The organism is Pseudomonas sp. PSB11, from assembly GCF_014596605.1.
In the GTDB taxonomy this organism is placed as follows: domain Bacteria; phylum Pseudomonadota; class Gammaproteobacteria; order Pseudomonadales; family Pseudomonadaceae; genus Aquipseudomonas; species Aquipseudomonas umsongensis.
The window spans coordinates 57,672-114,335 of sequence record NZ_NOIO01000019.1; the positions used below are offsets into that span (position 1 = coordinate 57,672).

53 protein-coding genes, 1 tRNA gene and 3 pseudogenes (2 of these 57 running past the window's edge) are annotated in these 56,664 nt (G+C 59.7%); 31 read left to right on the forward strand and 26 right to left on the reverse strand.

Going from position 1 to position 56,664, the window contains the following annotated elements:
• From CGA21_RS20525 to CGA21_RS20550, 6 genes are all read left to right on the forward strand, one after another.
• Nucleotides 1–662: the 3' portion of an ABC transporter permease gene (locus CGA21_RS20525; RefSeq protein WP_110753305.1), read on the forward strand. 256 nt of this gene lie to the left of the window's left edge; only the last 662 of its 918 coding nucleotides appear in the window; its start codon lies beyond the left edge, outside the window; its stop codon occupies nt 660–662.
• Nucleotides 659–1,447, forward strand: a complete 789-nt coding sequence (locus tag CGA21_RS20530) for an ABC transporter permease (protein ID WP_020795454.1) — start codon at nt 659–661, stop codon at nt 1,445–1,447. Before CGA21_RS20525 ends, CGA21_RS20530 begins: the two co-directional genes overlap by 4 nt.
• Before the next feature lie 17 nt (nt 1,448–1,464).
• Complete coding sequence (locus tag CGA21_RS20535) at nt 1,465–2,517, forward strand: extracellular solute-binding protein (protein ID WP_188264919.1); 1,053 nt, start codon at nt 1,465–1,467, stop codon at nt 2,515–2,517.
• Nucleotides 2,518–2,671: 154 nt separating this feature from the next.
• Entirely contained in the window at nt 2,672–3,868 is a 1,197-nt protein-coding gene (locus CGA21_RS20540) for an amidohydrolase family protein (RefSeq protein WP_188264920.1), read from the forward strand.
• Nucleotides 3,865–5,352: an amidohydrolase family protein gene (locus tag CGA21_RS20545; RefSeq protein ID WP_188264921.1), complete on the forward strand. Its 1,488-nt coding sequence runs from the start codon at nt 3,865–3,867 to the stop codon at nt 5,350–5,352. The genes CGA21_RS20540 and CGA21_RS20545 overlap by 4 nt, the downstream gene beginning before the upstream one ends.
• A 12-nt stretch (nt 5,353–5,364) precedes the next feature.
• Nucleotides 5,365–6,027: a flavin reductase family protein gene (locus CGA21_RS20550; protein WP_188264922.1), complete on the forward strand. Its 663-nt coding sequence runs from the start codon at nt 5,365–5,367 to the stop codon at nt 6,025–6,027.
• A gap of 206 nt (nt 6,028–6,233) precedes the next feature.
• On the opposite strand, the gene CGA21_RS20555 is transcribed toward CGA21_RS20550, so the two are convergent.
• The 5 genes from CGA21_RS20555 to CGA21_RS20575 all read right to left on the reverse strand — a co-directional run bounded on the left by CGA21_RS20555 (nt 6,234) and on the right by CGA21_RS20575 (nt 13,013).
• A complete protein-coding gene (locus CGA21_RS20555) occupies nt 6,234–9,332 on the reverse strand; it encodes an error-prone DNA polymerase (RefSeq protein WP_188264923.1) in 3,099 nt (1,032 codons plus the stop codon).
• A complete protein-coding gene (locus CGA21_RS20560; RefSeq protein WP_110753310.1) occupies nt 9,308–10,723 on the reverse strand; it encodes a Y-family DNA polymerase in 1,416 nt (471 codons plus the stop codon). The genes CGA21_RS20555 and CGA21_RS20560 overlap by 25 nt, the downstream gene beginning before the upstream one ends.
• Nucleotides 10,724–10,730: 7 nt before the next feature.
• Nucleotides 10,731–11,348 carry a translesion DNA synthesis-associated protein ImuA gene (gene imuA, locus CGA21_RS20565; RefSeq protein ID WP_020795461.1) on the reverse strand — a complete coding sequence of 206 codons (618 nt, stop codon included), beginning with the start codon at nt 11,346–11,348 and terminating at the stop codon, nt 10,731–10,733.
• Nucleotides 11,348–11,965, reverse strand: a complete 618-nt coding sequence (gene lexA / locus CGA21_RS20570) for a transcriptional repressor LexA (RefSeq protein WP_020795462.1) — start codon at nt 11,963–11,965, stop codon at nt 11,348–11,350. The genes imuA and lexA overlap by 1 nt, the downstream gene beginning before the upstream one ends.
• A gap of 136 nt (nt 11,966–12,101) precedes the next feature.
• The gene (locus CGA21_RS20575) at nt 12,102–13,013 is read right to left on the reverse strand and encodes a LysR family transcriptional regulator (RefSeq protein WP_110753311.1); all 912 of its coding nucleotides are present in this window, start codon (nt 13,011–13,013) and stop codon (nt 12,102–12,104) included.
• Between the two features lie 103 nt (nt 13,014–13,116).
• On the opposite strand from CGA21_RS20575, the gene CGA21_RS20580 reads away from it, so the two are divergent.
• Both CGA21_RS20580 and CGA21_RS20585 read left to right on the forward strand, forming a co-directional pair.
• Nucleotides 13,117–14,859, forward strand: a complete 1,743-nt coding sequence (locus CGA21_RS20580) for an amidohydrolase (RefSeq protein WP_110753312.1) — start codon at nt 13,117–13,119, stop codon at nt 14,857–14,859.
• Between the two features lie 105 nt (nt 14,860–14,964).
• Nucleotides 14,965–15,702 carry a TorF family putative porin gene (locus CGA21_RS20585; RefSeq protein ID WP_110753313.1) on the forward strand — a complete coding sequence of 246 codons (738 nt, stop codon included), beginning with the start codon at nt 14,965–14,967 and terminating at the stop codon, nt 15,700–15,702.
• Between the two features lie 109 nt (nt 15,703–15,811).
• On the opposite strand, the gene CGA21_RS20590 is transcribed toward CGA21_RS20585, so the two are convergent.
• A complete protein-coding gene (locus CGA21_RS20590) occupies nt 15,812–16,096 on the reverse strand; it encodes a DUF971 domain-containing protein (protein ID WP_188264924.1) in 285 nt (94 codons plus the stop codon).
• Nucleotides 16,093–16,263, reverse strand: a pseudogene (locus tag CGA21_RS20595) (HEAT repeat domain-containing protein); the annotation flags it as partial. The pseudogene CGA21_RS20595 and the gene CGA21_RS20590, both read right to left, overlap by 4 nt.
• 545 nt (nt 16,264–16,808) lie before the next feature.
• Here CGA21_RS20595 and CGA21_RS30160 point away from each other — a divergent pair.
• The 5 genes from CGA21_RS30160 (at nt 16,809) to CGA21_RS20615 (ending at nt 21,349) form a co-directional block, all read left to right on the forward strand.
• Nucleotides 16,809–16,937, forward strand: a complete 129-nt coding sequence (locus CGA21_RS30160) for a hypothetical protein (protein ID WP_262927139.1) — start codon at nt 16,809–16,811, stop codon at nt 16,935–16,937.
• Nucleotides 16,938–17,014: 77 nt separating this feature from the next.
• On the forward strand, nt 17,015–17,899 hold the full coding sequence (locus CGA21_RS20600) for an McbB family protein (protein ID WP_110753316.1): 885 nt from the start codon (nt 17,015–17,017) through the stop codon (nt 17,897–17,899).
• Nucleotides 17,900–17,942: 43 nt separating this feature from the next.
• Nucleotides 17,943–18,671 carry a SagB/ThcOx family dehydrogenase gene (locus CGA21_RS20605; RefSeq protein WP_317451697.1) on the forward strand — a complete coding sequence of 243 codons (729 nt, stop codon included), beginning with the start codon at nt 17,943–17,945 and terminating at the stop codon, nt 18,669–18,671.
• Between the two features lies 1 nt (nt 18,672).
• A complete protein-coding gene (locus CGA21_RS20610) occupies nt 18,673–19,875 on the forward strand; it encodes a YcaO-like family protein (RefSeq protein WP_223194205.1) in 1,203 nt (400 codons plus the stop codon).
• 754 nt (nt 19,876–20,629) lie between these two features.
• Nucleotides 20,630–21,349, forward strand: a complete 720-nt coding sequence (locus CGA21_RS20615; RefSeq protein WP_188264925.1) for an AAA family ATPase — start codon at nt 20,630–20,632, stop codon at nt 21,347–21,349.
• A gap of 108 nt (nt 21,350–21,457) precedes the next feature.
• Here CGA21_RS20615 and CGA21_RS20620 read toward each other — a convergent pair whose 3' ends face one another.
• The 9 genes from CGA21_RS20620 to CGA21_RS20660 form a co-directional block, all read right to left on the reverse strand.
• A complete protein-coding gene (locus CGA21_RS20620) occupies nt 21,458–21,733 on the reverse strand; it encodes a DUF971 domain-containing protein (protein WP_110753321.1) in 276 nt (91 codons plus the stop codon).
• Nucleotides 21,730–22,692: a HEAT repeat domain-containing protein gene (locus CGA21_RS20625; RefSeq protein ID WP_188264926.1), complete on the reverse strand. Its 963-nt coding sequence runs from the start codon at nt 22,690–22,692 to the stop codon at nt 21,730–21,732. The genes CGA21_RS20620 and CGA21_RS20625 overlap by 4 nt, the downstream gene beginning before the upstream one ends.
• Nucleotides 22,689–23,537: an ABC transporter ATP-binding protein gene (locus CGA21_RS20630; RefSeq protein WP_110753323.1), complete on the reverse strand. Its 849-nt coding sequence runs from the start codon at nt 23,535–23,537 to the stop codon at nt 22,689–22,691. Before CGA21_RS20630 ends, CGA21_RS20625 begins: the two co-directional genes overlap by 4 nt.
• Complete coding sequence (locus CGA21_RS20635) at nt 23,537–24,319, reverse strand: ABC transporter permease subunit (protein ID WP_110753324.1); 783 nt, start codon at nt 24,317–24,319, stop codon at nt 23,537–23,539. Before CGA21_RS20635 ends, CGA21_RS20630 begins: the two co-directional genes overlap by 1 nt.
• 138 nt (nt 24,320–24,457) lie before the next feature.
• A complete protein-coding gene (locus tag CGA21_RS20640; protein ID WP_188264927.1) occupies nt 24,458–25,864 on the reverse strand; it encodes an ABC transporter substrate-binding protein in 1,407 nt (468 codons plus the stop codon).
• 264 nt (nt 25,865–26,128) lie between these two features.
• On the reverse strand, nt 26,129–26,374 hold the full coding sequence (locus tag CGA21_RS20645; RefSeq protein WP_008060065.1) for a ferredoxin family protein: 246 nt from the start codon (nt 26,372–26,374) through the stop codon (nt 26,129–26,131).
• A gap of 26 nt (nt 26,375–26,400) precedes the next feature.
• On the reverse strand, nt 26,401–28,131 hold the full coding sequence (locus CGA21_RS20650; RefSeq protein ID WP_188264928.1) for a fumarate reductase/succinate dehydrogenase flavoprotein subunit: 1,731 nt from the start codon (nt 28,129–28,131) through the stop codon (nt 26,401–26,403).
• Nucleotides 28,128–28,880, reverse strand: coding sequence for a GntR family transcriptional regulator (locus CGA21_RS20655; protein ID WP_110753328.1), 753 nt, complete (start codon nt 28,878–28,880; stop codon nt 28,128–28,130). Before CGA21_RS20655 ends, CGA21_RS20650 begins: the two co-directional genes overlap by 4 nt.
• 178 nt (nt 28,881–29,058) lie before the next feature.
• On the reverse strand, nt 29,059–29,946 hold the full coding sequence (locus CGA21_RS20660) for a Dyp-type peroxidase (protein ID WP_188264929.1): 888 nt from the start codon (nt 29,944–29,946) through the stop codon (nt 29,059–29,061).
• Nucleotides 29,947–30,206: 260 nt separating this feature from the next.
• On the opposite strand from CGA21_RS20660, the gene CGA21_RS20665 reads away from it, so the two are divergent.
• A complete protein-coding gene (locus CGA21_RS20665) occupies nt 30,207–31,832 on the forward strand; it encodes an NADP-dependent glyceraldehyde-3-phosphate dehydrogenase (RefSeq protein WP_188264930.1) in 1,626 nt (541 codons plus the stop codon).
• Nucleotides 31,833–31,936: 104 nt separating this feature from the next.
• Nucleotides 31,937–32,899: an FUSC family protein gene (locus CGA21_RS20670; RefSeq protein WP_110753332.1), complete on the forward strand. Its 963-nt coding sequence runs from the start codon at nt 31,937–31,939 to the stop codon at nt 32,897–32,899.
• 6 nt (nt 32,900–32,905) lie between these two features.
• On the opposite strand, the gene CGA21_RS20675 is transcribed toward CGA21_RS20670, so the two are convergent.
• Nucleotides 32,906–33,799: a DMT family transporter gene (locus CGA21_RS20675; protein WP_033045090.1), complete on the reverse strand. Its 894-nt coding sequence runs from the start codon at nt 33,797–33,799 to the stop codon at nt 32,906–32,908.
• A gap of 137 nt (nt 33,800–33,936) precedes the next feature.
• Here CGA21_RS20675 and CGA21_RS20680 point away from each other — a divergent pair, with 137 nt between their 5' ends.
• Nucleotides 33,937–34,374, forward strand: a complete 438-nt coding sequence (locus CGA21_RS20680; protein ID WP_007987480.1) for an Lrp/AsnC family transcriptional regulator — start codon at nt 33,937–33,939, stop codon at nt 34,372–34,374.
• A gap of 66 nt (nt 34,375–34,440) precedes the next feature.
• Here the strand turns inward: CGA21_RS20680 and CGA21_RS20685 are convergent, their stop codons facing one another.
• A complete protein-coding gene (locus tag CGA21_RS20685) occupies nt 34,441–35,112 on the reverse strand; it encodes a Bax inhibitor-1/YccA family protein (protein WP_110753333.1) in 672 nt (223 codons plus the stop codon).
• Nucleotides 35,113–35,235: 123 nt separating this feature from the next.
• On the opposite strand from CGA21_RS20685, the gene CGA21_RS20690 reads away from it, so the two are divergent.
• The 4 genes from CGA21_RS20690 to CGA21_RS20705 all read left to right on the forward strand — a co-directional run bounded on the left by CGA21_RS20690 (nt 35,236) and on the right by CGA21_RS20705 (nt 38,622).
• A tRNA-Ser gene (locus CGA21_RS20690) sits at nt 35,236–35,323 on the forward strand.
• 92 nt (nt 35,324–35,415) lie between these two features.
• Nucleotides 35,416–36,081, forward strand: coding sequence for a GIN domain-containing protein (locus CGA21_RS20695; protein ID WP_188264931.1), 666 nt, complete (start codon nt 35,416–35,418; stop codon nt 36,079–36,081).
• A gap of 271 nt (nt 36,082–36,352) precedes the next feature.
• Nucleotides 36,353–38,212, forward strand: coding sequence for an ABC transporter ATP-binding protein (locus tag CGA21_RS20700; RefSeq protein ID WP_110753426.1), 1,860 nt, complete (start codon nt 36,353–36,355; stop codon nt 38,210–38,212).
• Between the two features lie 119 nt (nt 38,213–38,331).
• On the forward strand, nt 38,332–38,622 hold the full coding sequence (locus CGA21_RS20705) for a hypothetical protein (RefSeq protein WP_110753428.1): 291 nt from the start codon (nt 38,332–38,334) through the stop codon (nt 38,620–38,622).
• Between the two features lie 74 nt (nt 38,623–38,696).
• Here CGA21_RS20705 and CGA21_RS20710 read toward each other — a convergent pair whose 3' ends face one another.
• On the reverse strand, nt 38,697–39,047 hold the full coding sequence (locus tag CGA21_RS20710) for a stress protein (RefSeq protein WP_110753497.1): 351 nt from the start codon (nt 39,045–39,047) through the stop codon (nt 38,697–38,699).
• Between the two features lie 260 nt (nt 39,048–39,307).
• Here CGA21_RS20710 and CGA21_RS20715 point away from each other — a divergent pair, with 260 nt between their 5' ends.
• The 8 genes from CGA21_RS20715 to CGA21_RS20750 all read left to right on the forward strand — a co-directional run bounded on the left by CGA21_RS20715 (nt 39,308) and on the right by CGA21_RS20750 (nt 45,071).
• On the forward strand, nt 39,308–39,865 hold the full coding sequence (locus tag CGA21_RS20715) for an ATP-dependent Clp protease proteolytic subunit (RefSeq protein ID WP_110753429.1): 558 nt from the start codon (nt 39,308–39,310) through the stop codon (nt 39,863–39,865).
• Nucleotides 39,866–39,946: 81 nt separating this feature from the next.
• Nucleotides 39,947–40,294: a metalloregulator ArsR/SmtB family transcription factor gene (locus CGA21_RS20720; protein ID WP_110753431.1), complete on the forward strand. Its 348-nt coding sequence runs from the start codon at nt 39,947–39,949 to the stop codon at nt 40,292–40,294.
• Nucleotides 40,295–40,317: 23 nt separating this feature from the next.
• On the forward strand, nt 40,318–41,607 hold the full coding sequence (locus CGA21_RS20725; RefSeq protein WP_188264932.1) for an arsenic transporter: 1,290 nt from the start codon (nt 40,318–40,320) through the stop codon (nt 41,605–41,607).
• A 29-nt stretch (nt 41,608–41,636) separates the two neighbouring features.
• Entirely contained in the window at nt 41,637–42,107 is a 471-nt protein-coding gene (locus CGA21_RS20730; RefSeq protein WP_110753434.1) for an arsenate reductase ArsC, read from the forward strand.
• A 12-nt stretch (nt 42,108–42,119) separates the two neighbouring features.
• Nucleotides 42,120–42,821, forward strand: a complete 702-nt coding sequence (arsH, locus tag CGA21_RS20735; RefSeq protein WP_110753436.1) for an arsenical resistance protein ArsH — start codon at nt 42,120–42,122, stop codon at nt 42,819–42,821.
• 89 nt (nt 42,822–42,910) lie between these two features.
• Nucleotides 42,911–43,402, forward strand: a complete 492-nt coding sequence (locus tag CGA21_RS20740) for a GNAT family N-acetyltransferase (protein ID WP_188264933.1) — start codon at nt 42,911–42,913, stop codon at nt 43,400–43,402.
• Nucleotides 43,403–44,029: 627 nt separating this feature from the next.
• Nucleotides 44,030–44,359 carry a hypothetical protein gene (locus CGA21_RS20745; protein WP_020800065.1) on the forward strand — a complete coding sequence of 110 codons (330 nt, stop codon included), beginning with the start codon at nt 44,030–44,032 and terminating at the stop codon, nt 44,357–44,359.
• Between the two features lie 58 nt (nt 44,360–44,417).
• Complete coding sequence (locus CGA21_RS20750) at nt 44,418–45,071, forward strand: carbonic anhydrase (protein WP_188264934.1); 654 nt, start codon at nt 44,418–44,420, stop codon at nt 45,069–45,071.
• A 42-nt stretch (nt 45,072–45,113) separates the two neighbouring features.
• On the opposite strand, the gene CGA21_RS20755 is transcribed toward CGA21_RS20750, so the two are convergent.
• The gene (locus CGA21_RS20755; RefSeq protein WP_110753444.1) at nt 45,114–46,616 is read right to left on the reverse strand and encodes an aldehyde dehydrogenase family protein; all 1,503 of its coding nucleotides are present in this window, start codon (nt 46,614–46,616) and stop codon (nt 45,114–45,116) included.
• Nucleotides 46,617–46,781: 165 nt separating this feature from the next.
• Between CGA21_RS20755 and CGA21_RS20760 the strand changes: the two genes are divergently transcribed.
• Together CGA21_RS20760 and CGA21_RS20765 are read left to right on the forward strand one after the other, a co-directional pair.
• A complete protein-coding gene (locus CGA21_RS20760) occupies nt 46,782–47,573 on the forward strand; it encodes an N-acetylmuramidase domain-containing protein (RefSeq protein WP_188264935.1) in 792 nt (263 codons plus the stop codon).
• Nucleotides 47,574–47,786: 213 nt separating this feature from the next.
• Nucleotides 47,787–48,302 (forward strand): DoxX family protein, encoded by a 516-nt coding sequence (locus CGA21_RS20765; protein WP_188264936.1) that lies wholly within the window; start codon nt 47,787–47,789, stop codon nt 48,300–48,302.
• A gap of 48 nt (nt 48,303–48,350) precedes the next feature.
• Here the strand turns inward: CGA21_RS20765 and CGA21_RS20770 are convergent, their stop codons facing one another.
• Nucleotides 48,351–49,313, reverse strand: a complete 963-nt coding sequence (locus tag CGA21_RS20770) for a Nit6803 family nitrilase (RefSeq protein WP_188264937.1) — start codon at nt 49,311–49,313, stop codon at nt 48,351–48,353.
• 94 nt (nt 49,314–49,407) lie between these two features.
• The gene (locus tag CGA21_RS20775) at nt 49,408–50,340 is read right to left on the reverse strand and encodes a GlxA family transcriptional regulator (RefSeq protein ID WP_188264938.1); all 933 of its coding nucleotides are present in this window, start codon (nt 50,338–50,340) and stop codon (nt 49,408–49,410) included.
• Nucleotides 50,341–50,543: 203 nt separating this feature from the next.
• On the opposite strand from CGA21_RS20775, the gene CGA21_RS20780 reads away from it, so the two are divergent.
• Complete coding sequence (locus CGA21_RS20780; RefSeq protein ID WP_188264939.1) at nt 50,544–54,032, forward strand: hypothetical protein; 3,489 nt, start codon at nt 50,544–50,546, stop codon at nt 54,030–54,032.
• A gap of 43 nt (nt 54,033–54,075) precedes the next feature.
• On the opposite strand, the pseudogene CGA21_RS30450 reads toward CGA21_RS20780, so the two are convergent.
• The 4 genes and pseudogenes from CGA21_RS30450 to CGA21_RS20795 form a co-directional block, all read right to left on the reverse strand.
• Nucleotides 54,076–54,150: pseudogene (locus CGA21_RS30450) on the reverse strand (outer membrane lipoprotein carrier protein LolA); the annotation flags it as partial.
• A 132-nt stretch (nt 54,151–54,282) separates the two neighbouring features.
• A pseudogene (locus CGA21_RS20785) lies at nt 54,283–55,818 on the reverse strand (ArnT family glycosyltransferase).
• A 3-nt stretch (nt 55,819–55,821) separates the two neighbouring features.
• Complete coding sequence (locus CGA21_RS20790) at nt 55,822–56,100, reverse strand: lipid-A-disaccharide synthase N-terminal domain-containing protein (RefSeq protein WP_188264940.1); 279 nt, start codon at nt 56,098–56,100, stop codon at nt 55,822–55,824.
• Nucleotides 56,097–56,664, reverse strand: partial view of a glycosyltransferase family 2 protein gene (locus CGA21_RS20795; RefSeq protein WP_188264941.1) — the 3' portion only. It continues 173 nt past the right edge of the window; the window shows 568 of its 741 coding nt (coding positions 174–741); the start codon falls outside the window, past its right edge; its stop codon occupies nt 56,097–56,099. Before CGA21_RS20795 ends, CGA21_RS20790 begins: the two co-directional genes overlap by 4 nt.

The following is a 56,664-nucleotide window of genomic DNA, read 5'->3' on the forward strand; positions in this document are numbered from 1 at the left end:
TGTTCCAGGCCGGTGGCACCACGGTGTTGTGTTTCCTGTTCGGCTTTCCAGTGGCGCTGTGGATGTCGAGCCTGACCCCGCGTCGGCGCAACCTGATGGTGTTGCTGATCACCATCCCGTTCTGGACCAACCTGCTGATCCGCAACTACGCCTGGTTGATCATCCTGCGCGAACAGGGCTGGGTCGCCCAGAGCCTCAACGCGCTGTTCCCCAGTGCCGGCGGCATCACCCTGCTCTACAACGACTTCGCGGTCAGCGTCGGGCTGGTCTACAGCTTCCTGCCGTTCATGATCCTGCCGATTTACTCGACCCTGGAAAAACTCGACTGGCGTTTGGTGGAGGCCGCTTATGACCTGGGTGCCAATCGCTGGCACGCACTGCGGCGGATCATCCTGCCGCTGTCGATGCCAGGAGTGATTGCCGGTTCCCTGCTGGTGTTCGTGCCGAGCCTGGGGGCCTTTATCACCCCGGCGATTCTCGGCGGCGGCAAGACCCTGATGATCGGCAACCTGATCCAGCAACAGTTCGGCACCGCGCGCAACTGGCCCCTGGGCAGTTCGCTGTCGTTCCTGCTGCTGGGGATTTTGCTGCTGTCGTTGGTGCTGTACGCCCTCTATAGCCGCAGCGCCGCCAAAACTCTTCGTCGGGGAGCCACCGCATGATCGCCCTGCACCTGAAAAAACTGCCAATGACCCGGGAAGTCAGCCTGCTGATCCTGGCCTACCTGTACCTGCCGATCTTCGTGTTGATCGCCTACAGCTTCAACGCCAACCGCTCGGCGACGGTGTGGACCGAGTTCTCGTTCGCCTGGTACGGACGGATATTGGCCAACCCGTCGATCCAGACCGCCGCGCTGAACTCGATCATCGTCGCCGGCATCGCCACGGTCTGTGCCACGGCGATTGCCTTGCTCGCGGCGCTGGCGACCTACCGGCCGTTCTACGGCCAGAAGATGGTCGAAGGCGGGATCAACCTGCCGCTGATCCTGCCGGAGATCGTCACCGCGGTGGCCACCCTGCTGCTGTTCATGGCGCTGGGGATCAAGCTGGGGTTGCTGACAGTGATCGTCGCGCACATCGGCTTCTGCATTCCCTTCGCCTACCTGCCGATTCGCGCGCGGCTCAATGACCTGGACAAGAGTCTGCTGGAAGCGGCGAACGACCTGTACGCCAACCCGTGGCAAGTGTTCCGCCGGGTGACGCTGCCGCTGTTGTGGCCGGCGGTGCTGTCCGGGTCGGTGCTGGCGTTCGTGGTCAGCCTCGACGATTTCATCATGACCTTCTTCGTTGCCGGCCCCGGTTCGACCACCTTGCCGGTGTACATCTTCTCGGCGATCAAGGCCGGCGTGACGCCGGAGATCAATGCGATCTCGACCTTGATGCTGGTGATTTCCATCGTGCTGGTGGTGCTGGCCTTCTGGCTGGGACAGCGCGGCAAACAACAATGAGCCTGGAGTGTTCGTCCATGAAAGTGAAAAGCCTGCGTTTCGCCGTTGCCAGTCTGGCCCTGAGCTGCTTCACCGCATTCAGCGTCCAGGCCGCCGAGCCCAAGGAGCTGTTCTTCTACAACTGGACCGATTACTACCCGGTCGACCTGCTGGCCAAGTTCGAAAAGGAGACCGGGATCAAGGTCACCATGGACGGCTACGACAGCAACGAGACCCTGCTGGCCAAATTGCAGGCCGGTGGTGCGGCGTATGACGTGATCGTGCCGTCGCAGTCGATCATGCGCACCTTGATCAACCAGGACCTGCTGCTGCAAATCGACGCCTCGACCCTGCCCAACTTCCAGTACGTCAAGCCAGCGTTCCGCGACCCAAGCTTCGACCCTGGCCGCAAATTCTCGGCACCGTACCTGTGGGGCAGCACCGGGTTCTCCTATGACAGCGCGCGGGTGCCTGGCGGCAAGTTGGACGATTCGTGGAAAGAGTTCTTCGAACCGCGCAAGGAACTGCAAGGGCAGCTGGCTGCCCTCGACACCTCCAGCAGCGTGATCAACGCCGCCAGCCATTACCTGAACGTCGACGAATGCACGGAAAACCCGCAGGACGCCAAGCGCATTCTCGAGCTGCTGCAAAAACAGAAGCCCTTCCTGAAGATGTACAGCTCGGACAACACCGTCGACCGCATGGCTTCCGGTGAAGTGATCATGATGCAGAACTGGAACGGCTCCACCGCCCGGGCCACCTTGCAGAAGAACACCATTAAGTACGTGTATCCGAAAGAAGGCCTGGCGATGTTCCAGGACAACTTCGCCGTGCCGAAAAGCGCACCGCACCCCGGCAACGCGAAGATCTTCATCGACTGGATGATGAAACCGGAAAACGCCGCCGCCGTGTCCAACGCCATTGCCTACGCCAACGGCATCCAGAGCGACAAGCTGATCGACGCCAAGTGGCGAGTCATGGACGCCATCAACATGCCCGACGAATTCGCCTCGCGCCTGCGCCCGGAGAAGGAATGCAGCAACAAGGCGCGTGAGTTGCAGGACCGCATTTGGGCGAAGCTCAAGGGTTGATTGTCTGGCTTCGGACCGAGTCGCGACCATCGCCAGCAAGCCGGCTCCTACAAGAACACCGTCGTACGCGAATTCGCGAACAACACGAACCCTGTAGGAGCTGGCTTGCCAGCGAAGAGGCCCCGCCCAAACAACACAGAATTTGAGGTATGCAATGACCCAACCCCGCTGGCTGCGCAACGTGCGCCCCTACGGCGCCCCCGCCGAAGACTTGCTGATCGAGAACGGCCGGTTCAGCCAACGCCGTCCCGCTTCGAACGAAGCCTTGTCGGCCACCGACATCGACGGCCAGAACCAACTGCTGACCCCCGCCCTGGTGGAAAGCCACGTGCACCTGGACAAAACCCTCTGGGGTCAGCCCTGGCGCCCGAACAGCGCAGGTCCCACCCTCAAGGACTACATCGCCAACGAGCGGCGCATTCTGCGCGAAGTCACCGTACCGATCGCGCAACGCGCCGGTGCCCTGCTGGAACACTGCATCGCCCACGGCTCGCTGACCCTGCGCTGCCACGTCGATATCGATCCGGAATTCGGCCTGCGCCATGTCGAAGCCATGCAGCAACTGCAGGAACACTACCGCGACCTGATCGACCTGCAACTGGTGGTATTCCCGCAAACCGGCCTGATCAGCCGCCCCGGCACCGCCGAACTGATGCGCGAAGCCATGGCCCTGGGTGTGGAGAACGTCGGCGGTCTTGACCCCTGCGGCATCGACAACGACCCGATCGCGCAACTCGACTTTGTGTTCAAACTGGCCAGCGAGTTCGACCGTGGCGTCGACATTCACCTGCACGACAAGGGTGAGCTGGGCCTGTGGCAGATCGCCCTGATCGCCGACTACACCCAGCGCTTCGGGCTTCAAGGCCGGGTGATGATCAGTCATGCCTATTGCCTGGGCATGTTGCCGTGGAGCCAGGTCAAACCGGTGGCCGAACGCCTGGCAACTCTGGGCATTTCGCTGATGAGTTCGGCGCCGGCCGATTGCGCGGTGCCGCCGTTCCTGGCCTTGCGCGAGGTTGGCGTGAATGTGTGCCTGGGTTCGGACGGCATCCGCGACGCCTGGTCGCCCATGGGCAACGGCGACATGCTGGAGCGGGCGATGTTGCTGGCGTTTCGTTTCGATCTGAACAAGGACGAAGAACTGGCGGCGGCGTTTGAGGCGGCAACGGTCAATGGTGCCCGGGCGCTGGGTTGCGAAGGTTTTGGCCTGGAGATTGGCCAACCGGCGAACTTCCTGTTGCTGCCCGTGCAGACGTTGGGCGAGGCCGTCGTGGCGCGGCCGTTGCGCGAGGTCTATCGCGGTGGGCAGTTGATTGCCGCCGGTGGGCGCCTGCTGGAAAGTCGCCTGTGAAACGCATCGCCCTTAAAGCGAGCTGCGTGGTCGGCTTCGACGGTGCACAGCATGTGCTGTGGCGCAACGGCGAAGTGGTGTTCGAAGGTTCGCGTATCCTATTTGTAGGGCGTGATTTTCCCGGGCCGGTGGATCAGTGGATTGATTACGGCAACGCGCTGATCGGTCCAGGCTTCATCGATCTGGATGCCCTGGGCGATCTCGACTCCACGGTGCTGACCCTGGACAACGGCGACGAGCGCGACATGGGCCGGATGTGGTCGGCGCAGTATCTGGCGCGCGGCCCACGGGAAAGTTACAGCCCCGAAGAAGAAGTCTTCAAGTACCGCTACGCCTTCACCCAATTGATCCGCAACGGCATCACCACTGCCATGCCGATTACCTCGATGTACTACCGCGAGTGGGCCGAGACCTACGACGAGTTTGCCGCGGTGGCCGGCGTGGCGGCCGAGTTGGGACTGCGCACCTACCTCGGCCCCTGCTACATGAGCGGCATGAGTTACTGGCAGGCCGACGGCTCGCTGGCCCATCACTGGGACGAAACCCGGGGGCTGGCCGGGCTCGATACGGCCGAGCGGTTTTTCCAGGACTTCGACGGTGCTCATCAAGGGTTGATCCGCGGCGCTCTGCTGCCGGATCGCATCCAGACGTGCACGCCAGCATTGCTGCAACGCACTGCTGCACTGAGCCGGGAACTCAACGCGCCGATGCGCTTGCATTGCTGCCAGGGGCTCGGCGAAGTGGCGATGGTGGAGCAACTTCGCGGTGTGTCGCCGTTGGGCTGGCTGCAGGACCTGGGCCTGCTGACCCCGCGCAGCCTGTTGCCCCACGGCATCTACACCCACGGCGATGACGACCTGCAACGCGTGGTCGATGGTGGCGCCAGCCTGGTGCATTGCCCGGTGGTGTTTGCCCGCGATGGCGAGGCGCTGAATTCGTTTGGTCGCTATCGCGCCAAGGGCATCAACTTCGCCTTGGGCACCGACACCTGGCCGGCGGATTTGCTCGACAACATGCGCCAGGGCTTGAACATCGCGCGCTTGATGGAGGGCGGCAATACGCTCACCAGCGCGCTGGACCTGTACAACGCCGCCACCCTCGGCGGCGCCAAGGCCCTGGGCCGCGACGACATCGGTCGCCTGGCGCCGGGGGCCAAGGCCGACATCAGCGTGTTCAGCCTGCGCGGCCTGCACTTGGGGCCGCTGTTCGACCCGCTGAAGAACCTGCTCCTGGCCGGGCGCGGTGACGATTGCATCGCCAGCTACATCGATGGCCGCTGCGTGATGCAGGACGGGCAGGTTTTGGGTGTCGACTACCCCGCCCTGCAGCGCCAGGCCCAACAGCAATTCGAAAAACTGATGCGCAGCCACAGCGACCGGGCCTTCGGCCAACCGGACTGGAAGACCCTGTTCCAGCCGGCCATCCCGTTCGCCGACGACTACAGCGCACAGGCGCCGCTGTGCGCCATCGATCCACTCCTTTAGAGAATTCTGCCCATGCAAAGCTTCGACTTCAGCCAACTGAGTCCACGGGACAAGTACAAGATTCTGATCGGCAGCGTGGTGCCACGCCCGATTGCCCTGGTCACCACCGTCGACGCAGAAGGCCGTGTCAACGCCGCGCCGTTCAGCTTTTTCAACGCGCTGTCGGCCGATCCGCCGATCCTTGCGCTGGGTGTGGAAAACTACGGCGACCAGAGTCCCAAGGACACCACGCGCAACATCCAGCTCAACCAGGAGTTCACCGTGAACATCGTCAGCGATGCCCTGGTGGAAGCCATGAACGTCTGCGCCGTACCTTTCGCCCCCGGTTTCGACGAGCTGACCGCCGCCGGCCTCACCGCCATCCCTGGCACCTCGGTCAAATGCCCGCGCATCGGCGAGGCACCGGTGGCACTGGAATGCCGGCGGATGATGGCGCTGAACATCGGTCAGTCGCGGGAGATCATTTTTGGTGAAGTGCTGATGGCCCATGTGCGTGATGAGCTGATCGACCCGAAGACGTTGTACATCGATCAACTCGGGCTTGATGCGATCGGGCGGATGGGTGGACATGGGTATGCGCGTACCCGGGATTATTTCGACCTGCCGACCCGCTCGTTGCAGGCGTGGACGGATGCGCCGGGGGGTGGCGAGCGGTTTTGGCCGGTGACCAAATAAAAAGGCATCACATATTTCCTGTGAATGCGGGGCTTTTTGTGGCGAGGGGATTTATCCCCGTTGGGCTGCGAAGCAGCCCCAAACCCTGCTCCCGCAGAAGTCTCAGAAAACCTGCATTCACTGGTTTTACGACGGCTTCGCCGCCGAGCGGGGATAAATCCCCTCGCCACAAAAATCCCATCACCACAAGAGCCCATTACCACAGGTCAGCGGAAATCCCGGCTGCGCACGCTGATGCCGTCGAGCAGTGGACTCAAGTCGCTCAAGCGCCCGGCAATCAAATGCCGCACCTCTCCCTCCTTCTCCCAGCGCCCATCGACCTTGAGCAACTGCGAGCCCACCAGCACCTGGCGCTGGCGCTCGGCCAGGTCGCGCCAGACCACCACGTTGACGTTGCCGAACTCGTCCTCCAGGGTGACGAAGGTCACGCCACTGGCGGTGCTCGGGCGTTGTCGGCCGGTTACCAGGCCGGCGACGCTGACCGGTCGCCCGTGCTCCACCTCCAGCAACTCTTTCGAACTGCGGCAGCGCCGGGCTTTCAACTCACCCCGCAACAAGGTCAGCGGATGCGGCCCGAGGGTGGTGCCGAGGCTGTTGTAATCGGCCAACAGGTCCTCGCCGACCGTGGGTTTGGGCAGCGCCACCGCGCCTTCCTCCTGACGGGGCAGGCCGGCAAACAGGCCTAGCTGCTTTTGCACCCCCGCCACTTCCCAGCGCGCTCGATGCCGATCACCGGCCAGCCCGCGCAAGGCACCGGCATCGGCCAGTTGTTCCTGGGCGCGGGCATCCAGGCATGCCCGTTCGCCAAGGTCAGCGATGTCGACAAAGGCGCCTTTAGAACGCGCCGCCTCGATGCGCCGGGCATCGTCCTGGCGAAAGCCCTTGATCATGCGCAACCCCATGCGAATCGCCGGTTGCGCACCGGCAATCGGTTCGAGGCTGCAATCCCAGTCGCTGGCCCGCACGTCCACCGGACGAATCTGCAAATGGTGACGGCGCGCGTCCTGCAGGATCTGGTCCGGGCTGTAGAAACCCATGGGCCAGCTGTTGATCAGGGCACAGGCGAAGGCCGCCGGTTCGTGGCATTTCAACCAGCAACTGGCGTAGGTCAACAAGGCAAAACTGGCGGCATGGGATTCGGGAAAACCGTAGCTGCCAAAGCCTTTGATCTGTTCGAAGATCTGCGCGGCGAAATCGGCGGTGTAGCCTTTTTTCTTCATCCCGGCGGCCAGGCGATCCCTATGCGGTTCCAGTCCGCCATGGCGTTTCCAGGCCGCCATGGACCGGCGCAACTGATCGGCTTCGCCGGGGCTGTAGTCGGCGGCGACGATGGCGATCTGCATGACCTGCTCCTGGAACAGCGGCACGCCCAGGGTGCGCTTCAACACCTCGCGCAACTCTTCGGAGGGATAGCTTTCGAGCTCTTCCTTGTTCCGCCGCCGCAGGTACGGGTGCACCATGCCGCCCTGGATAGGACCGGGACGAACGATGGCCACCTCGATCACCAGGTCATAGAACTCGCGGGGCTTGAGCCTGGGCAGCATCGACATCTGTGCCCGGGACTCGATCTGGAACACGCCGACGGTGTCGGCGCGGCCAATCATGTCGTAGGTCAACGGGTCTTCGGAGGGGATCGTCGCCAGGCTCAAGTCCAGGTTGCGATGACGACGCAGCAAATCGAGACAACGACGAATCGCGCTGAGCATGCCTAATGCAAGGATATCCACCTTGAGCAGGCCGACCGCGTCCAGATCGTCCTTGTCCCACTGGATGATGGTGCGCTCGGCCATGGCCGCGTTTTCCACCGGCACCAGGGTGTCCAGGGGATGCTCGGAAATCACGAAGCCACCGGGGTGCTGGGACAGGTGCCGGGGGAAACCGATCAGTTGCCCGGTCAAGCTCAATACCCGGCGCAACACCGGGCTCTCGGGGTCGAAACCACCTTCGCGCAGGCGCTCCACGGGCGGTGTTTCATCACTCCAGTGACCACAGCAATCGGCCAGGGCATTGATCTGGTCCGGCGGCAACCCCAACGCCTTGGCCACATCGCGCACCGCGCCCGCCGCGTGATAGGTGCTGACCACGGCGGTCAATGCCGCGCGGGTCCGCCCATAACGCTGGAACACGTACTGCAAGACTTCTTCGCGGCGCTCGTGCTCGAAGTCCACATCAATGTCCGGTGGTTCGTCGCGCTCTTTGGAAAGAAAGCGCTCGAACAGCATGTTCATCCGGTCGGGGTCGATCTCGGTAATGCCCAAGGCGAAACACACCGCCGAGTTGGCCGCCGAGCCTCGGCCCTGACAGAGGATTTTCTCGCGCCGGGCGAAGGCGACGATGTCCTGGACAGTGAGGAAATAACTCTCGTAGCCCAGCTCGGCAATCAGCCCCAGTTCCTTGTCGATCAGCCCGCGAACCTTCTCGCTCGCACCCTGGGGCCAGCGCTGGCGAATGCCCCGCTCGGTCAGTTCCCGGAGCCAGGAGGCTGCGCTGTGCCCATCGGGCACCAGCTCGCGCGGATACTGATAACGCAACTGACCCAGATCAAAGGTGCAGCGCCGGGCAATGTCCAGGGTTTCGTCGAGCAAGGCTGGCGGATAGAGCTCGCGCAACACATCGAGGCCGCGCAGGTGCCGTTCGCCGTTGGGGTGCAGGCGCAACCCGGCATCGGCTACCGGCAAGTGATGACGGATCGCGGTCATGGTGTCCTGCAGGGCCCGGCGCCCGCGCGCATGCATGTGCACATCGCCGCTGGCCACCGCGGGTATCCGCAGTTCCCCGGCCAGCGCCAGGAGATCACTCAGTCGCCGGGTATCGTCCTGGCCGCGATGCAGCTGGACCGCCAGCCACAGGCGTTCGGCGAAGACCTGCTTCAACCAATGGCCCTGCTCAAGGTCATCGACCGCGTCCGGCACCCACAGCGCCAACAGCCCTGGCAATGCTTCGTCGAAGTCTTCGCGCAGCACTTGATACTGACCTTTTTGCGTACGACGTCGAGCTCGTGTGATCAGTCGGCACAGGGTCTGGTAACCCTCGAGGTTTTCCACCAGCAACACCAGCTTCGGGCCGTTCTCAATGCGCACTTCACTGCCGATAATCAGTGGCAGCTCCACGGACTTCGCCGCTTGCCAGGCGCGAACGATACCCGCCAGGGTGCACTCGTCGGTGATCGCCAGGGCCTGGTAGCCCTGTTTTTTCGCCCGCTGGAACAATTCCAGGGCACTGGAAGCACCGCGCTGGAAACTGAAGTTCGACAGGCAGTGCAGCTCGGCATATCCGGCGTTCACGCGAACCAGCCCTGCAGCCACAACGGACCACCCTCGCCCACCGCACGATAGGCCCAACCCTGCTGGCCGGCACGGGTTTCGATCAAGTAGTAATCACGGCGCACGTCATCGCCGTCCCACCAACCGGACTCGATGCGTTCCGGCCCCATGAGGATGCGCGTCGAGCCTTCGTGCACCGCCAGCGGTTCGGTCAGCAGCCAGCCCGGTCGCTGCACGGTCGGCAATCGCGCACCGGGCTGGCTGTCGGCACTGGCCTGCCACGCGCACTCGGGCCGGTGATCGGCCTGGAAGCGCAGGCCCTGCACGGCATCATCCCCCAGCCGTGCGCGCAGGCGTTCGCGCAGTTGCTCCCAGGGCAAGGTCTGCTGCGGGCGATCGTCGAACAGCTCCTGAAACTGCGGAACGAAGCTCGGCAAGTCTTCGGCGCGCAGGCGAAAACCGCGCACAGGGGCCTCGACCTGGACTTGCTCCAGGCGCCCTCGCGCCAGTTCGAACAGCATCGCCGGATCGCGTTCGGCACTGAGCAGGCCGACCTTGATCAGCGTGTCCGGCAATCCGGCGTGCTCCAGGTGCAGGTCGAAACGCTGCACACCGCTGTCCCGACCGCACAGGAACGTCGACAGATCCCCCGTCAGGCGACGCAACGGAAACAGCAAGGCCTGATGGGACTGCACATCGAAATTGAGCTCGATGCGTACATCGAAACGGTCCGGCGGCAGGTAGAACGCCAGCGCCAGGCGTCGTATGCCCAGCAATTCATCCAGGTGCTTAAGCACCTGGGCCTCGAAACGCCGGGCCAGGCTGTGCCGGGGCAACGCCTGCATCTGGCTCAAGGTGCGCAGGCCCATGCGCGACAACGCCGTGGCCACGCTGGCCGCCAGACCGATGCGGTCGATGGGCATGTGCCCCAGGTGATGCTGCAAGGCTTGCTCGTCGGCCACCACCAGGCCGTCGTAGGCGTTGGCCAGCATCCGCGCCGCCACCGGATTGGGCGCCGCGACGATGCGGTGACGAAACCCCAGTTCGCCGAGTTCGCTGCGCAGGCGCGCCTCGAATTTCGGCCAGGGGCCGAACAGTCCCAGGCTGGACTCGATTTCGAACACCAGCGCCCGCGGATAATGCACGCTGACCTGGGAGCTGAAGCGATAAGCCCAGGCGGCCAGGAATTGCTGCCAGTGTTCGATATCGGCGACGTCGTACTCGGCGGTGGCAAAGCCCTTGCTCAAGGCCTGGGCGGCGCTCATGGACTGGCCGGGGCGCAGACCCAGCGCCCGCGCCGGGCCATTGACCGCCTGCAGCACCCGCCGCTGGGCCGGGCCGGTCAGCAGTGCCAGCGGCTCCTGGGGGTCGGCGCGCTGACGCAGTACCGCGTCCAGCGCCAATTGCGGAAACAGAATACAGACCCAGCGCATGGCAACCTCAATGCCCCACGGCGAAGGCAATCGGCGCCGAGCGGGCTAATCCGCCGCGGCACTTGAGCACCCGTAATTGCGCGGGCTTGGCATCGATGGCGATGCGCAGGGCCGCTGGCGAAGGGTTGATCGCTTCGCTGAGCGAGCGATAGGCGAACGCCAGGGTCGAGCCGGTTTCCGCCGCCACCTGCAAGCGGCGCAAGGCGCGGTCATCGGCCTTGTGCGGCCAGCACAGCACCGCACCACAACTGCCCGAACGCAGGCATTGTTCCGCCGCCCACAACGCATCGCGCTCGCTGGCCTGGATGATCGACAACTGGCGCAGATCGACCCCGGCGTTCTGCCAGGCCTGGGGGTATGGCACGCAGGGCGGCGCCACCAGCACAATGCGCTCGCCCGCCGCCGATAGCCGCGCCAGTGCTGGCCACACCAGTTGCAACTCGCCCACGCCCTGCCCGGCCAGGAGGATTTCCGTCAGCGCCGCCTCCGGCCAGCCGCCCGTGGGCAGTGCCGCATCCAGTGCGGCATGGCCGGTGGGTTGCGGGCTGGCAGCCGGCGGCGCAGGCCGGCCCCTCCAGACCTGGCCGCCATTGAACAGCGTATCCAGCGCAACGACGGCACCCATCAGCCTTGCCTCACCAGGCCGCAGAACACCCCTTCGATGGCCAGGTCCCGGTCGGCCTCGACGATGATCGGTTGATAGGCCGGGTTGCGCGGCAACAGGCGAACCTGGTCGCCGACCCGCTCGAAGCGCTTGATGGTGACTTCACCGTCGAGCCGCGCCACGACGATCTGGCCATTGATGGCCTCGGGGCTGCGGTGCACGCCCACCAGGTCGCCGTCGAGAATGCCGTCCTCGATCATCGAGTCGCCGCGCACCCGCAGCATGTAGTCCGGCACCCGCGAGAAAATCGATGGGTCGAGCAACAAGCGGCTATGGACCTCGGCATCGGCACCGATCGGCGCACCGGCCGCCACCCGGCCGAGCACCGGGATGTCCAGCAGCTCGGGACGCGGCGGCTGGCCGAGCAAGCGAATGCCCCGGGCCTGATGTGGATTGACCTCGATAAAACCGGCCTCGGTCAGCGCCAGCACATGCTTGCGCGCCACGCTGCGGGAGGCGAAGCCGAACGCCTCGCTGATTTCAGCGAGGCTCGGGGACTGACCATGCTCCGCGATTCGATCACGGATAAAAGTCAGGATGGCGGTACGGCGGGGAGTTAATGTCGTCATGGAGTACATTTGTACTCTTTCCGCAATTTCCTGGCAAGTACCTGCCCCTCTGTAGGAGCGAGCATGCTCGCGATGGTCGTCAACGATAACGCGGGAAGCCTGACACCCCGCGGCGCTCACAGGTTCATCGCGAGCATGCTCGCTCCTACAGAGGGGCCGCCAGAAACGCCGTGATGTAATCGATGAACGCCAGCACCTTGGCCGTGGCCCGCCGATGGCTGGGGTACACCGCCAGGATGTGCGGACCGAAGCTGTCCGGGTCGATGTCGTAGTCGGCCATCACCCGCACCAGTCGCCCATCGGCAATGTAAGGTGCCGCGCTCCACAACGGCGTATGCAACAACCCGCGCCCGGCCAGGGCATTGGCCAGCAACAAGTCGTAGTTGTCGCTGCGCAGGCGGGGTGCCTGGGGTTGCGGCAAGCTCAGGCGCTGGCCGTCGCGCTCGGCCCACCAGAATTCGCGGCTGAGCAAAGGATGGCGGTACAGCAACCATTCGTGCTCATCGAGGGTCTGGGGGGTGACCGCCAGCCCCTTGCGCGCCAGATACTCCGGACTGCCGCACAGCGCCAGGCGATTGCTGCCAACGACGCGGGCAATCAACCCCGGCAAGTCGTCATGCCCTTCACGCAAGGCCAGGTCGTAGCCGCTTTCCAGCAGATTGACGAACTCGTCACACAGGTCCACTTGCAGGTTGATCTGCGGGTATTGCTCGAGAAAACCGCCACACACCTGATCGAGAAAGGCCTGCCCATAGGCCAGCGGCGCGGTGATTTTCAGGCTGCCGCGCAAACCGTGCTGCAACTGCTCGATTTCCTCGCCGGCCTCGTCCAGGCGCTGCAAGACCTGGCGCGCGGTGTCCAGGTACAGCCGCCCGGATTCCGTGAGCAAGATCCGCCGGGTACTGCGCTCGAACAATCGCGCGCCGAGTTCCGCTTCCAGGTGATTGACCGCTTTGGTCAGGGCCGACGGGGTCTTGCCCAATTGCTCGGCGGCGCGACTGAAGCTGCCCAGTTGCGCCGTGACCACGAACATTTTCAGTGCACCCAGTTTGTCCATTCTTTTTCCATTCAGGCAAAAGCGTTTTTCGTGAGCGAGGCGTTCTGCCGAGCACGGCGAGCCACTAATCTGGCCATCAGACGCAATAACAAGGAAACATTCAATGAAAAGATTCATCCCGAATCTGTTGCTGGTGGCAGTCAGTTTTGCCTCGTTGGAAGCCATGGCCGCGACTGACCTGGTGCTGTTCAACGGCAAGATCTTCACTGCCGACCGCAACCAGCCCAAGGTCCAGGCCCTGGCCGTAAAGGACGGAAAGGTGCTGCAAGTGGGCAGCGATACGCAGATCAAGGCCCTGATCGATGCGCAAACCAAGGTCGTCGACCTGGACGGCAAGACCCTGATGCCAGGCCTGATCGACAGCCACTCCCACGGGATTTTCGGTGGATTGGAGAAGGTTTCGGCCAACATGGAAGACGAGGTGGTCGACCTCGATGAGCTGGAAAAGCGCCTGCGAGCCTGGCGTGACGACGGTAAGGCCAGGCATGGCGATGTCCTGAGCGTGGCCGGCATGAGTTCGGCTTATTGGGCGCAGGCCGAAGCCTTGGGCAAGCAGTTCAACAGCGGCGAATGGGCCGACACAGCCGTGGTGTTCACCGGCAGCGACCACCATACGGCGTGGGCCAACAACGTCATGCTCAAGCGCGCTGGCGTCGATGCGGCGTTGCTGAAAAACCTGCCGGACGCCGAGAAAGACACCATCGGCAAACTCGCCGACGGCAACCCCAACGGCTTCCTGGTGGACGCTGGTTGGGACCGGGTCGCTTCGAAAATGCCGGCGCCAAGTGCCACTGACATGCTCAAGGCGGCGCAAACCGCCGTGAGCTACAACAACAGCCTGGGCATCACCGCCTGGATGGACCCGGCCGCCAACGCCGCGCCCGGCGAACCGATATTCGCCCTCAAGCCCACGGAAAAAACCGTCGGCGTGCTGCCGGTGTACAAGGCCCTGTCCGAAAGCGGCGGTATGACCGCTCATGTAGCGGCGCTGTTGGTAGCCAACGGCAAGAGCGTTCCCGCCGATCTCGATACTCTGGACAAGGTCCGCCAGCAGTTCCAGGGCATTCCCAACCTGACGCTGCCCGGTATCAAGATCTTCGCTGACGGCGTGATCGAGTACCCGGCCCAGAGCGCCGCGATGATCGATCCGTACACCAACTCGCACAAACCGGGCGAATTGTTGATCGATCCGAAGCATTTCGGCGAGCTGGTCAGCGCGATCGATCAGCGCGGCTGGCTGGTGCACATTCATGCCATCGGCGACCGCGCCGTACGCGAATCGCTGAACGGCATCGCCCAGGCGCGCAAGGACCGACAGAGCGGCGTGACCCACTCCATCACGCACCTGCAGATCGTCAATCCGAAAGAATTCGCCCGCTTCAAACCGCTCGACGTCATCGCCTCGATGCAACTGCTCTGGGCCAGCGCCGACGATTACACCACGGACATGATCAAGCCTTACGTCAGCGCCCTGGCGTTCCGTTACCAATACCCGGCGCATTCTTTGCTCAAACAGGGCGCGACCATCGCCGGGGCCAGCGACTGGCCAGTGTCTTCGCCCAACCCGTGGAACGCCATGGCCCAGGCCATGACGCGGGTGGGTCCGCTGGGGGTGCTCAACGCCGATGAACGCATCGACCGCGAAGCCATGTTCTACGCCTACACGCTCAATGCCGCGCGCACCCTTGGCCTGGACAAACAGATCGGCTCGCTGAGCGCCGGTAAACAGGCCGACTTCATCGTCGTCGACCGTGATGTGTTCAGCGTCGACGAAAAAGCCCTGCACGACACCCAGGTGCTGCAGACCTGGTTCGCCGGACGTCAGGTCTACGCGCCAACCCTCTAATAAAAACCTCAGTCACACACCTCTCCGACCTCGTGTTTTCAACACGAGGCACGGCTCAGCCTTGTCCGATTTCTGCCCATAACAATCACAATAGCGGGACGTACCATGAAAGCTTTCACCCTGTTCGCCCTCGGTTCCTTGAGCCTGCTGCCTTTGAGCAGCCAAGCCATCCCCTTGAATGATGATTTCGCCTTGTTGCTGGACGTGACCCTGGCCAGCGACTATCGAACCCGCGGCATCTCGCAGACTCAGAACGACCCGACACTGCAAGCCGGCGCAACCCTGGCCCACAGCAGCGGCCTGTACCTGGGCGCATGGACCTCCAACGTCGACTTTGGCGGCGGCCTGAAAACCCGGCAGGAGGTCGACTACTATGCCGGTTGGTTGTGGCAGGCCACCGATGACGTCAGCCTCGACCTGGGCTACCTCAAATATTCCTACCCGAAAGAGAGCCAGTTCAACCAGAGCGAGGCCTACGGCATTCTCAGCGTCTACGGGGTGAAACTCGGTGCCTATTACTCCGCCGATGCGCCGGGTATCGATAGCGAGCAGAACTCGCTCTACAGCTATGTCGGTTACGAAACCGAGCTGCCCTACGGCGTTGGCCTCAAGCTGCGTTACGGCGACATGGACTTCAAGGACCCGCAACTGTACTCACGCTCGGGTGAGGCTGAAGACTCCTACCGTGAGTGGGAGATCAAGCTGACCCATGAACTGGCGGGCATGATGCTGGGCCTGAGCTACATCGACACCGACCTGTCGAAAAGCCAGTGCCTGAGCAATTGGGGCTTCGACGATGTGTGTAGCGCGACGGTAGTGGCGAGCGTCAGCAAGTCCTTCTGATTGCCCTGGCCTCCTGTAGGAGCGAGCATGCTCGCGATGGACTCAAGAACGCCGCGTTTAACCAGGAACCACGCGTTAACGTTAACGACCATCGCGAGCATGCTCGCTCCTACAGGTTTGGAGTTAATCCTTCGAGATAGGCCCATGGATATATTCCGCGTTCATGCCCATCACTGAACACCAGTTGCAACCCATACCCCAGGGAATTCACCTCGATCAGCCGAACGCGGGCATCGACCAGCGGCGCCATCCCGCGCAATCGAAACGCCCGGCATTGCGAACACGGGCACTGGCGGCGCAGCTCGGCATGGTCCAGCCACAGCTCGCGGCCATCCGGCCAGTTCAGTCGCAGCTGCTGCCTGCTCCGGGAATTGCCGATGGCCACCGGGTTCATTGCAGCTGACTCAGGGCAATGCGCACCGCCTTGCGCACTTCCGGATCACCATCGTCCTGGGCGGCCAGCAGCGCTTAAATGGCGCCTTTTTCATTCAACTCGCCGAGGGCCAGGGCGGCTTCCTTGCGCAGGTTGCTGATGCGGTGGCCGAGGGTTTCATCAAGCGATACTTCTATTACGCAGATCAAACAAATACTCACTCTAGCTTTGTGCAACCAGTCGTTTTCAGCACTGAAGAGTATTTTATCTAAAAGCGAAAACTACCGTCTGTCGCTTTCTTGGAAAAAAGAGAGGCTCAACAAAGCCCCCCCACATCAAAAAAACAGAAAACCGCACATTTTTTCCTACATAAAATCCTTACCTACGCCAGCAAATTTCTTTCCCATCTCCAAAAACTAAAGCTCAGTTTTTTAAAGACTTTTAAAGCTTTTCACACCCACACTCGAAAAACAAACAAACTTCAACTCCCAAAGTCATGTAAGACCCGTCCTAAAATACACAGGAAACTTCCTACGACGTAAAAACCCTACCACTTGCACCAAAAACCAAAGGAGCCTAAACCTAACAACACCACTTAATTCCAAGTGGCAAACACAACGAGTGACAACAATGAAAAACAATGAGCTTGGAAAGATACTCTTCAACTTCAGAAGTGATTATGGCTCAAGCACTAATCCTCAAGTAGCTGGAGGCTCGGGAGGCCAAGGAGGATGTGGGGGTAGTGGTGGGTGTGGTGGAGGGGGCGGATGCAGCGGTGGTAGTGGTGGAGGCCCTGGTGGATGTGGCGGGGGTGGGGGCACTGGTGGCGGTAGCACTGGCGGCTCTAAAGGTACGTAATTGAAATCCTATACCAAGGCTGGCCGTAATTTATAGGCAGAAGGATCTTTCACCACGAAAGGTCCTTTTAGGAGGAGTCACATGCAACTGACATTTTCAGATTTTGACATTATAAATCTGCCACCAAACGAGTCACTAATAATATCCATGACCGGAACATCGAAAACCGAATCAAAAAGTCTACTAAATGTCCTGCGAGAACTAAAAAAACAGAATGCACCTAACATCTCAAAATCACAATTCAATAAGATAGTTGCCACGCACGAACTACCACTGAAAGACACTTATTTATTTTTGAGCCAGGCGATAGGACTAAAAAACCAACCCCCGGAAATATATTTCAAACAGGTGCTGATAGCACATGACTGGTGCAACCGAGATGAACTTGAAGCGATAATCAATCAAGAGATAAAACACAAACATGAAATAGTCAGCGAAATGGACTCCTTAATTGATCGCACGAAGGGTGATGCATTCCTAATCATAATAATTTGCACGCAATATAATTACTTGAAAATCAAAAAATTATATTTTCGTTTAGCAGAATCATCTCCGAGCAGCGCTATCTCAGTAGCATATTTTAGCGGTAATAACTTCCGCATTAGTCAACCGTACATCCCCATTATTGGTAACCCCTGTCACTTTTGCCTTATAGAGAGGCAATTGAATTACGAAAAAATCAACGAAAGCCGAAACACTTGGTCTGCATTGATGAATTTCTGTGTTGATCGAAACGTACCCATACCATCACAACAGTTGACTTTACTACAGAAAAATCTAGCGATAGGCACTCTGATAAAGAAAATTAAGCTTCATACTGAGCACAATCAAGGCTTCAGATATCAGGACAATTCTCTCTCATCAATGACCGTAGATCTAAACAGCGGATTGATTTCGGAAGAGTTATGTCCTCACTGGCATTCTTGCACCTGCCTGAGATCTAAATATGATAAATATCCCGCATGACTACTACATTAAATTTCTCGACCAAAAAGTATACGAGGACGTCTTGGAATTTCACAACAAAGGGAATTTTACTCTCCATGAATGCGTCAGCAATATTTCTTTACTTCATAACTTTCCAGCACATTTGCTCTCCGACCTGACAGGCAATGAACTGCAAATATACCCCGACCTGGATATCACCACGGCGGGACCTACACTCGACGCGCTCGCACCTTCCAGCCCACTCTATCGAAATCAATCATGCGATTATTTCGATACAAGAGGCATTGCCTTCGAATCAATAAAACAATTATTAAGCCCACTTCTTAGAAAAGACGAAACTTCGTACAAGAGAGGTTACCCGAGTGCTGGAGCACTCTACTCAGTCGAAGTATTCTGCTGTTCCCTATCATCCAATAACACATGGCCCTGCCCTGAAAAAATATTACACCTACTACCAAACTCAAGAAAACTTGAAATAGTACAGAACAGTTACGACAACAGCCAAATGATAGAAGCAATATTACCTAAAGGAAATAAAATTGGTAATCCCAGTATAGCAATTGTTTATGCGATATATATGCCAAAAACGCTTTTCAAATATCGCTATCGCGGATACAGGCTAGCACTGATGGAAGCCGGATCAATGTACATGCTAGTTGACCTTCAATGCAAACATGTAAATCTTAAAAGCCGTCAATGGTCGGGATACACCGACAACATGTTATGCAGAGCAATGGGACTAAATCCAACTCTATTCTATCCTTCAAGCGTACAATTAATTGGTGGCTAACATGAAAATTTCAACACACAGCAATGAACCGTCGCTACCTGGGCAAATGTGGTATCAGCCCCCTTGCATTCTCGAATTCCCTTTTTGCTCAGAGATCAGTGATCAATGGAACTCAATAGGCTCAGGCATTGGCACAAGCTCTACATCAGTAAAGACCGCCTTAGGTGAGTACTTCGAGAGACGTCACTTTTATCTAGAAATACTTCCAGACAGCTATTCGAGCCTAGGGAAAAAACTCACAACAAAAGAGGTTGAGAAATTCATTAAGGCGTTTAATCAAACCGCTTCAAAAAACACCAACCTAACGACTTTAACGAAACACAATTTCAATATGACAACCGTCCTACGCATTTCTGATTTTTCAGCTTGCGCTATTCCAACTGTATGTATTTCTCTAACTCATGACAAAAGCGATGACAATGATATATACCCCCATCGTGACACTTGCGGTTGTAGCTTCCATTGGAATTCCAATGCTGCCGTTCTTGGCGCTATGAAAGAATCACTTGAACGGCAATTCCTCACTCGATTCTGGCTAACCAATCAATGCAAAGGAACGATCAAGCTAAATGAGATATCAACGACGATAAAAGCGCTGCCTTCTTATGGTCTTTTCAACGTCCTGAGAAAATCAGGGAAGTTGTTAACAATTGACATTTCTGACGAAAATTTTCCAGGAACATGTCTACTGACAATTTACGGCAACAACGACCCAGCTCGAAACGTTCATTACTGCGCAGGTATGTCTTACTCGGAAAATCGAACCGACGCGTTGGACAAATCCATCCTGGAGTTATGGCAAACTTTTAGATTCATGAATCTATTCAGCGTGTTACGTGGTAATTCCGACTCTCTTAAAGACTCTTATATTCGTCACTTTTTTGGGTGCAACTCATACAAAACCTTTGAGGAAATTGCATTAAAACTCAATTACCAATCCATGCCGAAAAACAAACCAAAGCCATCAAGAATAAACATTAAAAGCCTTACAAAAAGTTTAAAACAACAAAACATTGAAGGATACCTTTATATAAAAGCAACTAAAATAGACGGTATAAAATACACATTCTGCAAATTCATCTCACCCTCATTATTTATGCACATGAACAACTCAAACAACATAAACCTTGACAACGAATACTCAGCCCCTTTTCTTTCAGCGGTACACGAAGATAGAAAAAAAACAATGGTTCCATTCCCGTAGAGAAACCGATCATGACCAAAAACATATTTCTCAGAACGCTATCCCTAACATCCATTTTTATAAAAGAGCAATTAAAAGAACCGATTGCTTTCTTTTGGATTATGATATCACCCTGCGCTATGTTCTATTTTTTTGCAGTAACTAGGCAAGACACCAATTACTTTTCGAACAATTACACATCGATCTCGGCATGGTTCTATGCCTACATTTCCTCAAGCGTCGCATTATTTGGATTTTCTTTCTACATCATCGGAAGAAGAGAAAGCGGATTCACCCGATCATTTATCTACTCCCAGGAATCAAAACTCGTATTTCTTTTGTCGCATTTTCTTGCATACTCCTTAATATCAATAGCGTATTGCACAACTTTTTACCTGACAACCAAACTCCCGTTTGGAGACTATACCCCAATCGAACTATTGGGTATCGCGCTCCGCTTTTACATTTGCTTTATCATGTTTTGCGCTTTTGGCGCAGCGTTTTCATTGCTGCCAATCAACTTTCAAAACTCAAACACATTACTCTCCATTTTTTCGTTCTGCATGTTAATTCTGGGAGTGATGAGCGCCACTAGAGACGATTACATTACCAACCGCTTGAATCTGGCAAACCCTTTAACACTTGCAAATCACTTAATGGAAAGCGACCTTGAATCCAACAAACTTATAACAACAACAATAGTTATCATATTTATAATAACACTACACAAAACATACAAACACCTAAGAATCAATCCAGTATGGAGTCGATATTAATGAAACAATTCAAAGCGCAGGATATTGACTTATCCTACCCCGATAGAGCTCTTTTGACCCAAGCCTCCCTTGAAGTATCTCAGGGTGACATTGTTGGTATTCTAGGACCCAACGGATCTGGTAAAACGTCTTTTTTCGATATTGTTTGCAATCTGAAAAAAGCAAAATCCGGTTTAATCAAAAACGACTTCAGCCACCTTTTATATCTTTCTCAAATCATCAGCACTCCTCCACCGCTTCGCATGCGTGATATTTTTAAGATGGTCACTGCTTTATCATCAAGCGAACCCATGACTTATGATACAACGCTGGAGAAACTATCTGCATGGAGCCCTTTGATAGTCAGCCGCTACCAAGACATATGGAACAAGAAATCGGCATTGTGCAGTTACGGCGAGACACGCTGGTTCTTTACTCTCACTCTCCTTTCAATTTCTGCAGACTTCGTGATTCTCGACGAACCTACTGCCGGTGTAGATCCAGAGTTTCGCCACTATATATGGCAGTGCCTTCACGGCGCTGCAAAGGAAGGCACTGCCATCCTGGTTTCTTCTCACAATGTTGAGGAGGTGATCAGCCACTGTGATTATTTCTATATGATCAGCCAGCAACGCTTCAATCGTTTCGCCAATGGAAATGAATTCACGCATCGGTATGGAGCAAAGACTGTGGATGATGCGTTTATTCGAGCCGTTACTGAACCTGTATTCGCAACTTAAGCACTGTAGGAGCTGACGAGTGAAACGAGGCTGCGATCTTTTGACTTTGTTTTTAAAAGCAAGATCAAGAGATCGCAGCCTCGTTTCACGAGACAGCTCCTACAGGGTTCAGCTCAGGCTGGAGAGGTAGGCCCAGGGATAGATCCCGCGTTCGTGGCCATCACTGAACACCAACTGCAACCCATACCCCTGCGAATTCACCTCGACCAACCGAACGCGGTCGTCAACCAGCGGCGTCATCCCGCGCAAGCGAAACGCCCGGCATTGCGAACACGGGCACTGGCGGCGCAACTCGGCATGATCCAGCCACTGCTCGCGGCCATTCGGCCAGTTCAGTCGCAGCTGCTGCCTGCTGCGGGAGTTGCCGATGGACAGCGGGTTCATTGCAGCTGACTCAGGGCAATGCGCACCGCTTTGCGCACTTCCGGATCACCGTCGTCCTGCGCGGCCAGCAATGGGGCGATGGCGCCTTTCTCGTTCAACTCACCGAGGGCCAGGGCGGCTTCCTTGCGCAGGTTGCTGATGCGGTGGCCGAGGGTTTCGATCAGCGCGTCCAGTGCCTGGGCGTAACGCAAGCGGCCGAGACTGCGGGTGGCGCGAAGGCGCACTTGCCAGTAATCGTCGCTCAGGGCTTGGACCAAGGCAGGGCCGGCGTCGATGTGGCCGACCTTGCCCAGGGTGGTGGCGGCTTCCTCGCGCACTTGCCAGGCCTGGTCCTGCAAGGCTTGGCGCAGGGCCGGCAGCACCTGCTCGTCAGACGCCAGGCCGAGTGCGCCGGTCGCGGCGCGGCGCACTTCGGTGTCCGGATCGGCACTGGCCAGTCGAGCCAGGGCCGACAAGGCGTCGAGCTGTTTGAGCCAACCCAGCACGCCGACGGCTTCACGGCGGACATTGGCCTCCTGATCGCTCAACGCAACCAGCGCCGCCGGGGCCGCTTGCGGGTAGCGCAATTCACGCAAGGCCCTGAACGCAGCGATGCGCACGCCGATGTCGGCATGCCCGGTCCACGGCAGGATCACCTCACCCGCCGCTTCGCTCTTGAGCAGGCTGAGGCTTTGCGCCGCGGCGGCTTGCACCGCAGCCGATGGATCGGTCAGGGCCTGGCACAGCGCTTCGACCACAGGCTCGTCCTCCCAGGCTTCGAGCAACCGCGCGGCTTCGGCACGAACGTCTTCGGCCGGGTCTGCGGACAATCGGTTGACCAGCCACAGCAGGCCGTCCGGCTCTTCCAGGTCGGCCAGTTCGATCAGGGCGATGCGGCGCACGCCGGCATCGTCGTCGGTCAGGCGTGGTTGCAGGGCGAGAATGTCATCGTTATCGGTTACATCGAAGAGTGAGGTCATAGGGCAAATCGCGGCAGTTTGTTTTCTGGAGGAAGTCCGAGAGGGTTAAGGCGTGGTAATTGCCGACCGTCTTCGTGACGCAGTAATTCAAGGCAGTGACGCTTCAAGCGGGAGAACTCGTGGCTGGTCACCAGTTCGGTGGTGCGTGGCCGGGGGAAATCCAGGCGCAGGTCTTCGATGATCCGACCGGGACGCGTGCTCATCACCAGCAGGCGGTCGGCGAGGAACAGCGCCTCGTCGATGTCATGGGTGACGAACACCACGGTGGTGCGAATGCGCGTCCAGATGTCCAGCAGCAGTTCCTGCATGTTCAAGCGGGTCAGGGCATCGAGAGCGCCAAAGGGCTCGTCCATCAGCAACAAACGTGGGCGATTGACCAGCACCCGGGCGATCTCCACCCGTTGTTGCATGCCACCGGACAACTGATCCGGCCAGCGCTCGGCGAAGCCTTCAAGGCCGACCAGGGCGAGGATTTCATCGGCGGCCTTGTCCCGTTCGGCTTTACCGATGCCGCGCATTTTCAGGCCGAACGCAATGTTGTCGCGCACCGTGCGCCAAGGGAACAGTGTGTGCTGCTGAAACACCATGCCGCGTTGAGGCGACGGGCCGGACACCGGCGCGCCATCAACCTTGAGGCTGCCATCGCGCGGTTGCAGATGACCGGCCAGGGCGCCGAGCAAGGTCGACTTGCCACAACCGGACGGCCCGAGGATGCACACGAACTGCCCCGGTTCGATCAGGCAATCGAGGCCCTGCACGGCTTCGAAGGCCGCGCTGCCCTCGCCCAGGCTGATCGACAAACCGCGGATATCGATCCGCCCTTCGGGCTGTAGAAAAACACTCATCAGGCTTTTCCTCGTGGTCGATGCCAGGGCGTGAATACACCGCCCAGGCGTTTGATCAGCAGGCTGCTGCCCATCCCGAGTACGCCGATCAGCAACATGCCGACCACAATGTCGGGGTAGTTCTGGATGGTGTAGGACTCCCAGGTGTAATAGCCGATGCCGTATTGGCCGGAGATCATCTCGGCGGTCACCAGGCAAAACCACGACGTGCCCATGCCGATGGAAAGGCCGGTGATGACGCTCGGTGCGGCCCCCGGCAGAATCACTTCCAGCAGCATCGCCCGTCGCCCTGCCCCGAGGCTTTTCGCCGAAGCGATCAGCCGTGGATCGACGCCTTCGACACCGTGCACGGTATTGAGCAGGATCGGGAACAAGGCGCCGGTAAAGGTGATGAAGACCATCGACAGCTCGGACGAGGGGAACATCAGGATCGCCAGGGGAATCCAGGCCACGGCGGGAATTGGGCGCAGCACTTCCAGCGGTGGCAGCAACAAATCTTCGGCCCATTTCGAGCGACCGATGGCCAGGCCCAGGGCGACGCCGATCACCAATGCCGCGAGGTAACCGGCGAAGACCCGGCTGAGGCTGCTGCCAAGGTGTCGGGCGAGTTTGCCGGAGTCACCGAGGCCCAGTGCCGCTTCAATCACGGCAAGGGGTGTCGGGACGTTGGCGAAGGTCACCAGGCCGAGGTTCCAGTGGTGGCTGGCGGCGAGTTGCCAGAACAGCAGGCAGAGCAACAGCGAGGCGGCTCGGGGGAGCCATCGGTTAAATGATCCGTACACAATAATTCCTCTCCACCAACATCACTGTGGGAGCGAGCCTGCTCGCGAAAGCGGTGGGTCAGTCGACATCGATGGTGGATGTCAGTACGTATTCGCGAGCAGGCTCGCTCCCACAGGGGGATTGCGGGGCTCCAGGGGTTAGCGCGCGGCCACGGCTTGCGCCGTGGCATCGGTGAAATCGAACACCTTGCCGCCCTGGGCCGTGGCGAATTGCTGGGCCTGGCCCTTGAGCAGAAACGCGCTGAGGCGTCCTTTCGCATCGCTGGCAAACCACGCCTGGTCGGCCAGCAACTTGATCCCGCTGTCACTGGCCTGGGCATACACGGCGCGGATGTTCTTGCCTTCCTGCTTCAGCGCGGCCAGCGCGGTGAATGCCGCTTGCGCCGAGGCGTACTGACGGACTTTCGGCTCGCCGCGCACCCAGATCTCGGCCACGTGGCTGAAGTCGGTGATGGCCTGGCCACTGCCTGCATCGACGGCCTTGAGCGGCGTCTGCTCGTAATTCGCCAACTGCGCGCTGTAGTCCAGATTGGACGCCTTGAACGCGGCGCGAATGTATTGGTCGTCGATGAAGGTATTCAGGTCAAGACCGCGATCAGCCTTCTTCAATAGCTTGAGGGTGTCGATGGCGGTGCCGACGGCCTGGCGGTATTCCGGTTTCCAGGTCAGGTCGCGGGTCTGCACGCCGAGCGGGCCGTGGAACAGGTAGTTGACCTCCGCATCGACCCCGGTGACCTTGGCGATCAACTCGCTGTACTTCTCGGGCTCGGCGGCCAGCAGTTGGTTGGCTTCGATGCTCGCGCGCAGGTAGGCGACGACGATTTCCGGGTATTTTTTCGCATAGGCCTGGTCCACCAGCGCACCGTGGAAGGTCGGCGCGCCAGCCTGGGAACCGTCGTAGATCTTGCGTGCGAACCCCCGGCTCGGGAACAGTTCGGCGAACGGCACGAAGTCGGCATGGGCGTCGATCTTGCCGGCCTGCAACGCGGAACCGGCGACTTCCGGTGGCTGGGCAATGATGTTCACGTCCTTGAGCGGGTCCCAACCCTGGGCCGCCACAGCGCGCAGCAACATGCCATGGGCAGTGGACGCGAACGGAACGGAAATGGTCTTGCCCTTGAGCTCGGCCAGTGACTGCACGCCCGACGCGCTCGGCACCACGATGCCGTTGCCACTGCCCTGAGTGCTGCCCGACAGCACGCTGATGAACAGGCTGTGCTTGCCGGCGGTTTCAAACGCCACGCCGTTGAACGACCCGGGGAAATCGGCCATGGCGCCGAAGTCGAGCTTGCCGGCGACCATCTCATTGGTCAGCGGCGCGCCGCTGGTGAAGTTCTTCCACTGCACCTCGTACTTGGCGTCCTTGTACTGGCCATCGTGGGGCAGGTATTTGTCCAGCAGGCCCAGCTCGCGGATCAACAGGCCGCCCGCGGCGCAATTGATGGTGGTGTCCTGGGTGCCGATGGCGATGCGGATGGTTTCGGCTTGCGCCGACAAGGTGAATGAGGCCAGTACCAGACCGACCAAAGCTGCGCGCAATATCATGAGTGTTTCCCCTCGAATCATTCATAGGATGTTCGTCTCCGCCACGATCAGGGCGTGGTGGGAAACGAGGGGTGTTTTTCAATTCAGCGTCCGGTGTTGCCGGATGGCATTTGGGTTACAGGTTTTCCGGTGTACAGAAGACTTGCGGCTGGCGTCGATCCACTGTAGGAGCCGGCTTGCTGGCGATGGCGGTCTGCCAGTCGATAAATCAGTTGCCTGATCCACTGCTATCGCCAGCAAGCCGGCTCCTACAGGTTCGGTGTTTCAGCGCAACAAATAGGGAATGTCTACTTTCACCGCCCCAGTCGGGCAGTCCTTTTCGCACGGCATGCAGTACCAGCATTCATCGAAGGCCATGTAGGCCTTTTGCGTGGCCGGGTTGATCGCCAGCAAGTCCATCGGGCAGACGTCGACGCACACCGTGCAGCCCTTGTGGGCGATGCAAAGGTCCTCGTCGACGGTGACCGGTGCATTGGAGCGAAAGAATATTTCCTGGGGTTGGTAGGCCATTTCACGGTTTCTCTCTAGTGTCATGCTCAAGCCGCGTCGGCACCGACCCGCAACCGGTCGTAGGCCTGCATCTCGTCGGCGTCCAGCGGGATGATGTAAGGTTCGACGGCTTTCTTGAAACTGGTCATCACGCCGTTTTCGCCCTTCTTCAAGTGGCAATGGCAGAACCAGTCGCTGTCGTCGCGTTGCGGGTGGTCGACCCGATAGTGGTAAAGCCCCCAGCGACTTTCGGCGCGGAACAATGAAGCACGGGCAGCCATTTCGGCGCAGTCGCGGATCATGCTGACTTCCATGGCGCGCATCAGTTCGTGGGCGTTGTGGGCCTTGATCTGATCCAGGTCACGCTGGATGTCGCTGAAGCGTTGCAGGCCGATCTGCATCTTCTTCGTCACTTTCGGCGGCTGCAGGTAGTCGTTGACGAAGCGGCGTAGCTTGTACTCGACCTGGGCCGGTGGCAGGCCGTGCTCGCGGTCAAGGGGGGCGTAGACTCGCTGCTTTTCAATTGCGATCTGTTCGGCATCGAGCGCGGAAAACTCGCGTCCGGCGACAAAGTCCGCCGCGTTGGTGCCGGCAAACCAGCCATAGGTGAACGCACCGAGCATGTAGTTGTGCGGCACCGCGGCCATGTCTCCGGCCGAATACAGGCCCTTGACCGAGGTCTCGGCCTTCTCGTTGACCCACACGCCAGACGCCGAGTGTCCGCTGCAAAAACCGATCTCGGAGATGTGCATCTCGACCATCTGCGTGCGGTAGTCGGTGCCGCGATTGGCGTGGAACTGACCGCGACTCGGGCGCTCGTTGCTGTGCAGGATCTCTTCGATGTTCTGGATGGTTTCTTCGGCCAGGTGATCGAGCTTGAGGAACACCGGGCCGTTGCCACTTTCCAGCTCCTGGTGGAACTCCCACATCATCTGGCCGCTCCAGTAGTCGCACTCGATGAAGCGCTCGCCCTTATTGTTGGCGGTGTAGCCACCCAAGGGACCGGTGACGTAGGCGCAGGCCGGGCCGTTGTAGTCCTTGATCAGCGGGTTGATCTGGAAGCATTCCAGGTTCGCCAGTTCGGCTCCGGCGTGGTAGGCCATGGCGTAACCGTCGCCGGCATTGGTCGGGTTTTCGTAGGTGCCCATCAGGTAACCCGAAGCCGGCAGGCCCAGGCGTCCGGCGGCACCGCAGGCGAGGATCACGGCCTTGGCCTTGATCACATGGAAGTCGGCCGTGCGGCAATCGAAGCCCATCACGCCGTTGACGGCGCCCTCTTCGTCCTTGAGCAAACGGGTGCAGACCAGGCGATTGGTAATGCTGACCCGCGCCCGCTTCAACTGGCGATACAGGACTTTCTTGATGTCGTGGCCTTCCGGCATCGGCAGCACGTAGGCGCCCATGTGGTGGACCTTTTTCACCGCGTAGTCGCCGGTCTCGTCTTTCTCGAACTTCACGCCCCAGCGGTCCAGCTGTGAGAGGGTCTCGAAACTGTGGGTCGCGTAGGCATACACCGCAGCCTGATTGACGATGCCGTCGTTGGCGATGGTGATTTCCTTGGTGTACTGCTTCGGCGTGGAGTGGCCGGGAATGATCGCGTTGTTGAGGCCGTCCATGCCCATGCTGATCGCGCCGCTGCGCTTGACGTTGGCCTTGTCGATCAACAATACCCGCAGATCGCGGTTGCGCTCCTTGGCCTTGATCGCCGCCATCGGCCCGGCCGTGCCGCCGCCGATCACCACGATGTCGTATTCCTGTTCGAGAGTCGTTCGGGTCATGCCTGCGCCCCTTTTTGCCGGTCGATCCGCAGGCGGTACTGGAAGGCGTCGCCACGGTAGTAAAGGTGTTCGAAGTCCACTGGGCGGCCTTCGGCGTCGTGGGTCAGGCGCTCGATGCGCATGATCGGCGAGCCGGCCTCGACGTTCAGCGCCTGGGTCAGGTCGCTGTCGGCCAGTACTGCATCGATGGCCAGGTCGGCGTGACCGAGGGACAGTCCGCAGTCGTTTTCCAGGATCAGGAAAATGTCGCGGGTTACCAGATCGGCCTTCTCCAGACGCTCGCCAAGGGCTTTGGGCAGGTAAGTGATTTCCAGCGAAATCGGTTCGCGGTTGATCAGGCGAACCCGCTTGATCTGCGCCACGGTCTCGCCTTCGGCGACCTGCAAGCGATCGGCGACCAGCTTGTCGGCAGCGATGAACTTGAAGCTGCGCAGGCGGTTGATCACCTCATATCCGCGACCGGTCATGGACTCGGCCAGGCCTTGCAAGGTGCTGACGTTCTGGAAGGTTTTCGGCTTGGCGACGAAGGTACCCTTGCCGTGGATCTTGAAGATCAGCCCTTCCTTCTGCAAATCGCCGAGAGCCTGGCGCACCGTGATGCGACTGACCTTGAACAGTGCACCGAGCTCGCTTTCGGAAGGCATCTGGCTGTCTTGCGGGTATTCACCGTCGAGGATGCGCGCACGCAACACATCGCGCAGTTGGGTGTGCAGCGGAACGCTACTAAGCGATAGAACGTTATCGGTCATGAAGATCACTTGTCATAACGAGTTATGACGTGATCTTAGAGTTCTAAGGAATGGCTGAGAAATACTGTTTGGGCATAAGGTTAGATGGAGATCAAAAGATCGCAGCCTTCGGCAGCTCCTACAGGTTTATGCGTTCCACCTGTAGGAGCTGCCGAAGGCTGCGATCTTTTGCTTTTACTCAGCCGATGCGCATGGCGCGCAGGTCCAAACGACCATCCTTCAGTGGCGGGCACCAGTAGTAGCCACCGGTGATCGGCCGGCTGATGCGGTACAAGCCGTCGGTGATTCCGTCTTCCAGCCCGCTCATGCGGCGCAGTTGGGCTTCGAAGGCGTCGAGGGAAAAACCGAAGGCCAGGAACATCAACCCGGCACGCTCGCCTTCGATCCACGGCATCGAGCGGCGAACCACGAACGCCTCAGGGGCAAAGCTCTCCTGGGCGGTGCGTTTGACGTGGGCCGAGATCGGTGCGTCGTCGAGTTCTTCGTTATCGCTCAGGCGACGGCCCATGATGTCATCCGTCTCATGGGACGCCATTGCACGAAAGCCCTTGAGGTCATGCTGCCATTGCTGGAGCGCGGCAAAGCTGCCGCCCACCATGCCTTCGGCGCCTTCACCCACCAGCGCGGCGGCCGCGGCAGCTTCGTCACGGGGGTTTTCAGTGCCGTCTTCGTAACCGGTCAGGTCATGGCCGTCACGGTGACGGAAACCCTCGGTCACTTGCACCAGGCGCAGGGCCGGGGCCAACGCTGCTTCGAAGGCGTGGCTGCGGTTGAGCAGTTCGCCACGGTCGGTACCGTGCAACCAGCACCAGAGCGCCTGTTGCGTCGACGGGTTGTCGACGCCGACACCGCTCAGCGCTGGAAACGCCCGCAAGCCTTCGACATGCCCGCCGAGGGCCTTGACCAGGGACTCACCGAAGCCGACCACCACCGATTTGCCATCCACCAGTTGCGTCAGCTTGTCCAACGCAGCCGGCAGCGCCGCGGCCGATTCCAGGGCGAAGAACATGTGACGGGCGAGAGGCGGAACAGGGGTGGCAAGAATGCCCGGCTGGTAGTGACTCATGTGAACTCCTTATGAAAGAGCGCGGAGTTTAACCTCGGCACCAGCCATTGTGTGCTCCCAGGTCAAAAGATCGCGTTTCACCCCAACGCCGATTGCGGTCTACGCTTGAAGCACAATAATCACACCTTCACCCCTCTATTCTGCCCATCAGCGCTCGATTGCAGTTAAAAAAACTCATCAACAAGGCGTATAACCCTTGAACTGGATTCTTCAACGGCTAGCCATAAGCGCACGGCTGACATTACACACGGGGTAGCGACATGACGACCGCACAGATTCTTGGCAACCTGTTTCCCGACGCCGGCAGCATCCCGGAAAAATACCGTCTCGACGGCCAGACCGAACAACGCGAGTACCTGGTCGATGGCGTATTGAAAACCTGGCCAGGTCCACTCGCCCAGGTGCGCAGCCCGGTTTACCTGAGCGGCCCTGATGGCGATGAACAAGTCATCCTCGGCAGCACGCCGTTGCTGGATGCCGCCACCGCCTTGACCGCCCTCGACGCCGCCGTGCGTGCCTATGACCGCGGCCAGGGTTTGTGGCCGACCCTGCGCGTGGCCGAGCGCATCCAGCATGTCGAGACCTTCCTGGGGCGCATGCGTGAACAGCGCGAAGCGGTGGTGAAGCTGCTGATGTGGGAAATCGGCAAGAACCTCAAGGATTCGGAAAAAGAGTTCGACCGTACCTGCGATTACATCGTCGACACCATCAACGCCCTCAAGGAACTCGACCGCCGCTCCAGCCGCTTCGAACTGGAGCAGGACACTCTCGGTCAGATCCGTCGCGTACCGCTGGGCGTGGCGCTGTGCATGGGGCCCTACAACTACCCGCTGAACGAAACCTTCACCACGCTGATCCCGGCGCTGATCATGGGCAACACCGTAGTGTTCAAGCCGGCCAAGCTTGGCGTGCTGCTGATTCGCCCGTTGCTGGAGGCCTTCCGCGACAGCTTCCCGGCCGGGGTGATCAACGTGATCTACGGCAGCGGGCGTGAGACGGTCAGCGCGCTGATGGCCAGCGGTAACATCGATATCTTTGCCTTCATCGGCACCAACAAGGCCGCCAGCGACCTGAAGAAGTTGCACCCGCGCCCTCACCGCTTGCGCGCGGCATTGGGACTCGACGCGAAAAACCCCGGCATCGTCCTGCCGGAGGTGGACCTGGACAATGCGGTGACTGAAGCGCTCACCGGCTCCCTGTCATTCAACGGCCAGCGCTGCACCGCCCTGAAGATCCTGTTTGTCCACGAAGACGTGGTCGAGGCCTTCATCGAGAAATTCAACGCCAAACTGGCCACGCTCAAACCCGGCATGCCGTGGGACAGTGGCGTGGCGCTGACACCGTTGCCGGAGTCGGGCAAGGTCGATTACCTGCACTCGCTGGTGGCCGATGCCGTGGGCAGGGGCGCGAAAGTGGTCAACCCCAATGGCGGCGAGGCGCGCGCGTCGTTCTTCTACCCCGCCGTGCTGTACCCGGTGACGCCGCAGATGCGGGTCTACCAGGAAGAACAATTTGGCCCGGTGGTGCCGATCGTGCCCTATCGTCATCTGGACACGGTGATCGACTACGTCCTCGAATCGGACTTCGGCCAGCAACTGAGTATCTTCGGCACCAACCCGGTGGCGGTCGGTCGACTGGTCGACACCTTCGCCAACCAGGTCGGGCGCATCAACCTCAACGCCCAATGCCAGCGCGGCCCGGACACCTATCCGTTCAATGGCCGGAAAAACTCCGCCGAGGGCACGCTGTCGGTGCACGACGCCCTGCGGGTGTTTTCCATTCGCACGCTGGTGGCGACCAAATTCCAGGAGACCAACAAGGATCTCATCAGCGAGATCATCAGCGGCCGCAGTTCAAGCTTCCTGACCACTGACTACATCTTCTGAGGAGAGCCGACCTGAGCGCATCCACGGCTGTTCGCTTGCCACCGCTACTGCGCCGGTTACTGCGTCCGCTATTGGACCCGTACCAGCGCTATCGCCACGCGCGGATGATCCATGCCGTGCGCGTGTCGCTCGGGTTGCTGGCGACGATCCTGCTGACCACCGGCATCCACCTGCCCCACGGCGAGTGGGCCTCGGTGACGATGCTGGTGGTGATCGGCGGCTTGCAGCACCATGGCAACATCGGCAAGAAAGCGGCCGAACGGGCCATCGGCACTCTGGTCGGGGCGGCTATCGGCCTGATCCTGGTGGTGCAACAGTCCTGGCTCGGGATGCCGTGGCTGACCTATTTCGCCATGGCGGTGGTGTGCGGATTCTTCTCGTACCATGCCATCGGCAAAGGCGGATACACTGCGTTGCTGGCTGGCATAACCGTATTCATCGTCGCCGGGCATGGTGACAATCCGGTCACTGACGGGTTGTGGCGTGGGGTGGATATCCTGATCGGTATTGCCCTGGCCCTGGCATTTTCCTTCGCCCTGCCGCTCTATGCGGTCTATTCCTGGCGGTACAACCTGGCAGATGCCCTGCGTGACTGCGCGGCGGTCTACGGTCGCATCATCACCGGCCAATCGGTGACTGGCGACGAACACCTAAGGCTGATGGGGCGACTGAACACCGTGATGGTACAACTGCGCTCCCTGATGCCATCGGTGTCCAAGGAGGTGAAGATTTCCATGAACGAGCTCGATGCCATTCAACGTCAGCTGCGCCTGTGTGTCAGCACCCTTGAGATACTGGGCAATACCCGACCGGATGCCAGCGACCTGCAATCGGCCTTGAAGGCAGAGCATCGACTGATTCGCGTGCAACTGATGGCCATGGCCCGGGCGCTGAAATCCGGTGGCACCCACCGGCTGGAGCGCCCCGTGGCGCTACCGATGGTCAGGCTCGATGTGCCGGTCTACAACGCCCTGGACGGTTACCGATTGTTGACTGAGCAACTGCTTGCCAACATTGGCGAGATGCGCCAGCGACTGGCCAGGACGGCGCCGCGCTGGAACATCTGAAACACCTTACGAGGTAACGGTGCGCCGCAACTTCAAGCTCCAGCCCTGCTGCATGCCGGCCGCGGCCAGCAGGATCGCGGCCACTCCGATCCATTGCAGCGGTTCCAGGCGATGGCCGAAGGCAAACCAGTCGACGAAAATCGCCGCGATCGGGTAGATGAACGACAGCGCGCCGGTCAATGCCGTCGGCAGTTTCTGGATCGCGCCGTACAACAGCACGTACATCACGCCAGTGTGCACGATGCCCAAGGTGACGAGGCTGCCCCAGGCACTCGGCTCCTGCGGCAGGGCCGAAAAGTGCGCGAATGGTGCTAGCAGCAATACGCCGGTGCTGACCTGGACCAATGCAATCAGATGGGGTGGCGTACCGGTCAGGCGCTTGATGATCAACGCGGCAATCGCATAGAGGAACGCGGCGCCCAAGGCCAGAACGATACCTATCAAGTACTCGTTACCGCTCTCGCCCTCCCCGCCATGTGCGCTGACGATCGCCAGCATGCCGAGAAACGAAACGCCCAGCCAGGCCAGTTTCTGCAGGGTGATTTTCTCGTTGAGAAACACCGCCGCCAGCCCCACCAGCATGAACGGCTGGACGTTATAGACCGCCGTACCGATGGCTATCGAGGCCCGGGAATAAGAGGCGAACAACAACACCCAGTTGCCGACGATCGCCACACCGCTGAGCACCGCCAACAGGAAAGTGGTACGGGTGAGGATACCAGGGCGAAGAAAGCCGAACGCCGCACAAATCAGCAGCAGCGCACCGGCCCCGAACAGGCAGCGCCAGAACACCACGTCCAGCACCGGTTGCCCGGACACCAGCACGAACCAGCCGATGGTCCCGGAGATCAGCATGGCGGCGGTCATTTCGAACGAGCCGCGACGTATTGAGTTGTCCATCATCAGACTCCTGTGGTTGATGGGCAAAGTATGCCAATCGACCGGGGCGCTGCTCCAGCGCAAAAAGCAGGCTAAACTTCGAATTTGCCTTTTATGCGAAGGCGATTTTGCAAAACTGCCTAATAGAGGTTTTCGCCATGACCGATGACATCGACCAGGTGCTGATCACCGCCTTGATGGAGGACTCACGACGTTCGCTCAAGGCCCTGGCGCAAATCAGCGGCCTGTCCTCACCCAGCGTTGCCGAGCGCCTGCGGCGTCTCGAAGAGCGCGGTGTGCTCAAGGGCTATACCGTGGAAATCGACCCGAAATGCTTCGGTTATCAGCTGCAGGCCATCGTGCGCATTCGCCCGCTGCCCGGCCAGTTGCAGGAAGTGGAACGGCAGATCATGGCGATTCCCGAGTTCACCGAGTGCGACAAGGTCACCGGTGACGACTGCTTCATCGCCCGCCTGCATGTACGCTCGATGGAACAACTGGACACCCTGCTCGACCGCCTCAACACCCACGCCGAAACCAACACCGCCATCGTCAAGAAAACCCCGGTCAAGCGGCGCCTGCCACCAATGGCCTAGCCGCCGGTACTGCGCCGGGCATAAAAAAAACCCGCCGAAGCGGGTTTTTTCAATCATGGTAGGCGATCAATCATCGCGACCCATGATGCCAAACAGCTGCAACAAGCTGATGAACAGGTTGTAGATCGATACATACAGGCTGATGGTGGCCATGATGTAGTTGCGCTCGCCGCCGTGGATGATGGCGCTGGTCTGGAACAGGATGCAGACCGAGGAGAACAGCACGAAGCCCGCGCTGATCGCCAGTTGCAGGCCGCTGATCTGGAAGAAGAAGCTGGCAACCACCGCACCCAGCAACACGAAGAAACCCGCCGTGATGAAGCCACTGAGGAAACTCATGTCCTTGCGCGAGATCAGCACGTAGGCCGACAGGCCACCGAACACCAGGGCTGTCATGGCAAACGCCGAGCTAACCACTTCGGCGCCGCCCTGCATGCCCAGGTAACGGTTGAGGATCGGGCCCAGCAGGAAACCCATGAAACCGGTCAGGGCAAAAGCCGACACCAGGCCCCAGGCGGAATCACGAAGCTTGTTGGTGAGGAAGAAAAGGCCGTAGAAGCCGATCAGCACCACGAAAATGTTCGGGTAGCCGACACGCATCTGCTGGGCAACGTAAGCCATCACACCACTGAAGGCCAGCGTCAGTGCCAGCAAGCCGTATGTGTTGCGCAGGACGCGGCTAACCTCTAGCTGCTCAGCCTGCACGCTGTTATTCACTGCGTAATCCTGTTCGCGCATGGCGACACTCCTGTTGGTTTGAAACGTTCAGTCGCAAAGATCATAACAGACGCCCTGTAACAAGCTATGCAGAGAGTTTGACAGTGTGTTTCATTCAGGTATTATGGCGCCCGCAACACAAACGGAGGTGTGGCCGAGTGGTTTAAGGCAACGGTCTTGAAAACCGTCGACTGTAACAGGTCCATGAGTTCGAATCCCATCGCCTCCGCCATCTTTATACGACAAAGCCCTGATTATTCAGGGCTTTTTCGTTTCCGGGATTTGGATTTTCCTTTCGGTGCTTCTGTGAAACAAGGAGGTTGCATGAACAACATGGACACGATAAAGCTGATGCTTGCGCTGCTGGCGATCACGACCAGTGGTGTTGTACTGGCCGCAGAAAAAACCTTTGCGCTGACCGCATTCAACAGCGTTGAGGCCCGACAGGGTGTGAACCTGTCGATCAAATGCGCTGCAGCGTCATCAATGGTGGTCTCAGGCTCTGCCGATACGCTGAACAAGCTTCAAGTGACGTCAGACAATAAGGCGTTATTGCTGGTGAATGACGCAGCGGAAAACGTTCGCGTCGTCTCCCCTACCCTGGATATCACGCTATATACCAGCGCGCCACTGACGGGGCTGACGGGAAAAGCAGGGGTTAAAATCGTGGCACCTGCCTGTGCCGTCGATCCGTCCAGGTTGACGGTGGCAGGCAGCAGGGGCACTGACATCCAGATCGAGGGCAAGACGGGTGAACTGGTCCTTGACCTGGCGATGGGCAGCACCTTTAACAAAAAACCGTTGCCCTTCACTGCGGATGTGGCGAATGTGCGCATGAGCATGGGGGCGGCCTCATCCCTGTGCCATATCCCCCGGATCAACAGTAGCCTGTCTGCCGGCGCACGGATGTCTGTCAGTCCATCGGCTCAGGTCGACAACAGCGCCGCAGGCGCCTACGCCAGCGAAATTTCAACCTCCGAGTGTATGTAAACGACAGGAATGAACAGGCCACTCTCCGCTTGATGGAAAACGGGACGAATTGTTCCGTTTGTGGCCCCCCTGCCTTTACCTCCTTTTACACTCCTTTACACCCTTCACAGCCTTACATCTGTAAAAGTTCAACCGAGCGCTTTGGACGCGGGCCCCCTGCATCCCCCGGCACCGTTAGTCTGGCGGTGGCGGATACGACGCCTGCCCGCAAACCCTCAAAGCAGCCACTCAATGGCAAAATCCGCTTACCCAGATCATTTCGGAGATCACAATGCTTCGCGTGTTTGAACGAAGGCTCGATCCATTCCCTCCCGACGAAGCACCGCCGCCGCCTGTCGGCCTGATGCGGTTCCTGTGGGCCTGCACGCGCGGCGCCCGCGGTTACATCCTTCTGCTTGCGCTGCTCAGCGCCAGTGTGTCGATCTACGAAGCCTGGTTGTTTTCCTTTCTTGGGCAGGTCGTGGACCTGCTCTCGACCTGGCAGGCCGGTGGCGATGCGAACGGGCAGGAAAGTTCTGTGCTGTGGGGTATCGCGATAGTGTTGCTCACCAGCATTGGGCTGGTGGCGCTTCGTACCATGGTGCAGCACCAGATATTGGCCATCAACCTGCCATTGCGGCTGCGCTGGGACTTCCATCGGCTGATGCTGCGGCAAAGCCTTTCGTTCTTTTCCGATGAGTTCTCCGGTCGGGTCACTACCAAGGTGATGCAGACTGCACTGGGCGTGCGCGAAGTCTTGTTCACCCTCATCGAAATCGCGCCCGGCATTGGCGTTTATTTCATTGCGATCATCGCACTGGCCGGCGGCTTCGCCCTGAAACTCATGCTGCCTTTTATTGCCTGGGTCGCGTTGTTCGGGCTGGCCATGCTGTACTTTGTGCCGCGCCTGGGGCGAGTCGGGCAGGAACAGGCCCATGCGCGATCGTCGATGACGGGGCGTATTTCAGATGCCTACAGCAACATCACCACCGTGAAACTGTTCTCGCACTCCAATCGTGAAGCACATTTTGCGCGCGCGGCGATGGAGGACTTCAAGCAAACCGGCTTCCGCCAGATGCGCCTGGTCAGCCAGTTCGAGATCGTCAACCAGGCGCTGGTGGTGATGTTGATCATGGCCGCTGGCGGCTATGCCCTGTGGCTCTGGCACCAGGGCGAGGTCGGCGCGGGAGCGGTGGCGGCAATCACGGCCATGGCGTTGCGGATCAATGGCATGTCGCACTGGATCATGTGGCAAATGGCTTCGCTGTTCGAAAGCATCGGCACCGTGCAGGATGGCATGGCAACCCTGACCCGTGGCCCCAAGGTGCAGGATGCACCGAACGCTGGCGTACTGGTGCCCTCTGGCGGCGCGGTGACCTTTGACAACGTGAGTTTCAACTACAACGGTGAACGCCAGGTGCTCGACGGATTGAGCCTGACCATCCACCCAGGCGAAAAAATCGGCCTGGTGGGCCGTTCCGGCGCAGGCAAATCGACGCTGATCAATCTGCTGCTGCGCTTCTATGACGTCGACAGCGGTGAGATTCGCATCGACGGGCAAAACATCGCTCAGGTGACACAAGACAGTCTGCGCGCCGCTATCGGCATGGTCACCCAGGACACGTCCCTGCTGCACCGCTCGATTCGCGACAACATCGCCTACGGTCGCCCGGACGCGACCGACGCCCAGGTGCGCAGTGCCGCGATCAATGCCCAAGCCGACGGGTTCATCAGCCAACTGAGCGATCGGCAAGGCCATAGTGGTTATGACACCCTGGTGGGTGAGCGCGGCATCAAGCTCTCGGGCGGCCAGCGCCAACGCATTGCCATCGCCCGGGTGATGCTCAAGAACGCCCCGATCCTGCTATTGGACGAGGCCACCAGTGCCCTGGACTCTGAAGTCGAGGTCGCCATCCAGGAAAGCCTCGATGAAATGATGCAGGGCAAGACCGTCATCGCCATCGCGCACCGGTTGTCGACGATTGCGGCCATGGATCGGCTCATCGTCATGGACGAGGGACGCATCATCGAGCAGGGTACCCATGCGCAATTGCTGGCAAAAAACGGCACCTACGCGCGGCTGTGGCAGCATCAAAGTGGCGGCTTCCTGGGAGAGGATCAGGGGGTGGCTGAGGCGATGGATCAGGCGTGAGAGTGAATGGCGAGAGCGAACGCCGCCGATGGTCGTAGCATCTCGCTTGCCAACGGCCCGTGGCTAAGCTTAATGAATCGGGGTGAATTGAAACCTGGGGGCTCCCAAAGGAGACGACCATGTATGCAGTGATAAGAACCTACCTGGGTACAGGAGCCAAGCAACTTTTCGACCTGTTGGAACAGCGCCAGACCGACGTTGAAGCGCTCCTGCGGACAGTGCCTGGCCTCGTCAGCTACACACTGCTCAATACGGGCGATGGAGGTACGTCAGTGACTGTTTGTACGGACAAGGCCGGCAGCGATGCGAGCTTGAAAGTTGCACGCGAATGGATTCAGCAAAATGCATCGAATATCCACGCGAACCCGCCGATCGTGACGGAAGGCCCGGTGATTGTTCAGATCAATTAGCGCGTCCTTGCGACTGATCTCAACCCTATCAAATCAAGCCCCGAAAAAATCGGGGCTTGATGAGTCAGACCGCATCAGGGTTTGCGTCCTCCACCACCGCTCATCCCGTCTTCCTTGCGTCCCATATCAGACTTATCGCGATCATCGGCAACATTGCCGCCGCGTCCGCTTCCTTGCCCGGTGCTGGAAGATTGGTCAGTCCTGTTGCCCTGTTGTCCACCTGAAGCCTGGCCACCTTTTTGGCCTGGCTTGGTCATGTTTTCCTTGTCGTCGGCAAATTCGCCGCCGCGATTGCCTTGCCCGCCTCCGGACATGCGATCGTTATCGCGCGATTGTTGCCCGCCGGAAGCCTGACCGCCTTTTTTACCGGCTTCATTGGTCTTGTCCCAGTCGCTGCCGGGATTTTTATTTCCTGTATTGGCCATTTTCATTCACCTCTGCATCGTTAGTACGAGCTTGGGCCCGTATACGTCGGAGGACTCACAAAACAGAAAGTTTGAATCGAATTATCGGACTTGCGACGAGTGGATCGGGGCATTTGGTTCAATCGCAATTGCGCTGATTCGATGGATGGCGAGCGTCGGATAGAGCGGCAGTCTGCGAGGGTTTCAAGATCAACTGCTTGATGTTTACTAGACTTGATAACGCGTGGAAGTCCTCCAGGCATCATCCAGGTAGTCTATCGATGACTGAACATATCGTGCATTTTCATTGCCAGATCGATCAGGGAACCACTGAGCGCTTCCGGGACTGTTGCCTCGAAGCCATCGATGAAGGCGCCACCTCCCTGCTCCTCAATCTGTCTACGAGCGGCGGTAGCACCAACTTCGGCTTCACCCTCTATACGTTCCTGAAGTCACTGCCGGTACCGCTGTGTGCAATCAACGCCGGCAACATCGAATCCATGGGCATCATCATGTTCCTGGCGGCAGGCCGGCGGATCACCTCCCCTCACTCACGCTTCCTGATCCACCCGATGAACTGGTACTTCAGCCAGAAATCGGTCGACCACCAGCGCCTGCGCGAATACCTGTCGAGCCTTGATAACGACCTTGCGCGTTACGTGCAGATTTTCTCCCTCGAAACGGCTGAGGCAGAGACCAAGCTCGACATTTTCCATTGCCTTTCGGCGGAAGAAAAAGTCATCGCTGCACACGAATCCCTGGCCTATGGCATTGCTCACGAGATGAAGCAGATGATGTTCGCTGACGATGTCAAACATTGGAAAGTCAGTGGTGGATGAAGCGGGTGCAATGGTTCTTAACTTGCTTAATACATACGGATATCCGTATATTTGATTATCCATATGTAATAGGCATGCCCGATGATCACACCTCCCGAGGTATTCAAGAGCCTGGCCGACGAGACGCGCGCCCGCGCCACCCTGCTGATCGCCCACCAGGGTGAACTGTGTGTCTGCGAGCTGATGTGCGCCCTGAACGACAGCCAGCCAAAGATCAGCCGCCATCTCGCGCAATTGCGCAGCAGCGGACTGCTGCTCGATCGCCGCCAGGGGCAGTGGGTTTATTACCGTCTCAATCCGCAACTTCCCCCCTGGGTGCACGAGATGTTGCAGGTCACCTTGCAGGCCAATTGCGATTGGCTCCAGAGCAACGCTTCGCGCCTGCAGAACATGGACGGGCGTCCCGTGCGCGATGCTGCCTGTTGCTGAACCCCTGATCGAGTGAGTTTTCAATGCTGGTCGCCGCTTCTGTTTTTGTCTTCACCCTCATTCTGGTCATCTGGCAACCCAAGGGGCTTGGCGTCGGCTGGAGTGCCTCTGCCGGTGCGCTGATCGCGTTGGCGGTGGGTGCAGTGTCGCTGCAGGATATTCCCACGGTGTGGGCCATCGTCTGGAACGCCACCGCTACCTTCATCGCCATCATCATTATCAGCCTGTTGCTCGATGAAGCCGGTTTCTTCAAATGGGCTGCTTTGCATGTGGCCCGCTGGGCGCAAGGCAATGGCTACCGGTTGTTCGCCTTTTGCGTGCTGTTGGGTGCGGCGGTCTCGGCGTTGTTTGCCAATGACGGCGCAGCGCTGATCCTGACGCCCATTGTCATGTCCATGCTGCTGGCGCTACGTTTTTCGCCCGCCGCGACCCTGGCCTTCGTGATGGCCGCCGGGTTCATCGCCGATACCGCCAGCCTGCCGTTGGTGGTGTCTAACCTTGTGAACATCGTTTCCGCCGATTACTTCAAGCTGGGCTTCGCCGAGTACGCCTGGGTGATGGTGCCGGTGAACCTGGTGAGCGTCGCCGCCACCTTGCTGATGCTTTTCCTGTACTTCCGTCGGGACTTGCCACCGCGCTATTCAGTCGAGGCATTGCAGACGCCGGCAACGGCGATTCACGATCCCGCCACCTTCTTCGTGGGTGGGTGGATTCTGCTTGTCCTGCTGGTCGGCCTGTTTGTGCTGGAGCCGCTGGGGATACCCATCAGCGCGGTCGCGGCGGCCTGTGCGGCGATCCTGTTCGCGGTGGCGGCGAAGGGTCACCGGATCTCCACCCGGCGCGTGTTGCGTGACGCACCCTGGCACGTCGTGGTGTTCTCGCTGGGCATGTACCTGGTGGTGTATGGCCTGAAGAACGCGGGGCTGACCGATTCACTGACCCATGTGCTCGACCGCCTGGCCGAACAGGGTCTGTGGAGCGCCACCCTGGGCACCGGCCTGCTGTCCGCAATGCTGTCCTCGGTGATGAACAACATGCCCAGCGTGCTGATCGGCGCCCTGTCGATCCAGGCCAGCGGCGCGGACGGGCTGATTCGCGAGGCGATGATTTACGCCAACATCATCGGCTGCGACCTCGGCCCGAAGATTACCCCCATCGGCAGTCTCGCCACCCTCCTCTGGCTGCACGTGCTCGAGCGCAAGGACATGCGCATCACGTGGGGCTACTACTTCAAGGTCGGCATCGTGCTGACCCTGCCGATTCTGTTGATCACCCTCTCTGCCCTGGCATTACGCCTGAGCCTGAGTCATTGATGTCCGCCCCGAGCGGCAGGAGCAATCCCATGCGAGTCCTGTTCATGTGCACGGCCAACAGCTGCCGCAGCATTCTCTCAGAAGCCATGTTCAATCACTTGGCGCCGGATGGATTCGAAGCGGTCAGTTCCGGAAGCTTCCCCAAGGGCCAGGTGCTGCCACGCAGTCTCGCCACCCTGCAGCAAGCGGGTATTTGCATCGACGGCTTGAGCAGCAAGGGCAATGACGCGTTCGAGGGCAACTTGCCGGATATCGTCATTACCGTGTGCGACAAGGCCGCGGGCGAATCCTGCCCGGTGTATTTCGGCCAGGCAGTGAAAGCTCACTGGGGCCTGGAGGATCCCTCCGATGTCGTGGGCGATGAAGCAGCCGTCGATGCCGCCTTCCGCGCCACCCTGGCGCGCATCGAGCAACGTTGCAAAGCCTTCCTGGCCCTGCCCTTCAATACCCTCGGCCGCGATGAACTCAAGCGCGAGCTGGATCGAATCGGCTCTATTTGAGCAGGAGTACCTATGTCAGACCCACTTCCCAATCTTGATCACACACTGTTCGACGGTACGCAGATTCCGAACCGGCCCAGTGATCACAAGCCACGCATCCTGCTGTTGTACGGCTCGACCCGCGAACGCTCGTTCAGCCGCCTGCTGGTCGAAGAAGCCGCGCGCCTGCTGGAGCATTTCGGCGCAGAGACACGCATCTTCAATCCGTCCGGTTTGCCGCTGCCCGACGATGCTCCTGCCGCCCATCCCAAGGTCCAGGAGCTGCGCGAACTGATGCAGTGGTCCGAAGGCCAGGTCTGGTGTTCGCCGGAACGCCATGGCGCGATGTCGGCCGTGTTCAAGGCGCAGATCGACTGGGTTCCCCTGGAACTCGGTGCCGTTCGTCCCACCCAGGGCAAGACGCTTGCAGTGATGCAGGTGTGTGGCGGCTCGCAGTCGTTCAACGTGGTCAATCAGCTTCGTGTGCTGGGGCGCTGGATGCGCATGTTCACCATCCCCAACCAGTCCTCGGTGCCGAAGGCCTTCACGGAGTTCGATGAGGCGGGAAGGATGAAGCCGTCGGCTTACTACGACCGAGTGGTCGACGTGATGGAAGAACTGGTGAAATTCACCCTGCTGCTGCGTGACCGTCAAGCGTTCCTGGTGGATCGCTACTCTGAACGCAAAGAGACCGCAGATCAGCTCATGGCTCGGGTCAATCAGCGCTCCCTCTGAGGTCGGCAGCGCCACCCCTTTGCCCGCTTAACTGAAAGGCTTCGGCCATAATGACCTGTCAGGCACAGCCATTGGCGGGAACCTTTCAGATGATCTCGATTGAACTGCACGCGGCCCAACGCGACGAACTGCAGACCATTGAAAACCTGATGCAGTTCTACACCTATGACTTCAGCGAGTGGGTGCCGCTGAAGCTGGGTGAGCATGGCTTTTTCAATATCCTGCCCCTCTCGGACTACTGGCGACAACCCGCGACCCAGGCATTTCTGATCCGGGTCGACGGGGAGTTGGCCGGGTTCGTCACCGTGGATGACGAAATCCACGTGCCCGATGCCCGCTTCAACATCGGTTATCTGTTCGTCAGTCGGGGTTTCCGTGGCCAGGGCGTCGCCAGGTTTGTCGTGTCCACCCTGTTGAACCGACTCCCCGGTCGATGGCAAATTTTCCATGTCGAGGCGAACCAGCCGGCACGGCTGTTCTGGGCTGCAGTGATTCCTGAGGTGGCGCAAGACCGATTCAGCGCTCATCCACTGTACATCCAGGGGTTGCCGTGCACTGTTTACTGTTTTGAAAAAGCGTAAGGCCCCTGTCCCTGTAGGAGCGAGCATGCTCGCGAAAAACCTCAGGGCACCGCGGGGTGTCAGGCTCCCCGCGTCATCGTTGACCTCCATCGCGAGCATGCTCGCTCCTACACGGGGTAGACCCCGTCTAATTCCAAATCAGCTTTGTCAGACAATATGTAGTGACTATAAATATTCACTACAAAACCGTTGACGCCTTCGATTTGCCCTTGCATGATGCAGACATCTCCCCGATCGGGAGTACTGGCAACACGCTTGAGCAAGCTCGTCTGACCGCCGAGCTGTTTTTTCCGGATACACGCTGCCCACAAGGCAGATTGAAGAAGCTGACCTGGCCTGAACGTCCAGTACAAGGGCGAGAAGCGCTGGCGATCCATCCTCATGATGCTTGTGGCCGACCCTGAAAACGTCGGCAGGGGCCAAAGGTTATCGCCGCTTCTCTTCGTTGTGACGCTATTGCGTAGCAGTTATTCAACACGACTACATGCAACAGACGCGGGACCCCGTCGATTTCGACGGACGACTGCTGACGTCCTGGTTTCGGTGCCAGGGATCAACTAACCGATGGGCTACATGTATTAGCGAATCAACTTTGAAAGATCACCAAATGGTCAAGGGGGCTTTATCATGAATCTGAACAATCAACCGACTATCGAAGAACTGGCTCGCATGTTCGCGGCGCAAAAAGACAGCCATGACAGCCATATCCTGTGGATCAGCAAATCGGGCCAGGTGCATATCGACTGCCTGTCGCCACATGCCCATGAAGCGGAGTTCGACCAGAACAACCAGAACCTGCTGGCCCGACTGAAAATGTACCGTCGCGGCCATGGCTATGTTGGCAAGAAGGCCGCTGCCGACAAGGACTTCATCGGTAATGTCCTGCAAACGCTGAAACAGGCCTGGGACTCGCTGCAGGGCCAGAACGAAGTTCGGGTGATTGACCGATTCTACTGATTAGTTAGAACCTCAATACAAGTAAGGGCCTGCTCCCGATAAGAGCAGGCCCTTTTTAATGCCCGGTATTCCAGATCACCATGGCACTAATGTAGTCTTTCCGCAACGCAACGACCTGTTCAAACACCTGGCCACCACACAACATCCCGGCACCTTGTTCATCACCTGTTCCGACAGCCGCGTCGTACCGGAACTGCTGACCCAGCAAGAACCCGGTGAGCTGTTCGTCATCCGGAACGCCGGCAACATCGTGCCCTCCTACAGCCCTCATCCGGGCGGCGTGTCAGCCACGGTGGAGTACGCGGTCGCCGTGCTCGGCGTGACCGACATCGTGATCTGCGGGCATTCCGACTGCGGCGCGATGACAGCGGTGGCCAAGTGCAAATGCATGGACCACCTGCCCGCCGTCAGCGGCTGGTTGCAACACGCCGAGTCGGCAAAGGTGATCAACGAATCCCGGCCCCATGCGGATGAAGCGGCCAAGGTCAGTTCGATGGTGCGCGAGAACGTCATCGCGCAACTGGCGAACATCCAGACTCACCCGAGTGTGCGCCTGGCCCAGGAAAAAGGCCTGTTGAACCTGCATGGCTGGGTGTATGACATCGAGACCGGCTCGATCGATGCGCTGGATGCCGGTAGCCGCACGTTCGTGTCGCTGGCCGAGCACCCGACGACCTGCGCCGTGCATGGCAAAGCCGTCGAAGCCGCCTGAGCTTGACCGCAGCGACCGCCCAGGCAGCCACTGCGCCAGATGTCAGCGTTTGACCGACAGATCGACCTGGGTCATGCGACTGCGAATGGTAAACACGCCATCGCCCGAAAGAATTGCACTGCGCGCAAACAGCCGCCCGCTCTCCCAGTTCGACAGGCCCAGCTCCGGCTTGTTGAGTGCGTACTGACCATCGACCCAACGGGTGATCCCGTTGCCGACAAAAGGCGCGTTGACCGCGTTGTAGAAACGCTCCTGGGTCGCCGCGGCTTCACTGAGCAGCGACACGGTGAACTGCGGGCTGTAGCGATTGAACAAGGCGATGGCGCTGTCCAGGTCGTCGACGATCTTCAGGCTGACTTCGGGGGTTTCTTCCCACTCCCACTCGCGACCCAGCTGATCTTCCGGCAACGCTTCGGCCAGTGCTTCGGTGCGGTAGCCTTCGGCGCGGTAGACCTCGACGCTGGCGGTTTGCCAATCCGCTGGCAGGAACGCTTCGCTGCCTTCCACGATGTGCAACTTGCAGCCCTGCCCGCGTGCCTTGCCGGCCTGTTGCAGCGCATCGAGAAACAGCGGCACCAGGTCAGCGGCGCGGTCGCGCTGGATAAGGCAGACGTTCAGGGTGTTGCAGACCTTGCGGTCCAGGGAGTTGCGCACCACAGCGGCGAAGCGCGTGGCATCGGCGTCAATATCGGCGATCAACCAGGCACCACCGGTGCCATGGAGGCTGACGGCGGTGCCGGCCTGTTGCGCGATGCTGCCCAATTGACTGACGGCGCGCCCCGAACCACGCGCCACGGCCAGGGACAGACGGCGGTCGGCGAACATCGCCCACCCGGCGGCGTGATTGACGCTTTCCACCAACGACACCGCACCGGTTGGTAATCCGGTGGCGTTCAATGCCGGGTTCAATGCGTGAGTGACGATGGCCTGGGCCGTGCCCAACGCGTCGCTGCCTATGCGCAGCACCGCGGTGTTACCGGTGCGCAACACACCGGCGGCATCGGCGAAGACATTAGGCCTGCCCTCGAAGACGAACGCGACGATGCCCAGCGGCGAGACCACCTGTTCGACTTTCCAGCCGTCGTGCTCAACGCAACTGATCACTTTGCCGCGGGTGGCCGACGCATCGCGCCAGGCGCGCAGGCCGGCAATCATGTCGCGACGCATGCGCTCATCGGCCAGCAAACGCGTGGTCGAGCGGCCACGAGCCTTGGCCCGTTCGATGTCGGCCAGGTTTGCGGCCTCGATCAAGGCCCAGCATTCAGGCGTCTCCAGGCGTTGGGCAAACTCATCGAAAAAGGCGCTGATGGCCTGGTCCGACACTGTCGACAGCGCCTTGAACGCCGCTTCGGCACGTTCGATCGCCACCGCTGCCGCTTGCTGGTCAGCCACCGGAATCAGCAACAGTTCGCCGCTGACCTGCTCCACCAACAGGTGGTCACCGGGCGCAAAGCGTGCCGCCAGTTCGGGGCTGACCACAGTGACACGATTACCGGCAAAAGGGATCGGCGTGCCAGCGACTAGACGTTCGAGCGCAAGAGACATGAAGCGGTATCACCATGCAATGGGCGGGCAGAAAATGTATAGCAAAAGCCGCCAAGCGTCATCCGCCACAGCCCTGCGCCGATGATCGCAAACCCGCCGGTGCCGGATTGGCCCACCTACGCTTAAAGCGTACCCCCCGCGTTTGCTGTTTCGAAGGAGGCCGTCATGAGCAACGAATTCAGAAGCCATGGCGCAGCCCTTGACGACGAAGGTCTGGAAAATGCCCTGGACCTGGCCAAAGTCAGCGCTGCACAACTGTGGGCTGTTCTGGCAGTAGAAACCTCCGGCAACGGATTCTTTTCCGATCGCCGTCCGAAGATCCTTTTCGAGCGTCACGTCTTCAGCCGCTTGACCCACCAGGCGTTTGACGCACAACACCCCGAAATCAGCGGCAAAAGCGCTGGCAACTATGGTGCGTCGGGGGACCACCAGTACGACCGGCTCAACCAGGCGATCGAGCTTGACCGCAATGCGGCGTTGCAAAGCACGTCCTGGGGGCTGGGCCAGATCATGGGGTTCAACTTCGCCTCCACCGGTTCTGCAGACGTCGAGTCGATGGTCAAGCGCATGGTCCTGTCCGAGAACGAACAACTGTTGTGTACGGTCGGCACGTTGATCGGTGGCGGTTCCATCGCCGCGCTACGGGCCAAGGATTGGGCGAACTTCGCCCGTCGTTACAACGGCCCCAACTACGCCATCAACAACTACGATGTGCGGCTCAGTGCCGCGTATCAGAAGTTTTCTTACGGCGGAACGCCCGACCTGAGGATTCGCACCGCGCAAACCTACCTGACGTACCTGGGCTGGCACCCCGGCACGATTGACGGCATTGTCGGCAAACAGACCCGGGATGCGATGAACCTGTATCAGGCCAAAGAAGGCCTGGAGCTGACCACGGTGCTCAATGACGAGACGCTGGAGCATCTGCGCAGCCGGGTTCTGGCAATGCCGCTCTGACTTGATGCCCACAAAGGTCCCTGTGGGAGCAAGCCCGCTCCCACATTTAAATGCATTCGAACTGAACGTATCAAAGTGTGTACAGCCCCGCCCCTGACACACCAGGCCTTCAAATTCCCGTGCCAGCGACATACCGCAGATACACCCGGTTGATGACATACCTCTCAACGGACACACCCCGGTCCGACATCCCTGTCTTGAAGGAGATCAACCATGAACGCCACTATTTCATCGGCCGTGAAAGGCCTGCACCTGAACCTTGACCGTGCCGGCAGCTGGATCGCGCCACTGTCCTTGCGGGTGTTCCTCGCCTGGGAATTCTTCGAGTCGGGCCTGGAAAAATTCAATGGCGAAAACTGGTTCGCCGACATCCAGGACCGCTTCCTGTTCCCGTTCAACCACCTGCCGGCCACGCTGAATTGGGAACTGTCGATGTGGGTCGAGCTGATCTGCGCGCTCGCCCTGCTGGTGGGCCTGGCCACACGTTTCTCGGCGATCAGCCTGATCGTGGTGACCATCGTCGCGACCGCCGCGGTGCACTGGCCGGCAGACTGGTCGACCTTGAGCGAACTGGCCCAGGGTTACTCCATCAGCAACAAAGGCTTTGGTAACTTCAAGTTGCCGCTGATTTATCTCGCCGCCCTTGTGCCGTTGCTGCTTTGCGGACCGGGCAAGCTCAGTCTCGATGCCTTGCTGGCCCGGATTTTCTGGCGCCGCAACCAGCACTGAAACAACGCCGTATTGCCTTACCGCCTTACTGTAGGAGCGAGCATGCTCCTACAGTGGATCTACCTTCTCCACTGTCTCCGGATGCGCACCGCGCTCATGCACATGGGCATGCGGGGTGCGGTCGATCAGCAGGCTGAGCAGTTCCGGACGGCTGTAGTGGCCACGCGAATCCATCATGCGCTTGCGCTTGTCGATCAGGCTCATGTCGAGGTCGACGATCACCTCGCCTTCACCCTCGGTCAACGCACCCAGTACCACGCCATCCGGGCTGATGATCGCGGTGTAGCAACCGCCGGAAATCGGCCCGATCGGGCAGCCGGTGTCAGCCATTATCTGCGCCTGTTGCTCAGGGCTGAGCCAGGCGGTGGAGTTGACCACGAAGCACGCCGCTTCCAGTGCATGCTGGCGGATGCTGACTTCCATTTGCGAGGTGAACAGGGGACCTGCAAACGAGCCGGGGTACATCGAGGCGTGGATCTGTTCGCCATCGGCCATCAAGGCGTAACGGGCCAGCGGGTTGTAATGTTCCCAGCACGCCAATTGGCCGATGCGCCCCACCGCGCTGTCGGTGGCGCGCAGGCCGGAACCGTCGCCCATGCCCCAGATCATGCGCTCATGGTAGGTCGGGGAGATCTTGCGGCGGCTCTGGATCAGTGTGCCGTCGGCGTCGAACAACAATTGGGTGTTGTACAAGGTACCGCCATCCCGTTCGTTGACACCGATGGACACGACCATGCCGGCCTCTCGGGCGGCGGCGCCAATGGCATCGGTCGCCGCCGACGGTACCGTCACGGCCTGGTCCAGCAGCTTGAGATGTTCGGCGCCCATGGCAAAGGGCGCCTGGACGAAGGAGAAATAGGGGTAGTACGGCACGACGGTTTCGGGAAACACGGCGAACTGCACGCCCTGCTCACCCAGCTCGAGAATTTTCTCGACGACTTTGTTGACGGTGCCTTCACGGCTGTAGAGCACGGGGCTGATTTGTACGGCGGCGGCTTTGACAAAGGTCATGGCGGCGATCTCATTGAGGAAATGGGTTCAACGAGATAAATATTACGAAAATAATATTGTGACCTGAATGTCGTATACACCACCTTTTAGGACATCAACCCCGATTGGCCCGCTGAATCATCTGGGGCGGTTGCCCGAAAGCTCGCAGGAAAGCCCGGCGCATTCGCTCCCTGTCACCAAAGCCGGTTTCGGTCGCCACCACATCGATCGAGTGCCGGCCGGTTTCCATCATCAACCGCGCGGCCTCCACCCTCAGGCTTTCGATAGCCTTGGCCGGCGATTGCCCGGTTTCGGCATTGAATACTCGGCTGAATTGTCGCGGGCTGAGATTGGCGGCGTTGGCCAGTTCCTCAACCGACAAACCGGACTTCAGGTTCTGCTTGGCGTACGTCAATGCTGCCTGGATGCGATCGGTCCTGGGCTGCAACTCCAGCATGACCGAAAACTGCGACTGCCCGCCTGCCCGGCGGTGATACACCACCAACTGCCGGGCGACCCGTCGCGCGACTTCCGCGCCCAGATCGATTTCCACCAGGGCCAGTGCCAGATCGACACACGCGCTCATGCCGGCGGCGGTCCAGATATTTCCATCGTTGATAAAAATCCGGTCTTCCTCAACCTTCACCTTCGGAAACGCCCGCTGCAACGACGCCGCATGACACCAGTGGGTGGTTGCTCGCCGACCATCGAGCAAACCGGCTTCGGCCAGGGCAATGGCACCGGTGCAGATAGAACCCAGGCGGCAGGTGCCATGGCTGGCATGGCGCAAAAAGTCCACCAGCCCTTTCGACGGCGGGCGAATCAAGTTATCGCCCATGACCAACAGCGTATCGAACGAACACTGGTCAAACGGCTTGGTCTCCACAGCGAATCCTGCGGAGGTTTGCACCATTCCGCCGTGTTCGGACACCAGGACAATGCTGTACACCGGTTCATCGGTCGCACTGTTGGCCAGTTCGAATGTGGCACACATGGCCAGGCCCAGGACCTGGAAACCGGGGTAAACGATGAGTCCGACGTGATGCATGGTGTTCGTCCAGAATGACCTTAAATGAGGCATGACCGGTTATTCAGCCAGAGCATCGCACTGTACACCTGCCGCCGTAGTGCGGGTGAATAGCCGATCGGCGGCAATTCGGTCAGACAATCGTTCATTCAGGCCATGCCCCTTCATTTATTGGGTCTATAAATAACAGTACACGGTTGGCCGCAAACAAAGAGGCGCAGGCCATGGACAGCAAGGATTCGGGCACAAATCTGGCCTTCTGGTTGCCAGGCAGTGCAGTCATCCTGAGTCTGGTGGTATCGATGTTCGCCCTCACCCGCGAACCCTTCCTGGAGCCGCGCCCCGTCGGTGCCCAGTTCCAGGCACAACTGCCCATCGAGGCCCGGTTGTGGCAGGACCCTTTCGACGCGGTGGAGCGTTATCGGAAGAAGCTTGCCGACAGCAAGAACCCGGACGCCGAGAACGTTTGCAGCCCCGACCTCTCGCCCCTGAGCGCAGGACAATCGGCGCCCGACATCATGGTCGCGCTGGTCGAGGGGGGGCCCTATGCCGATGAAGTCGAACGACGCCGGCGCATTCGCTATGCCTTGCTGGCCGGGTTCAAGAATTCCCATCGGGTGCCGGATCAGGAGCAGTACATCCACTGCCTGAAGCTGGCCGCCAACTTGTCACTCGAGGCGCCGCAAAAAAACGCTTTCGTCGATACGCCCTACGAAGTGTTCGTGTCCAATCCGTTCGATCCACCGCAGGCGCTTGAAGGCAAGCCCGCACCGTCCGACCGAACGATCGTGTTCTGGCTGAAACAGGACGCGCTCGGCTCAATGCCGCTGCAACAGCTCGAAACGCTTCGTGACAGCCTGAACAGAAAAGTCGCCATGGCCTGCACGCCAGCACCTTGCATCGAACCCTCGGCCAATGCCGTCTTGAAGGTCATAGGGCCCTCGACCTCGACCGTGCTGCGCGACATGTTCCAGGACCAGGACATCGGCAAGGCCTCGCCAAACATCGAAATCTATTCGCCGCTGGCCACGGCCGACAACGAGACACTGGATCGCGGCTACCAGAAGCTGTCGCCACCGCTGGCCAACCGCGAGCCGATGAAGCTGCTGCGCACCGTCAGCGACGATGGCACCATGACCCAACTGATGCTTGAAGAACTGAAGCTGCGCCGCGTCGACCCGGCCGCCGGCGTGCGTTGCAGCGAAGGCAAACTGAGCCGGATCGGCTCACCCTGCACCGGCAATCTTCGCCGCAGCGCCAACCGCATCGCGTTGATTTCCGAATGGGACAGTTTCTACAGCCGCGCCCTGATCGAAAGCTTCAAGCTGCAGGTGGCCAGAGACGCCCGACTCGGCGACGGGGAAAACCATAAGGGTACCGTCGACCAGTGGATCTTGCGCTTCAGTTACTTGCGCGGGCTCGACGGGCGCCTGCCGGAAGAATCAGCGAGCACCGATAAAACCGCCAGCTCCGATGCCAGCAAAAACGTCCGCGGCGCATCCGCCATCGACCTCAGCCCGCTGGAGAAATCCGACGGCAACTCCCAGCTCGATTATCTGCGACGCCTCGCCGACCACATCGCCAGCGAAGACGCGGCCTATCGACGCGATGGCGAAAGCGGCATCGGCGCCATCGGCATCCTGGGTGTCGATGCCTACGACAAGCTATTGGTGCTGCAGGCCCTCAAGAGCCGAATGCCCTACAAACTGTACTTCTCCACCGACCTTGACGCGCGCATGCTGCAACGGGGCCAGGCGCAAACCACGCGCAACCTGATCCTCGCCGCACCCTATGGCCTGACGCTGACCCGCGCCCTGCAACAGGACGTGCCGCCATTTCGCGACAGCCTGCAAAGTGCCGTGTTCATCTCGGTACTGGCGGCCTTGGCGCCGCAATCCTTTGATGCCAAGCGCGCGAAATTCGACTATTCCAAATCGGAGCTGCTCTCGCCGGGCATCTACGAAGTGGGTATCAGTGGCTTCATTCCCCTGGCTACGCGACTGGGCGCCTCGCGCCCGACCAGTTGCCAGGCGCCCACCCAAGCCCAATCGGAGCGCGGTGTACTGCCCCACGATCTGATGGCGTTGCGCTGCCTGCAAGATCCCTCGCCGCCGCCCTACCCTGAGCCCTCCCAGGCACTGCGCGAGCGTTTCAAACACAGCCAATCGTTCTTTTGGGCCGGACCTTTGACACTCACCCTGCTGAGCATCGCTGCGTTCATCCTCTGGTGGCGCATCGAGGGCCCCCAGGACGAACACGACACGCGCCTGGCGTGGGTGCGCGGCGTACCTATTACGCTGTTCATGGTAGCGGCGGCCTGCGCCTTCATTGCCACGCGCTACTGGCATGCGGAATTCCTGTGGTTCACCTTCGTGCTGGTGCTGCTGGGCATCCTGTCGTCGAACCTGCTCCGTCGCTCCACGCGGCGATTGGCACTGACCCAGGACGCGACGTCGAGTGTGACCCCAGGTTCATATGATGCCTGGGCGTGGTACATCGTGGTCCCGCTGGTGGTGTTCATCCTCGCGTTGATGCTGGCGTACCAGATGCGCAGCACCTTGACCGACAACGGCCTGGGCGAGCCGATGTTCCTGCTCGAAGGCATCAGCGCCTGGCCGACCGTAGCATTACGCCTGCTGGCCGTGCTGATCTCACTCTCGGCGTTGACCTGGGGGTGGCGCAAGCTGCGCATCAATCGCGCGGAGATCGAAAGTGCCTTCCATCTGCGCCTGCACATGCGCAAATACCAGACCACCCTGTGGGGCCAGGTACAGCGATTGATCCGCCGCGGTAAAGACTGGAGCCTGCGCCGCTGGTGCAATGAGCTGGGCCATTGGCTGCTGCTGATTTTCTTCCCGCTGATGAGTGCCAACGAAGACTGGTCGAAGTCCTGCGCGGCCGCCCAGGCCCGCTGCACGGACGGACGCAAGATGATCGTCATTGCGCGCTTCTGGGGTGAGCACTGCATCTGTGGTTCATTCGGTGCCCGCCTGTTGCGAGCGTTACTCGCTACCTGGGCCTACGTCGTGGTCACCAGCGTGTTGTTCGTGATCTGGCCGATGGAAGGCACGCCCGTGCGCGGTGCATCGGACTGGTGGATGTTGAACTGGCTGGTTCCGACGCTGACGTTCCAGGTGCTGGTGTTCTGGGTCATGGATGCCAACCTGTTGCTGACGCGCTTCATCCGTCATCTGAGCGAGCACCATGCGATCTGGCCAGGGACGTTGCAGGCCGAACACAAGAAAATATTCGGCATGCTCAAGCATCCCTGCATCGACGAGTGGGTGGATCTGCAACTGATCGCCAAGCGTACGTCGGCGGTCAATCGGCTGATCTACGCACCGACCGTGGTGCTGTTGATCCTGCTGGCCTCGCGCAGCAGCCTGTTCGACAACTGGCCAACGCCTCCGGGGCTGATGATTTCCTACCTGCTGACCGCGTTGCTGTTGCTCGGCTCTGCGCTCACCCTGCGCCGAGCCGCGGAAAAGGCCCGCACGGTGGCCTTGCAACGAATCGACGCCTATCTGCTGGAAACACCGGAATCGACGCCGGGCTATGCCAAGTTCAAGATGATCCGCGAGCGGGTTGCCACGCTCAACACCGGCTCGTTCTCGCGCTACTCCGAGGATCCGTTGATTCGTTCACTGCTGCTGTCACTGACCGGTATCGGCGGCTCGGCGATTGTTGATGCGTTGAATTATGCGAAGTTTTAATCAATTGCTGCGGTAACGGCCTCCTATGGTTTCGCCCTTCTGCAGGAGCGAGCATGCTCGCGAAAAATCTGAGGGCACCACGGGGTGTCAGGTGCACAGCGTCATCGTTGACGACCATCGCGACGGTGCGACAAGCTCGCTCCTACAGGGGTCGCCCAGAGCAAAAAACGAAAGCGCCTGATTCCAGCTGTGTCCGCGTTGTGATCGTTCCGACGCTCTGCGTGGGAACGATCAATATGCAATAGCTTCGCTAGGGAACGGACACTTGCACAAGCCGATCAGCCCAGGAAAACCGATACACCGTCGGCGCCTCCACCGGATGACACAACCCATTATCCGCATCCGCCCCGACAATCGACCATTGCGCCCGGGAGTTCTCCCCCAGTTCCCGCGCAGCCGAGGGCTTGAAGCAGCGGTCCAGCAGATCGTCCGGCACCAGTGCGTAATCCTTGGGATGTTCGCGCAGCCATTGCGCAGCGTTTTCCACCGTGGAGTGGAGCATACCGAAGTGCACGATCGGTTGGCGGGCGAACAGCCAGTGCCCTTCGCTCCAGTTGACCAGGACCAGGTTCGCGCCATGGGTCATGCTGTTGGCCTGGGCCATGAGCGTTTGATTGGGATTGATCCCATCCCTGACCGGTTCGACAAAACCCCGGGCGAACCACAGCACGAACCAGGTCGCGACCAATGCCGGGAACATTCTTCGCAAGCGCGGGCGCTGGCGGAACCAACGCTGGAGCAACCAAGGCACCAGCGGCGCTGCCACCAGGACCAGCGCTGGCAATGCCGGCTAGATATACAACTTGCGCTTGCCGCTGCTGATACAGAAAAACAGCACCACCAGCGCCACCCAGCCGAGCAACACCAGCACCCGGCCATCGCGTTTTTGCAGCTGGCGGCGCCAGGCCGGCACCAGCCACGGCAACACCAATACCAATGGCAGCCAGTACTGTGGAATGACGTTGGTGAAGAAGTACCAGAAGGGTTCTCGGTGATGCCAGGCGGCGGCATAGCGTCCGGCGGTCTGGCGCAGGAGGATTTCCCGCGCATAAGCGATTTCCTCAGCGCTGCCATTGAGCGCGATGGACAAGGCCAGGGGCAGCAGCCAGATCGCAATCGCAGCCAGCATGAACAAAAACCCGAGCAGCCATCTGCGCGACTCGCCCGGCATCGCCACCCCCCCCGGCCAGCCCTTGCGCACCGCATAGGCATAAGGGATCAACAGCAACACCGGCAGAAAACCCACGCCCTTGGTGATCACCCCGATGCCCATCGCCGCGCATCCCACGTAGAACCAGCGCCACGCCGGCCCGAGCAGCAGGTGACGGGCCATGGCGTATAGGCCAAGGGTTGTGAACAGCACCAGGAAGCTGTCGATCTGCCCGGTGCGCAGGATGCTATAGGTCTGGTAGGTCGCCAGGTACAACAGTGCCGCGATGCGCCCAATACGCTGGCTCCAGAGCCGACGGCCCAGGTCATGAACCAGCGCCGTGACGGTTGCCGCCGACAACAGCCCGGGAATATACAGGGCGAGGTTGGGCAGGCCGGTCAGCCAGATGAAGAATGCCACCGTCCACATGAAGATCGGAGGCTTGTCGCCGTAGATCTCCCCGGCCCGATGCGGAATCAGCCACGAGCCGTTGTGCAGCATCTCCAGGGCCACACCGAGGAAGCGTTCCTCATCGACGTTCTGTGCCTGGCGCAAGCCCAGCCCGGCACCGATCAACAGCAAGGCGAGCAGCATCAGGACCAGGCATTCGACCCGGGGCGAGAGGTTTCGGCGCATGGTCTATTCCCTGGATTGTCGGTTTTTGGCAATCAATTGCAGGTTGCGCAAGTACACGATGGAGCCGAATGCCTGCCCGACAATGAACACCGGGTCCTGGCGGTAGATGGCGTAGGCAAACAGCAAGGTGCTGCCGACAATGCTCAGGTACCAGAAGCTCACCGGGATGACGCTGCGCTTTTTGTATTCGCTGTACAGCCACTGCAGGACGAACCGTCCGGTAAACGCGATCTGTCCGGCAAAACCGATCACCAGCCACAGGGTGTCGCGGGTCATGATCATCCTTCGAGCTCCTGGGCATGAGCGTTCAGCCGCGTGCGCTTGATCAGCCACCAGACACCGACCAGGTCAAGAATGCCCACCAGGGCACGGTCGAGGTTGCCGTATTTGGACACCCCTGCGGTGCGCGCTCGATGGTTGACCGGGTAATTGATCGTTCGGCCGTTGTGGCGCTGGATCAATGCCGGAATGAATCGGTGCATGTGGTCGAAATACGGCAGGCGCAGGAACGCCACGCGCTCGATCAGCTTCAGGCCGCAGCCGGTGTCCGGCGTGGCATCCTTGAGCAGGCGCCGGCGCAGACCGTTGGCGAAACGCGAAGCCCAGCGCTTGCTCGCAGAATCGCGGCGGTTGGTACGGTGACCCGCCACCAGCTGCACATTGCCCCTGCCCTGCTCACCGCGCACCAGCGCCAACATGCCGGGGATGTCCGCCGGATCGTTCTGGCCGTCGCCGTCGAGGGTGGCCAGCCATTGCCCACGCGCTTCCCGTGCCGCGTGGTAGAGCGAGGTGCTTTGCCCCAGCGAGCGTGCATGATGCAGGATGCGCAAGGCGCTCAAACCGCTG

What these genes read in the sequence shown, in the direction of transcription:
- CGA21_RS20610 (WP_223194205.1), top strand. Translation starts at nt 18,673, where the DNA reads ATGAAAATTTCAACACACAGCAATGAACCGTCGCTACCTGGGCAAATG.
- CGA21_RS20770 (WP_188264937.1), bottom strand. Translation starts at nt 49,313, where the DNA reads ATGACCTTTGTCAAAGCCGCCGCCGTACAAATCAGCCCCGTGCTCTAC.
- CGA21_RS20760 (WP_188264935.1), top strand. Translation starts at nt 46,782, where the DNA reads ATGAGCAACGAATTCAGAAGCCATGGCGCAGCCCTTGACGACGAAGGT.
- CGA21_RS20725 (WP_188264932.1), top strand. Translation starts at nt 40,318, where the DNA reads ATGCTGGTCGCCGCTTCTGTTTTTGTCTTCACCCTCATTCTGGTCATC.
- CGA21_RS20590 (WP_188264924.1), bottom strand. Translation starts at nt 16,096, where the DNA reads ATGAACCCGGTGGCCATCGGCAATTCCCGGAGCAGGCAGCAGCTGCGA.
- CGA21_RS20775 (WP_188264938.1), bottom strand. Translation starts at nt 50,340, where the DNA reads ATGCATCACGTCGGACTCATCGTTTACCCCGGTTTCCAGGTCCTGGGC.
- CGA21_RS20665 (WP_188264930.1), top strand. Translation starts at nt 30,207, where the DNA reads ATGACGACCGCACAGATTCTTGGCAACCTGTTTCCCGACGCCGGCAGC.
- CGA21_RS20670 (WP_110753332.1), top strand. Translation starts at nt 31,937, where the DNA reads ATGATCCATGCCGTGCGCGTGTCGCTCGGGTTGCTGGCGACGATCCTG.
- CGA21_RS20560 (WP_110753310.1), bottom strand. Translation starts at nt 10,723, where the DNA reads ATGCGCTGGGTCTGTATTCTGTTTCCGCAATTGGCGCTGGACGCGGTA.
- CGA21_RS20580 (WP_110753312.1), top strand. Translation starts at nt 13,117, where the DNA reads ATGAAAAGATTCATCCCGAATCTGTTGCTGGTGGCAGTCAGTTTTGCC.
- imuA (WP_020795461.1), bottom strand. Translation starts at nt 11,348, where the DNA reads ATGGGTGCCGTCGTTGCGCTGGATACGCTGTTCAATGGCGGCCAGGTC.
- CGA21_RS20540 (WP_188264920.1), top strand. Translation starts at nt 2,672, where the DNA reads ATGACCCAACCCCGCTGGCTGCGCAACGTGCGCCCCTACGGCGCCCCC.
- CGA21_RS20790 (WP_188264940.1), bottom strand. Translation starts at nt 56,100, where the DNA reads ATGATCATGACCCGCGACACCCTGTGGCTGGTGATCGGTTTTGCCGGA.
- CGA21_RS20620 (WP_110753321.1), bottom strand. Translation starts at nt 21,733, where the DNA reads ATGAACCCGCTGTCCATCGGCAACTCCCGCAGCAGGCAGCAGCTGCGA.
- CGA21_RS20640 (WP_188264927.1), bottom strand. Translation starts at nt 25,864, where the DNA reads ATGATATTGCGCGCAGCTTTGGTCGGTCTGGTACTGGCCTCATTCACC.
- CGA21_RS20655 (WP_110753328.1), bottom strand. Translation starts at nt 28,880, where the DNA reads ATGACCGATAACGTTCTATCGCTTAGTAGCGTTCCGCTGCACACCCAA.
- CGA21_RS20535 (WP_188264919.1), top strand. Translation starts at nt 1,465, where the DNA reads ATGAAAGTGAAAAGCCTGCGTTTCGCCGTTGCCAGTCTGGCCCTGAGC.
- arsH (WP_110753436.1), top strand. Translation starts at nt 42,120, where the DNA reads ATGTCAGACCCACTTCCCAATCTTGATCACACACTGTTCGACGGTACG.
- CGA21_RS20695 (WP_188264931.1), top strand. Translation starts at nt 35,416, where the DNA reads ATGAACAACATGGACACGATAAAGCTGATGCTTGCGCTGCTGGCGATC.
- CGA21_RS20575 (WP_110753311.1), bottom strand. Translation starts at nt 13,013, where the DNA reads ATGGACAAACTGGGTGCACTGAAAATGTTCGTGGTCACGGCGCAACTG.
- CGA21_RS20730 (WP_110753434.1), top strand. Translation starts at nt 41,637, where the DNA reads ATGCGAGTCCTGTTCATGTGCACGGCCAACAGCTGCCGCAGCATTCTC.
- CGA21_RS20755 (WP_110753444.1), bottom strand. Translation starts at nt 46,616, where the DNA reads ATGTCTCTTGCGCTCGAACGTCTAGTCGCTGGCACGCCGATCCCTTTT.
- CGA21_RS20660 (WP_188264929.1), bottom strand. Translation starts at nt 29,946, where the DNA reads ATGAGTCACTACCAGCCGGGCATTCTTGCCACCCCTGTTCCGCCTCTC.
- CGA21_RS20645 (WP_008060065.1), bottom strand. Translation starts at nt 26,374, where the DNA reads ATGGCCTACCAACCCCAGGAAATATTCTTTCGCTCCAATGCACCGGTC.
- CGA21_RS20720 (WP_110753431.1), top strand. Translation starts at nt 39,947, where the DNA reads ATGATCACACCTCCCGAGGTATTCAAGAGCCTGGCCGACGAGACGCGC.
- CGA21_RS20585 (WP_110753313.1), top strand. Translation starts at nt 14,965, where the DNA reads ATGAAAGCTTTCACCCTGTTCGCCCTCGGTTCCTTGAGCCTGCTGCCT.
- CGA21_RS20680 (WP_007987480.1), top strand. Translation starts at nt 33,937, where the DNA reads ATGACCGATGACATCGACCAGGTGCTGATCACCGCCTTGATGGAGGAC.
- CGA21_RS20625 (WP_188264926.1), bottom strand. Translation starts at nt 22,692, where the DNA reads ATGACCTCACTCTTCGATGTAACCGATAACGATGACATTCTCGCCCTG.
- CGA21_RS20710 (WP_110753497.1), bottom strand. Translation starts at nt 39,047, where the DNA reads ATGGCCAATACAGGAAATAAAAATCCCGGCAGCGACTGGGACAAGACC.
- CGA21_RS20750 (WP_188264934.1), top strand. Translation starts at nt 44,418, where the DNA reads ATGCCCGGTATTCCAGATCACCATGGCACTAATGTAGTCTTTCCGCAA.
- CGA21_RS20700 (WP_110753426.1), top strand. Translation starts at nt 36,353, where the DNA reads ATGCTTCGCGTGTTTGAACGAAGGCTCGATCCATTCCCTCCCGACGAA.
- CGA21_RS20780 (WP_188264939.1), top strand. Translation starts at nt 50,544, where the DNA reads ATGGACAGCAAGGATTCGGGCACAAATCTGGCCTTCTGGTTGCCAGGC.
- CGA21_RS20765 (WP_188264936.1), top strand. Translation starts at nt 47,787, where the DNA reads ATGAACGCCACTATTTCATCGGCCGTGAAAGGCCTGCACCTGAACCTT.
- CGA21_RS20630 (WP_110753323.1), bottom strand. Translation starts at nt 23,537, where the DNA reads ATGAGTGTTTTTCTACAGCCCGAAGGGCGGATCGATATCCGCGGTTTG.
- CGA21_RS20550 (WP_188264922.1), top strand. Translation starts at nt 5,365, where the DNA reads ATGCAAAGCTTCGACTTCAGCCAACTGAGTCCACGGGACAAGTACAAG.
- CGA21_RS20675 (WP_033045090.1), bottom strand. Translation starts at nt 33,799, where the DNA reads ATGGACAACTCAATACGTCGCGGCTCGTTCGAAATGACCGCCGCCATG.
- CGA21_RS20685 (WP_110753333.1), bottom strand. Translation starts at nt 35,112, where the DNA reads ATGCGCGAACAGGATTACGCAGTGAATAACAGCGTGCAGGCTGAGCAG.
- CGA21_RS20650 (WP_188264928.1), bottom strand. Translation starts at nt 28,131, where the DNA reads ATGACCCGAACGACTCTCGAACAGGAATACGACATCGTGGTGATCGGC.
- CGA21_RS20745 (WP_020800065.1), top strand. Translation starts at nt 44,030, where the DNA reads ATGAATCTGAACAATCAACCGACTATCGAAGAACTGGCTCGCATGTTC.
- CGA21_RS20600 (WP_110753316.1), top strand. Translation starts at nt 17,015, where the DNA reads ATGCAACTGACATTTTCAGATTTTGACATTATAAATCTGCCACCAAAC.
- CGA21_RS20530 (WP_020795454.1), top strand. Translation starts at nt 659, where the DNA reads ATGATCGCCCTGCACCTGAAAAAACTGCCAATGACCCGGGAAGTCAGC.
- CGA21_RS20615 (WP_188264925.1), top strand. Translation starts at nt 20,630, where the DNA reads ATGAAACAATTCAAAGCGCAGGATATTGACTTATCCTACCCCGATAGA.
- CGA21_RS20705 (WP_110753428.1), top strand. Translation starts at nt 38,332, where the DNA reads ATGTATGCAGTGATAAGAACCTACCTGGGTACAGGAGCCAAGCAACTT.
- lexA (WP_020795462.1), bottom strand. Translation starts at nt 11,965, where the DNA reads ATGTACTCCATGACGACATTAACTCCCCGCCGTACCGCCATCCTGACT.
- CGA21_RS20740 (WP_188264933.1), top strand. Translation starts at nt 42,911, where the DNA reads ATGATCTCGATTGAACTGCACGCGGCCCAACGCGACGAACTGCAGACC.
- CGA21_RS20715 (WP_110753429.1), top strand. Translation starts at nt 39,308, where the DNA reads ATGACTGAACATATCGTGCATTTTCATTGCCAGATCGATCAGGGAACC.